Genomic DNA, 56,403 nt, shown 5'->3' with positions numbered 1-56,403 from the left:
CGGGGGATTCGCGGGCATTGCTCGTTGGGGTGAATGCGTGAGCCCGGGGACCCCTACGACGATCATGCGCTGTGTGAGGGCAAGAGCGGGGGGCTTGGTGGTGGCTCTTCAGTCCAGGAAGTCTTGGAGCATGTGGCGGGCTCGGCCTCGTGGGTCGGGGTTGACCTCGATGAGGGCGTTGACCACCGCGCCGTCCACCAGGGCGATGAGTTGCTCCAGGCGGGCGGGGGTGATGGGGGTTCGGCAGCGGGTGAAGGCCTCGGCCAGGAGGCCTCGGAGTTCTTGGCCCAGGCCCAGGGTCAGCTCGCGCAGGTAGGGGCGGCGGCCGGTGGCTATGAGGCGTTCGTAGCGGAGCAGGACCATCTCGGCGTCGTCGTCGTTGTTCCTCGGGCCCAGGAGCAGGTCGATGACCAGGTCCAGGAGTTGTCCGGTGCCGGTGTCCGGGGCGGCCAGCTCGTCCAGGGCGGCGCGGCCCCTGGTCAGTTCGGCGCGGCCGTGGAACTCCAGGGCGGAGGTGATCAGCTCGTCGAGGGAGTCGAAGTAGTACGTCGTCGAGGCCAGGGGCAGGCCTGCGCGTTCGGCCACGGCTCGGTGGCGGACGGCGTCGAAGCCGCCCTCGACCATCAGGGCGACGGCGGCTTCGATCAGCGCGTGTCTGCGGCGCTCCCCCTTGGGGGTGCTCGCGGTGGTCATCTGGCCGTGGTGGGTGGTGGGTGCATGGTGGGGGCGATGCTGCCAGACCGGGTCAGAGACCCGCCGCCAGCTTCTGGGCGAGTTCGCGCAGCGCGGTGTCGTCCAGTGGGGGGCCCGCCGAGCCGTCCATGCCCTCCTCGGCCAGGACCAGGCTGGCCCCGGAGGCGGTCTTGAGCACGATGCCGGTGGTGCCGTCCGGGCGGCTGTCCCACGGGGGCTGCTGGACCTGGGCGGCGCCCGCCGGGACCAGCATGATCGACAGCAGGCCCCGGCTGGGGCCGTTCTGCGCGACCACGGCGGCCGAGCGGGCGCCGCTCGGGCAGGTCAGCGGGGAGCGCACCGCCGAGCCCGCGGCGGAAGTGGCGGCCGGGAGCCCGCCCGCGAGGGCGTTGGCGAGCTCCCGGTCCGCCGTTCCGCACCCACCAGGGGTGCCGCCGGCATCAGCGCCGGCGTCCCCCGACGGTTCGCCCCCCTGCAAAGGCGTGCCCGTCGGGGAGTTCCGCGTGCCCTCGAGGATGCGCGGGCCGCTGTTGCCGCCCGGCTGCTCGGGGACCGGTCCGCTCCCGTTCTCCTGGTTCCCGTTGCCGGGCAGGGTGGCGACCGAGACCGTGTTGTCGTTCGACTGGGTCGTGCTCCACACGCTCACGCCGACGACCGAGGCGCCTGCGAGCAGCACGACGCCGAGGGCGGACCCGGCCAGCACGCGATTGCGCTTGCGGGTCAGCCGGTTCGACTCGGCCACCACGTCGTCCGCGCCGAACGACGCCGGGGGGGCCGCCGGGACCGCCGCGTCGAACATGTCGGAGAGCTCGCGCTCGTCCATCGCTAGCCCCACCTCCTCGTCGTGCCGGTCACGGCGCCGACCTCAGATCGTCGAGGGCGTCGCCCAGGACCTCGCGGAGCGCGGTCAGCCCGCGCGCCGTCTGACTCTTCACGGTCCCCTCGGAGCACTTCATCGCCGCCGCGGTGGCCGCGACGTCGAGCCCCTCCAGGAACCGCAGCACGAGCACCGCCCGTTGCCTGGGCGGCACCTGCGCCAGCGCCTCGAGCAACGTCGACCGCGTGGCGACCGCGTCGCCGACCTCCCGGTCGGCGGCGGGCACCTCCGGCACCTGGTCGACCCCGCGCTCCCGCCGCCAGGGGCGGCGGGTCTCGTCGATCATCGCGCGGACCACACTGCGCCGGACGTAGGCGTCCAGGGCCCCGCGGTCCCGGATCTTGCGCCAACGGCGGTGCAGCGCGACGAACGCGGTCTGCGCCAGGTCGTCCGCACGGTGCCAGTCACCGCAGAGCATGTAGGCGGTCCGCCGCACGGCTTCCCGCCTCGCGGCGAAGTACTCCGCGAAATCCTGCTCCTCGCGCTCTTCCACGCGGACGCTCTCCGCTCGTTCGTTCCGATGGGGGGACGGACGTGCCCCGCACAAAGGTTGCACGGACCCCCGATGAGACCTATGCCACCCCTACCGGAGCGCGCGCCGCGTGGGCGGGCCACCGGTGTGGTGTCATCAGATCGTGACCACCGTGCGCGCGATCGACCTCCGATCGGACACCGTGACCCAGCCCGACGAGATGATGCGGGTGGCGATGTCGGCCGCCGAGGTCGGTGACGACGTGCTCGACCACGACCCGACCATGCGCAGGCTCGAGGACGAGGTCGCGGCCCTGGTCGGCATGGAGGCGGCGCTGTGGGTGCCCAGCGGGACCATGGGCAACCTGATCGCGCTGATGCTGCACCTCAACCGGGGTGACCGGTTCCTCGCCGCCCGCGGCTCGCACGTCCTCGAGGCCGAGCTGGGCAGCGCCGCGTGGCTGGCGGGCGGGATGCCGCACCCGCTGGAGTGGACCGCGGGCCCCGGCCGGTTCGCCGCCGAGGACGTGCGCGCCATGGCCACCCCGAGCGCGCCCTATTACGCCCTGCGCACCCGGCTGCTCTGCCTGGAGAACACGCACAACTTCGCGGGCGGCGCGGTCACCCCGCCCGACGAGCACGCCCGCCTGGTCTCCGCCGCGAAGGAGGCGGGCCTGCGGGTGCACCTCGACGGCGCCCGGCTGTGGAACGCGGCGGTGGCGCTCGGCGTGCCGCCCGCGGCGCTGGCGGTGGGCGTCGACACCGTCCAGGTGTGCCTGAGCAAGGGCCTCGGCGCCCCGGTCGGCTCGGTGCTGGCCGGGCCGTCCGCCCTGGTCAGGGAGGGGCGGCGGGTGCGCAAGATGCTCGGCGGCGGGGTCCGGCAGGGCGGTGTCCTGGCCGCGGCGGGCATCCTCGCGCTGGAGCGGATGGCCGACCTGGAGGTCGACCACGCCAACGCGCGCTCGCTGGCCGACGGGCTCACCGAGCTGGGCTGGGCGGTGGTGCGGCCGGAGACCAACATCGTGCTCGCCGAGGTCCCGGACACCAGGGTGGCGCTGGCGATGCTCGACCAGGTCGGGGTGCTGGCCGCCGCCGTGCCCGGTGGTGTGCGATTTGTCACACACCGAGATGTCCCGACCTCGGACATCGGCGAGGCGCTGCGCCGGATCAGCGGTCAGGTGAGCGGTCGGTCGGCCGCGGAGCACCCGGTGCGGGCGTGACCGCAGGGCGGTCCTCGGGGGCGACGGACGCGCGCAGCTCCCGGATCTCGGCCCGCAGCGCCTCCATCTCGACGCGGGTCGCCTCCTCGACGTTCTGCTCGATCCCGGTCATCTTCTCCACGAACCAGGACGCGATCACCCCGGTGACCACGCCGAGCAGCGCGATCCCGCCGACCATCAGGCTCACCGCGACCAGCCTGCCCTCGGTGGTCACCGGGTAGCGGTCGCCGTAGCCGACGGTGGAGATCGTGGCCATGGTCCACCAGACGGCGTCGCCGAAGGTGGTGATGTTGGCGTCCGGGCTCGTCCGCTCCGCGTCCAGCACGGCCAGCGCCGAGCAGAACACCACCAGCACGGTCGTCCCGGCCACGTAGACGCCGACCTTGCCGCGCAAGTCCGCGCCGAGGCGGCGGTTGAGCACCTTGAACACGGTGATCAGCCGCAGTGCGCGCAACTGGCGCACCATCGGCAGCGCGACCGCGAGCAGGTCGAACAGGTGCCGCCAGACGAACCGGCCCTTGCGCTCGGCCATGGTCAGCCGCACCAGGTACTCCCCGGCGAAGACCGCCCAGATGATCCAGAGCACGACCTCCAGCAGGCTGCGCACCCACGGCGTGGCCCCGCCGTCCAGCACCTGCCAGGCGTAGGCGACCAGGAACAGCACGGCCAGGCCGGTGAGCGGCAGATCCGTGCGGGTTTCCCACGCGGTCAGCCTCGGCTCGTCTTCGTTCGTCTGCGTCGGCATGCGCGCCATCTTCACCCGGTGGGCGCCGGTTTGGCCACAGTGGAGTCAGCCGGTGACCAGGTCGGCACCCTTCTCCGCCAGCATGACCGTCGGCGCGTTGGTGTTGCCGCGCGGGATCACCGGGAACACCGAGGCGTCCACGACGCGCAGTCCCTGGACCCCGCGCACCCGCAGTTCGGGGTCGACGACGGCGGCCTCGCCGGAGCCCATCGCGCAGGTCCCGACCGGGTGGTAGAGCGTCTGGGTCCAGGTGCGCACGTGCTCGGCCAGGTCGTCGTCGGTCAGCCCGCGGCCGTCCACGGGGCGCTCGGGCAGGTACGGCGAGGCCAGGAAGCGGCGCAGCCCGGCGTGCTCGCCGATCTCGATGAGCGTCTTCGTCGCCGCGACCTGGGCCTCGAGGTCGGCGGGGTCGGCGTAGTAGGCGGGGTCGAGCAGCGGCCGCCAGCGCGGGTCGGCCGAGCGCAGCCGCAGCGTGCCCCGGCTGGCGGGGGCGACGAGCGTTGTGGCGGTGGTGAAGCCGCGGGCGGGGGCCTCGCGCAGACCGTTGTCGTAGAACATCGTCGGCGCGATGTGGAACTGCATGTCCGGGGCGGCGAGCCCGTCGCGGGTGTGGATGAACCCGCCCCCCTCGCCGATGTTGGACGACAGCGGGCCGCGGCCCAGCGCCTGCCACTGCGCCAGCCGGGCCGGGGTGAGGGCGTCGGTCAGGTCGCTGGTGCCCTTGGTCAGCCAGATCACCGGGGACGCCGGGTGGTCGTGCAGGTTCTCGCCGACGCCGGGCAGCGGCACCACCACGTCGATCCCCAGTTCGCGCAGGTGCTCGGCCGGGCCGATGCCCGAGAGCATGAGCAACTGCGGGGAGTTGATCGCACCACCGGACAGCAGCACCTCCCGCTCCGCGCGGACGGTGGTGGTCCGCCCGCCGCTCAGGTACTCCACGCCCACGGCCCGCGAGCCGTCGAGCACGACGCGGGAGCACAGCGCCCCGGTCCGCACGGTGAGGTTCGCGCGCGCCAGCGCCGGGCGCAGGTAGGCGTCGGCGGTCGACCAGCGGCGGCCCCCGCGGCAGGTCACCTGGTACAGGCCGACCCCATCCTGCTCGGCGCCGTTGAAGTCGTCGTTGCGCTTGAGCCCGGAGTCGACCGCGGCGTCGAGCCAGGCCGTGGTCAGCTCGTGGGTGAAGCGGCGGTCTTCGACGCGCAGCGGCCCGTCGGAGCCGTGCAGCGGGCCGCCCAGGCGGGTGTTGCCCTCGGCCTTGACGAAGTAGGGCAGCACGTCGTCGTGGCCCCAGCCGGTGGCGCCGAAGTCGTCGCGCCAGGCGTCGTAGTCGGCCCGGTTGCCCCGGATGTAGATCATCGCGTTCATCGACGACGAGCCGCCGAGCATCCGCCCGCGCGGCCAGTACGCCGAGCGCCCGCCCATGTGCTTCTGCTCGGTGGTCGCGTAGTTCCAGTCCCACCGGGTCTTGAACAGCGAGGCGAACGCCGCCGGAATGTGGATCTCGTCCGCGTCGTCGGGCTCCCCGGCCTCCAGCAGCAGCACCGAGACGTCCCGGTCCTCGCTCAGCCGGGCGGCGAGCACGCAGCCCGCGCTGCCCGCCCCGACGACGATGTAGTCGAACCACTCCTGCGGCTGCGCTGCCAAGCTGGCCTCCAAGGCCGGTGGGGCCGGCCAGGTCAGGCCGGCCGGTCGATAGTGCCCCCTCTGGCCCGGTGGCGCAGCCACCTGGCGACTACGAGTCGAGCGCGGCCAGCACCTCGCGCTCCTGGTCCGGGGTCAGCCCGGCCTTGCGCTCCCGGTCGAGGCCCAGGGCGCGCTCGTGGTCCAGCGCGCCCGCCACCACCTCGGCCAGCGGCCGGGAGACCAGGCCCGCCGCCGCGGCGGGCGCGGGGTCGCGGTTGGTCATGTTCCGGTGGGAGTCGGGCAGCCACAGCGGCAGCGACCGGGGCCCCGACCAGGCGGCCACCCCCAGTTCGGTCAGCCGCCGCGGCGCGACCGGCACCAGGTCAACGTCCGCGCTGACAGCCTCGGAGATGGCGGCGAGCAGGTCCCGCAGCGGCGTCGCGGGCCCGATGCCGTCGTGGGTGCCGGTCAGCCCGCGCTCGCCCGCGTCGACGATCCAGCGGGCCAGGTCGCGCACGTCGACGAACTGGCTGGGCTGGTCGGAGTCAGGGACCACGACCCGCCCGCCCCGGCTCATCCGCGCGGGCCAGTAGCCGAACCGGTCGTGCTCGTCGCCGGGCCCGGTGATCAGCCCGGCGCGGACGACCAGCGACCGGTCCTCGCCCGCGGCCCGGCGCACGGCGTTCTCGCTGGCGACCTTGATCGACCCGTAGCGGTCGGGGTCGGTGGCGAGCAGGTCGCGGGAGCCGTGCTCGGCCCGGGGCGGCAGCAGCGGGTCGGCCACCCCCGCCGGGGTCGCCGCCGGGTCGGCGTAGACGCTGATCGAGGAGACGAACGTCCAGTGCGCGGTCCGGTCGGCCAGCGCGGCCAGCGCCCGGCTCACCCAGTCGTAGGAGATCGGCGCGAGGTCGACCACGGCGTCGAAGCGGCCCAGACCGGCCAGCGGGGCCAGGCCGTCGACGGCGTCCCGGTCGACCACCACCAGCCGCGCGCCGTCCGGGACCGGCCCGGCCAGGCCGCGCGCCGCGCAGAGCACCTCGTGCCCGCGCGCCACCGCCTCCGCCGCGACCGCCCGGCCGACGAACCGCGTGCCACCCAGAACCAGAACTCGCATGTCCCCCACCCTGTCCCCGCGGGCGCCCCCGGTCCAGCTATCTCGCGGCAGGCGAACGCCCGGTCTCGCGGCCGCGCCGCTGGTGGGCGGCGGTGCGGAGGTGAACGCCCAGGTCAGGTACTCTTCGCCAGTACCGGCCGAACGCAAATCAGGAGCAGCCGACCGTGGCCCGAGTCGTCGTCGACGTCATGCCCAAGCCGGAGATCCTCGACCCCCAGGGGCAAGCCGTCGCGCGCGCGCTGCCCAGGCTGGGGTTCACCGGGGTGTCCGACGTCCGCCAGGGGAAGCACTTCGAGCTGGAGGTCGACGACTCGGTCGACGACGCCACGCTCGACAAGATCGCCGAGGGCTTCCTCTCCAACCCCGTTGTCGAGGACTTCGTCGTCCGGCGGGTGCAGTCGTGAGGGTCGGGGCGGTCACCTTCCCCGGCACCCTCGACGACTCCGACACGCTGCGCGCGATCGCCGCGTCCGGCGCCGAGGCCGTGCCGCTGTGGCACGGTGACGCCGACCTCAAGCAGGTCGACGCCGTGGTGCTGCCCGGCGGGTTCTCCTACGGCGACTACCTGCGCGCGGGCGCGATCGCCCGCTTCGCCCCCGTCATGGGCGAGGTCGTCGACGCCGCCCGCAAGGGCCTGCCGGTGCTCGGGATCTGCAACGGGTTCCAGGTGCTGTGCGAGGCCGGGCTGCTGCCGGGCGCGCTGCTGCGCAACTCGGAGCTGCACTTCGTCTGCCGCGACCAGTGGCTCAAGGTGGAGAACAACACCACCCCGTGGACCTCGCGCTACGACGCGGGCGCGGAGATCATCATTCCGCTGAAGAACCAGGACGGCCGCTTCACCGCCTCCCAGTCCACTGTGGATGAGCTGGAGGGCGAGGGCCGGGTGGTGTTCCGCTACGTCGGCGGCAACCCCAACGGGTCCGTCAACCACATCGCGGGCATCTCCGACGCGACCGGCCGGATCGTCGGCCTCATGCCGCACCCCGAGCACGCCATCGACGCGCTCACCGGCCCGTCCGACGACGGCCTGGGCATGTTCCTGTCTCTCCTCGACCAGGTGGTGAGCGCGTGACCGACACGGTCGACAACGCCAAGAACACTCCCGACCAGGAGCAGCCCTACCGCGAGCTGGGCCTCAAGGACGACGAGTACGCCCGCGTCCGCGAGATCCTCGGCCGCCGCCCCACCGACGCCGAGCTGGCGATGTACTCGGTGATGTGGAGCGAGCACTGCTCGTACAAGTCGTCCAAGGTGCACTGGCGGCACTGGTCGGCCAACACCACGCCGGAGATGAAGGCCAAGATGCTCGCGGGCATCGGCGAGAACGCGGGTGTGGTCGACATCGGCGACGGCTGGGCGGTCACCTTCAAGCTCGAGTCGCACAACCACCCGTCCTACGTCGAGCCCTACCAGGGCGCGGCGACCGGGGTCGGCGGCATCGTCCGCGACATCATGGCCATGGGCGCCCGCCCGCTCGCGGTGATGGACCCGCTGCGCTTCGGCGCGCCGGACCACCCCGACACCAAGCGCGTGCTGCCCGGCATCGTCGCGGGCGTCGGCGGCTACGGCAACAGCCTCGGCCTGCCCAACATCGGCGGCGAGGTCGTCTTCGACGCCTCCTACCAGGGCAACCCGCTGGTCAACGCGCTGTGCGTGGGCGCGATGCGCGCCGAGGACCTGCACCTGGCGCACGCCTCGGGCACCGGCAACAAGGTCATCCTCTTCGGCGCGCGCACCGGTCTCGACGGCATCGGCGGCGTGTCCGTGCTGGCCAGCGCTACTTTCTCCGGCGACGAGGGCGGCACTGAATCGACGCTCGACCCCGCAAGCGGATCTTCGGCGCGCAAGAAGCTGCCCGCCGTCCAGGTCGGCGACCCGTTCACCGAGAAGGTGCTCATCGAGTGCTGCCTCGAGCTGTTCCGCGAGGGCATCGTGGTCGGCATCCAGGACCTCGGCGGCGCCGGCCTGTCGTGCGCGACGTCCGAGCTGGCCTCGGCCGGTGACGGCGGCATGCGCGTCGAGCTGGACAAGGTCCCGCTGCGCGCCACCGGGATGACCCCGGCGGAGGTCCTCTCCAGCGAGTCGCAGGAGCGGATGTGCGCGGTGGTGAAGCCGTCCGACGTGGACGCCTTCATGCGCGTGTGCGCCAAGTGGGACGTCATCGCCACCGAGATCGGCGAGGTCACCGACGGCGACCACCTGGTGATCACCTGGCACGGCGAGACCGTGGTCGACGTGCCGCCGCGCACCGTCGCGCACGAGGGCCCGATGTACGAGCGGCCGATCGCCCGGCCCGACTACCAGGACGCGCTGGTCGCCAACGGCCCGGAGGCGCTGCCCCGCCCGTCCACCCCGGACGAGCTGCGCGCGCTCGTGCTCCGGATGGCCGCGTCGCCGAACCTGGCCTCGCGCAAGTGGGTCACCGAGCAGTACGACCGGTACGTCCGGGGCGGCACCGTCCTGGCCCAGCCCTCGGACTCCGGCATGATCCGGGTGGACGAGCAGACCGGCCGCGGCGTCGCCCTGGCGACCGACTGCAACGCCCGGTTCGTGAAGCTGGACCCCTACACCGGCACCCAGTTGGCGCTGGCCGAGGCGTACCGCAACGTCGCCGTCTCGGGTGCTGAGCCGCTGGCGGTCACCAACTGCCTGAACTTCGGCTCCCCCGAGGACCCGGGCGTCATGTGGCAGTTCGAGCAGGCCGTGCGCGGCCTGGCCGAGGGCTGCAAGGAGCTGGGCATCCCGGTCACCGGCGGCAACGTCAGCTTCTACAACCAGACCGGCACCACGGCCATCCACCCGACCCCGGTCGTCGGCGTCCTCGGCGTCATCGACGACGTCCGCCGCCGGATCCCGACCGGCATCGGCGCCGAGGCGGGCGAGACCCTGCTCCTGCTCGGCGACACGCACGACGAGTTCGGCGGTTCGGAGTGGGCGCACGAGGTCCACGGCCACCTCGGCGGCACCCCGCCGCGGGTCGACCTGGCCCGGGAGAAGCTGCTGGGCCAGGTGCTGGTCGCGGGCTCCCGCGACGGCATGGTCACCGCCGCCCACGACCTGTCCGACGGCGGCCTGGCCCAGACGCTGGTCGAGACGGTCCTGATCGGCCAGACCGGCGCCCGGGTCTTCCTCGACCCCGACCAGGACGCGTTCGTCCAGCTCTTCAGCGAGTCGGCCGGGCGCGTGCTGGTGGCCGTCCCCCGGTCGGAGGAGCTGCGCTTCACCGAGATGTGCAAGGTCCGCGGGCTGCCGGTCCGGCGGACCGGCGTGGTGGACCCGGAGTCGAACGCCCTGGAGATCCAGGACATCGGGGTCATCCCGCTGACCGAGCTGCGCGAGGCCTGGGAAGGCACCCTGCCGAAGCTCTTCGGCTGACCGACGACGGAGAAGGGCCCGGCGAGCACTTCGCCGGGCCCTTCTCCGCGCTCAGCGCCGCTTGCCGTGCAGCAGGGTGATCAGCTTGGCGACCTGCGCGTCCACCTTGGCCGTCCTGGCGAAGGTGGTCAGCGTCAGCGGTGCGGCGAAGCGCTGCCTGGTGATGGCCTTGGGGCGCCCGAACTCGCGGAGGCCCTCGGGGCCGTGGATGCGGCCGAAGCCGGAGTCGCCCACGCCGCCGAAGGGCAGCGACGGGACGCCCGCGAAGGAGATGACCGAGTTGATCGAGGTCATGCCGCCGCGCAGCTTGCGGGCCAGTTCCATGCCCTTGGCCTTGGCGAAGACCGAGCCGCCCAGGGCGTACTTGGAGGCGTTGGCCTTGTCCAGGGCCTCGTCCATGTCCTTGACCTTGGTGATGGTCAGGGTGGGGCCGAAGGTCTCCTCCTGGACCGCCTCCGAGGACTCGGGGACGTCCACCAGGATGGTGGGCTCGGCGTAGCGGTCGCCGACAGTGCCGCCCAGCAGGACCCGGCCGCCGGAGCGGATGGCGTCGGCGATGTGCCCGCGGATGATCTCGAGCTGGGCGGGCATGGTGATCGGGCCGATCTTGGCCCCGCTGTCGCTGCCCGCGCGGACGTCCTTGGCCTTCTCGGTCAGGGTGGTGACGAAGCTGTCGTAGACCTGCTCGTGGACGTAGACCCGCTCGATGCCGACGCAGGTCTGGCCCGCGTTGGACATGCCGCCCCACAGCGCGCCGTCGGCGGCTGCGTCGACGTCGGCGTCCGCGTCGACCAGCATGGCGTCCTTGCCGCCCGCCTCGATGAGCACCGGGGTCAGGGTCTCGGCGCAGGCGGCCATGATCTTGCGGCCGGTGGCCGCGGAGCCGGTGAACGCCAGCTTGCCGACGCCCGCGCGGCACAGCGCCGCGCCGGTCTCGCCGAAGCCGGTGACGAGCTGGAAGACCGGGTGCTCGGGCACCGCGTCGGCGAAGGTGTCGACGAGCCACTGGCCGACGCCGGGGGTGTGCTCGCTGGGCTTGAAGACCACGGCGTTGCCCGCGGCCAGCGCGTAGGCGATCGAGCCCATCGGGGTGAAGACCGGGTAGTTCCACGGGCCGATCACGCCGACGACGCCGAGCGGCTGGTACTCCACCCACGCGGCCTGGTTCGACATGAGCAGGCCGGGCGAGCGGCGCTTGGCGCCCAGGACCTTGCGCGCGTTCTTCGCCGCCCACGCGGTGTGGTCGATGGCCAAGATGATCTCGATCATCGCGTCCGCGTGCGGCTTGCCCGTCTCGGCGTGCACCACGTCGGCGAGCTGGGCGGCGCGGCGGGTGATGATTCCCTTCCAGCGCTGCAGCCGCTCCGCGCGGCCGTCGAAGCCCAGCGACGCCCACCACGCGGCCGCGGCCTCGGCTCGGCGGACCGCCGCCCCGACCTGCTCGGCGGTGTGCACCGGGTGGGTGCCCACCACCTCGTCGGTGGCCGGGTTGAGCGAATCGAAAGTGGTGGTCGTCGACTGCACGCTCGTCATGGACCCCAAGCTACGCCGTACCCTGGGCGGCGTGAAGGTCACGCACTTCGGGCACTCCTGCGTCCTGCTGGAAACCGGCGCCGCGCGGATCCTGGTCGACCCCGGCTCGTTCTCCAGCGGGTTCGAGGACCTGCGCGACCTCGACGGCGTCCTGGTCACCCACATGCACGCCGACCACCTCGACGGCGGCAGGCTGGCCGAGCTGGTGCGGGCCAACCCGCACGCCCGGGTGGTGTTCGACGCGGCGAGCGCGGCCGAGGCGGCCAAGTCCGGGGTCACCGGCACGGTCGTGGGGGTCGGCGAGCGGCTCGAGGTGGGCGGGGCGGTGGTCGAGACCGTCGGCGGCGAGCACGCGCAGATCCACCCGGAGATCGAGGTGCCGCCCAACCTGGGGTTCCTCGTCGACGGCGGCGCGTTCTACCACCCGGGCGACTCGTTCCACGTGCCCGGCGCCGCCGTGGACGTGCTCGGCCTGCCGACCGGCGCGCCCTGGCTCAAGCTCGGCGACGCGGTCGAGTTCCTGCGGGCCGTCGCGCCCAGGGTGGCGGTGCCGATCCACGAGCAGACCCTCAGCCGCGCGGGCATCGACATGTCGCACAACCGGTTCGGGGCGATGGCGCCCGCCGGGTCGACCGTGTCGGTGCTGACGCTGCGCGACACGACCGAGGTCTGATCCGCCGTCCGGTTACATCATCGGCGCGCCGATGTCCCGAACCGGCCGCGGTGGGGTCTGATGGACGACGGTGCCCACCCTGCCCGGGCGCCGTTGACCCACTCGGAGGACACCCGTGTTCCTGCGCCGACCCGCCAGGCTCCGCCGCGCGGCCACCGCCACCGCGTTCGGCGTCTGCCTGCTCACCGCCACGGCCGTCCCGGCGCCCGCGTCCGTCGAGCAAGAGCCACCCAGCACCGCCGCGCCAGTCGCCGCGCCTGTTGGCGGGCTGCGGTCGTACCTGGTCATCACCTCGCCGCACGCCACGGCGCGGGCGAAGAAGGCGGTCGTGGCGAACAGGGGCGAAGTGTTCGCCTCCTACGACAAGATCGGTGTCGTCGTCGCGCACTCCACGGCCACCGACTTCGCCGAGCGGCTGCGCGCCGCCAAGGGGGTCCAGCAGGTCGGCGCGACCAGGACGAGCGACGTCCCGGCCGCCGCCGCCGACCCGGCGATCCCGCCCGCGCCCGCCCAGACCACCCCGAGCGAGGCCGAGACCACGCGCGCCGACATGACCCAGATCGGCGCGGACAAGGCCTGGGCGGTCGACACCGGCTCCCGCTCGGTCACCGTCGGCGTGCTCGACACCGGCGTCGACGACCAGCACCACGACCTCGAGCCGAACTTCGACGCCACCCAGTCGGCCTCCTGCGCCTACGGCAGGCTCGACACCCGGCCCGGCTCCTGGCGCGAGGTCGGCACGCACGGCACGCACGTCGCTGGCACCATCGCCGCGGCCAAGAACGGCGTGGGCGCCATCGGCGTCGCGCCCACGGTGAAGATCGCGTCGGTGCGCGTCGCCGAGCCGGGCACGCAGTTGTTCTTCGCGGAGAACACCATCTGCGCCTTCGTCTTCGCGGGCGACCAGCGCTTCGAGGTGACCAACAACAGCTACTTCACCGACCCGTGGCAGTTCCACTGCCCGAGCGACCCCGACCAGGCCGCCATCCTGGAGGGCATCGAGCGGGCCACCGCCTACGCCGAGGGCAGGGGCGTGCTGCACGTGGTCGCCGCGGGCAACGCGAACTACGACCTGGCGGCCAAGACCACCGACGGCTCCAGCCCCAACGACTCGACCCCGACGACCAGGCCGATCACCAACGACTGCCGGACCGCGCCCGCCGAGATGCCCGGCATCGTCGCGGTCTCCTCGATCGGCGCGGAGAACACCAAGTCCGGGTTCTCCAACTTCGGCACCGACAAGATCACCGTCGCCGCCCCCGGCGAGGCCGTCTACTCCACCGTCCCCGGCGGCGGCTACGGCGTGAAGTCCGGCACCTCCATGGCCTCCCCGCACGTCGCGGGCACCGCCGCCCTCCTGGCCAGCGCCATCCCCGGCGCCACCCCGGCCCAACTCCGCGCCCGCCTCGCCGCCGACGCCGACGACCTCCCCTGCGCCGACGCCCGCTGCGCGGGCACCACCGCCAAGAACAACTTCTACGGCGAGGGCCGGGTGGACGCGGCGGAAGCCGTCCGCGGGCTGTGGGGAATCCGCTAGCCGCGGATCCGGTCCGGGAGGGTCAGCGGGGTCCGCTGCTCCGGCACCAGGATCGTGCCCAGCAGGCCCAGGTAGGTGCTGGGCACAGCGTCGTGGTCCAACGCCGTGTCCACCGCGTCCAGGACCGCCTGGCGGTGGCCGGGGCGCTGGAGGTCGGCCACGTCGACCGCCAGGCGCAGCAGGCCGCCTCGGCGGGCCGTCCGGGCGGCGGCCAGGACCAGGGCGAAGCAGCGCACCATCTCGGCCCGCTCTCCCCCGCGCAGGCTCTGCACCCGGCCCCGGTGCCGGATGCCCGTCACCAGGTCGTGCACGTCCACCTGGTCGGCGCACAGGCGCAGACCCCGGGCCCGCACCGCGCTGCGCGCGCCCTCGGACACCTGCCAGCGCGGCCCGGTGAAGCCGTCGACCGCCAGGCCGGCCCGTTCGACAGCGGCCATCGCGGCGGTCAGGCGGAGGGCGGACTCGTGGGCGGGGAGGGCGGCGAACTCCGCCCGTCTGCGGCGGACCGCCGGGTTGGCCGCGTGGTTCCAGCCGTGGACCAGGACGCTGCCCGCGGTGCGGACCCAGGCGTTGGTCTCCGGGCCGGTGAGGCCGGGGGCGACCAGGACGGTCAGGGGCACCCCGCGGGCGCCGAGCTCGTCGGCGAACTCGGCGCTGGCGGTCAGGGTGCGGTCGGAGGTTCCGGACAGTGAGACGATCAGTCGTGCTGTCACGGTCCCCAGGACACCGGACGCGGGTGTACCCGAGGTGTCGCTGACGTGTTCTAGGCGATCCAGTCTGCGAAACTCCGGCCGGTGACCAGTTCGTACGCCTGGACGTAGCGGTCACGGGTGGCGGCGACCACCTCGTCGGGGAGGGCGGGGGGCGCGGTGTCGGAGGCGCGGTCCCAGCCCGACTCCGGCGAGGTGAGCCAGTCGCGGACGAACTGCTTGTCGAAGGCGGGCTGCGCCGCGCCGGGGGCGTAGCCCTCGAGCGGCCAGTAGCGGGAGGAGTCCGGGGTCAGCACCTCGTCGCCCAGGACGACCTGGCCGTCGAGGACGCCGAACTCGAACTTGGTGTCGGCCAGGATGATCCCGCGCGTCTCGGCGTGCTCGGCGGCCCGCCGGTAGAGCGCCAGGGTCAGCTCGCGGACCTCGGCGGCGCGCTCGGGGCCGATCTCGGCCACCACGGCCTCGTAGCTGACGTTCTCGTCGTGCTCGCCGATGGCGGCCTTGGTGGCCGGGGTGAAGATCGGCTCCGGCAGCCGCGACGCCTCGACCAGGCCGGGGGGCAGCTCGATCCCGCAGACCGACCCGGTGGCGGTGTAGTCCCGCGTCCCCGACCCGGCGAGGAACCCGCGCGCGACGGCCTCGACCTGCAACATCTCCAGCCTGCGCACGACCAGCGCCCGGCCGCGCACCTCGGCGGGGATGCGCTCGTCGTCCCAGGCCACCAGGTGGTTGGGGACGAGGTCGGCGAGCAGGTCGAACCAGAACACGCTCATCGCCGTCAGCACCCGGCCCTTGTCCGGGATCGGCGAGTCGAGGACGAAGTCGTAGGCGGAGATCCGGTCGGAGGCGACGAGCAGCAGGTGCTCGTCGTCGATCGCGTGCAGCTCCCGCACCTTGCCAGCGGCGATCTTGGGGTAGTCCTCGAGCGTGGCCACGGCGGGGCAGCTTACTGACCTGCTGGGACACTCCGGTGCCATGGGGTACGACCGGATCACCTTCACCACCGACTACGGCCTCGCCGACGGCTTCCCCGGCGTCTGCGAGGGCGTGATCGCCCGCATCGCGCCCGCCGTCCGCGTGCTGCACCTGAGCCACGGCGTGCCGCCGCAGGCCGTCCGCCAGGGCGCGGCGCTGCTGGCCCAGGCCGTCGCGCACCTGCCGGACGCGGTGCACCTGGCCGTCGTCGACCCGGGCGTGGGCACCACCCGCCGCGCGGTCGCGATCCGGGCGGGCGCCAGCGTCCTCGTCGGTCCGGACAACGGCCTGCTCGTCCCGGCCGCCGAGGCCCTGGGCGGGATGACCACCGCGCACGAGATCGTCGTCGACGAACCCGAGCACGCCACCTTCCACGGCCGCGACGTCTTCGCCCCCGCCGCCGCCCACCTCGCCCTCGGCGTGGACCCGGCCGATTTCGGCGACCCCGTCCCTGACCTGGTCCGCCTGCCCGAGATCACCTCGACGGCCGCGCCGGGCAGCCTGACGTCGGAGGTCCTCGCGGTCGACGGCTTCGGCAACCTCCAACTCGCCGCCACCGCCGCCGACCTGGCCACCGCCTTCCCGCGCGGCGCCGAGGTCGAGGTGGCCACCGGCCCGGCCCGGCTGCCCGCGGTCGTCGGCCGCACCTTCGCCGACGCCGACGTGGTCGTCCTGGCCGATTCCGCTGGCCACGCGGCGGTGGCGGTCAACCGCGGCTCAGCCGCGGCCCGCACCGGCGCCCGCCCGGGCGACGCCGTCGTGATCAGCTAGGCCGTGTTCTCGTCCCGGGCATCCGGTCCCCGTCAACCGGACGAGTCCGCACCGGGGTCGGTGACGCCGGGGAACTGGCTGCCGTCGAACTTGGTCGGCCCGAGGTAGCGCACCCTGGCCATCCGCACGCGTCCGGTCGCGGTGAACCCGCTGAACCAGGCCTTGCGCTCGAAGACCACGTCGTCGGCGTGCAGGATGCCGAGGCTCTTCGCGGCGGTGAACCAGGCGTCGCCGTGGACGTGGCAGCCCCACAGCGAGTTGGAGTCGTGCAGCAGGCAGTAGCGCATGGTCAGCTCGCCGACAACGCGCTCGGAGATGTCGAAGTACTCCAGGTCGGCGCCGGTGAGGTTGAGGTCGTAGCGCGGGGTCTGCGGCGTCTCGTCCGCCGTCCTGGGCAGCAGGTCGGCGATGAGGCGCTGCGCGGTCAGCCGGACCTGCTGCTCGCCGCGGTCCAGCTCGGCCGGGTCCGCCGGCCGCTCGAACGGCCAGCGCAGGTAGGCGCAGAACAGGTCGAGCACGGTCTGGGTGTACTCGGGCCTGCTGCGCGCGACCCCGGCGAGCACGTGCAGCGCCCCGACCCGCACCTGCCCGGCCTCGCTGCCCAGCAGGTCCACCGCGCGGGCGAAGCGCTCGTCGGCCACCCGTTCGCGGTCGTGCTCGGCGCGCTCGGAGTCCAGCCGCTGGCGCTGCTCGTCGGTGCGCCGCTTCCGGTCGTTGATCCACAGCGCGTAGAGGGCGACGACCGCGCCCGCCGCCAGGCCGCCGGTCTTGAGCGCCTCGCCCTTGCTCGCCCCCGGCTCGCCCAGCAGCCACCCGGTGACCAGCGCCAGCAGCCCGGTCGCCACCAGGAACGTCGCACCCAGCCACAGCCGCGACCCCCGGTCCGACCGGCGCAGCCCGACCAGCGCGAGCACCCCCGCCGCGAGGAGCAGGACGCCGCCGCCGATCACCAGTGCCAGCCACACGCGGCGGGAAGCTACCGGACCCGGGACCGCCGTGGGGCGGTCCCGGGTCCGGTGGGGCTGGGATCATGTTGCTAGCCGGTGGCCAGCACCCGCAGGCGATCGATCGCGCCGTTGAAGTAGTTCTGGTCGAGCGGGGTGGAGGTGTGCTGCCAGAAGGTCCACACGCCCCAGTTGTAGGGCAGCGCGCCGACGCTGGAGCTGTACCTGGCCACCCACAGCGGGTTCGTGTTCGCGAACTGCTGGGCGGTGCCGACGCACTGCGACCACCAGCTCGTGGAGGTGTAGAAGATCGGGTCGCGGCCGGTGCGGGACCGGTAGGTGTTGGAGAAGTCCCTGATCCACGCGGCCATCGATGCCTGGGACAGGCCGTAGCAGGTCGCGCCGTACGGGTTGTACTCCAGGTCGGCCACGCCCGGGAGGGTCTTGCCGTCGCCGGACCAGCCGCCGCCGTTGTTGACGAAGTAGTTGGCCTGCGTCGCGCCGGAGGAGCGGTCCGGCAGCGCGAAGTGGTAGGTGCCGCGGATCATGCCGACGCCGTAGGAGCCGTTGTACTGCTGGGTGAAGTACGGGTTCTTGTACCCGGTGCCCTCGGTCGCCTTGACGAAGGCGAACCGCTTGCCCGCGGCCCAGTGCCCGGCCCAGTCCACGTTGCCCTGGTAGCTGGCGACGTCGATGCCCGCGACCGTGGCGGCGACGCCGATCTGCTCGGCGCTGCGCGAGGTGGCCCCGGCGGGGTCGACGTCCTCGTGCTCGCGGATCTGCGAGCCCATGGTGTGGTTCATCGTGGCGTCGGCCTCGTCCTGGCCCGCCACCGCCGCGGGGACGAAAGCGGTGAGGCCGATGGCCGCGGCGGTGGCGGCGACGGCCGCGCCGATGGTGCGTCTGGTGCGTCTGGTTCCTGGGGTGGTGACGTTCGTTGACATTGACGCCCTCTTTCCAAGTGCCCTCGAGACGGGCTGCCGAGACAGGGAGCAGCCCAGGCCTCGATTGTTATGGCTTTACCATCCATTTGTCACGCTTCTGTGTGAATGACTCACGAAAGATGGTGGGAGCTGGGTATATGTCACTCGAAGGGGTGGTGAACTCTTCGCGAGATCACTGACGGTCGACTGCTTTGCGTAGTTGTGGGTAAGCGCTGAGTGAGCATGTGCAAAACGACCCGCGATGTCCGCACCTGGGCTGGCTACCTGCCGCTGAAGAGGCGAAACTGTCCGTCGAAACCGCGGGGAGGGTTGTGGTGGTGGACAGCACGGCACAGCGAGCCGGGGTTGACGCGTTCGCCCGCGTCTGGGCTGCGGCCCTGGCCGAGACCGGGTACGCGGGCATGGACCGCGACGCGCTGGTCGACCGGGTGCGCGAGCACACGGGGGTGCTGGTCGCGGCGCTGCGCGCCGAGCGCTTCGACCCGGAGCCGGTCGAGCGCGTGGGCGTGGCCCTGGTCGAGCTGCGGCTCACCGCGGCCCGCACGTTGGCCGCCTCGGTGCAGCTCATCGGCGAGGACCTGCTGCGCGTCATCGGCGCGGAGGGCGACCGGGCCGCCGCCAGCCGGGTGACCGCCGTGCAGGGGGCCTTCGCCGCGGGCTTCGCGAACGCCCTGCGCGACAAGATCTTCCGCGACCAGGAGGTCATCCGCCGGGCCGCCCTCGACGCCCGCCGGGGCGCGGAGTCCGCCCTGCTGGCCAGCGAGGCGCGCTTCCGCGCCATGTTCAGCCAGACCGCCGTCGGCATCTGCATCAGCGACGCCGCGGGCATGGTCATCGACGTCAACGCCGCCCTCGCGGGCATGCTCGGCTACCGGCTCTCGCAGTTGCGCGGGGTCCCCGTACTCAAGCTGCGCCACCCCGACGAGCCCACCGCGCTGACCGGTCCGCTCGACGACATGCGCGCGGGCCTGCGCGACCACTACCGCGCCGAGCGCCTGCTGCGCCGCGCCGACGGCTCCGCGCTGCGCACCGACCTGTCGGTGTCGCTGGTGCGCGACGAGGTCGGCGCGCCGCAGTTCCTCGTCGCGATGGCCGAGGACATCACCGAGCGCCACCGGCTGCAAGAGCGGCTGCGCCACCAGGCCAACCACGACCCGCTCACCGGCCTGGCCAACCGCTCGCTGTTCACCGAGCGCCTCGCCGAGGTTTTCGGCCGCGGCGGCGACCACCGCGTCGGCCTGTGCTACCTCGACATCGACGGGTTCAAGGTCATCAACGACAGCCTGGGCCACCACATCGGCGACCAGCTCCTGGTGGCCATCGCCGAGCGGCTCGACCGGCTGGTCAGCACCCCGGACCGGCTGGTGGCCAGGATGGGCGGCGACGAGTTCGTGGTCCTGTGCTCGGGCACCACCCGCCGGGCCATGGAGGAGCTCTCGGACAAGATCTTGCGCGCGCTGGCCGAGCCGGTCCCCATCGGCGGGCACCGGCTGGGCGTCTCGGCCTCGATCGGCCTGGTCGAGCGCTCCGTCGGCGACGCCACCCCGACCGAGACCATGCGCGACGCGGACGTGACCCTCTACTGGGCCAAGGCCGACGGCAAGAACCGCTGGATCGCCTACGACCCCGACCGCAACGCCCGCGAGGTCGCCCGCTTCACCCTCTCGGCGCGCATGCCCGCCGCGGTGGAGAGCGAGGAGTTCTACGTCGACTACCAGCCCATCGTCCGGCTCAGCGACGGCAAGCTCACCGGCGTCGAGGCGCTGGTCCGCTGGGCGCACCCGGAGCTGGGCAGGCTCGGCCCGGACCGGTTCATCGGCCTGGCCGAGGAGACCGGCCTGATCGTCAACCTCGGCCGCTGGGTGCTGCGCGAGGCCGCGGGCCAGGCCCGCCGCTGGCGCGACCGCTACGGCGACGGCGCGCCCATGGTCAGCGTCAACCTCGCCGCCCGCCAGACCCAGGAGCCCGACCTCGTCTCCGACGTGGAGACGATCATCGGGGCGGCGGGCCTGCCGCCGTCGAGCATCCAGCTCGAGCTCACCGAGTCGGCGATCATGGGCACCACCGGCGGCCCGCTGCGCACCCTGCGCCAGATCGCCGACCTGGGCATCCGCATCGCCATCGACGACTTCGGCACCGGCTACTCCAACCTGGCCTACCTGCGGCACCTGCCCGTGCACGCGATCAAGCTCGCGGGCTCGTTCATGGAGGGCCTCAGCGCCACCCACCCGTCCGACCCCGCGGACGAGACGATCGTCACCACGCTGGTGTCGCTCTCGCACGCGCTGGGCCACGAGGTCATCGCCGAGGGGGTCGAGGACTCCACCCAGGCCGAGCGGCTGCGCGCCATCGGCTGCGACAGCGCCCAGGGCTGGCTGTTCGCCAAGGCGGGGCCGCCGGAGGAGATCGAGCGGATGCTCGACGCGCAGTTGCTCACCGCGCCCGCACCGCGCCGGGGCTGAGCGCCCGACCGCCGGGGAGGGCGTCCGCGCGGGGTGTCACCGACTGGCGACGAGGCCGCGCAGGTCCTTCGCCGGGAACACCGCGGTGAGCGGTCCGAGCGGGTTCACCACGAGCGGCAGCCCGCCGAGCCCGGCGGCCAGTTCGGCCCCCGCGACCTCCCGCACCCCGGGCCACTCGGCGGGGACGTGCGCCGCCGACGTGCACGCCGGGACCACCAGCCTGCCGCCCCGGTCCGGGAACGCCGTCACCCGCTGGTCGTCGCGGCCGCAGGCGTAGACCAGCAGCGGCGTCCCGAGCACGGCGGGCACCAGTTCGCGCTGGTCGCGGTGGCGGGTGTGGACGAGCTGGATCAGCCGTTCCAGCGGGTTCGACGTCATCGGCAGCCGCAGCGCGACCGGCGAGGGCCGGTATTCGGCGTTCGCGCGGAAGCGCTCGACGATCTCGCCGTCGGCGTCGACCGGGTAGGCGCCGACGACACCCCAGGGCGGGACCTCGACGCCGGGCGCGAAGCCGGGGTCGATGACGTAGAGCCAGCTGTTGGGGTTCGACCGGGCGCTGGCGCGCATGTCCAGTGTGATCTCCGGGTGGTCCACTCCCCGAGTTTCGGCCACCGGAGATCGTTTCCGAACCGACGCCACCGGAACGAGTGACAGGCGACTGGTCCGGGTACTTGCGTCGCACAGCAGGTGACGGGCCGAAACGGCTGTGGCCGGGTTCACCGGAACCCGCGGGAATCCGGGAACCGCTCCACAACGTCGGTCGTCAGAGATACAGTCGTCGCGGTAGCACACACGTAGGGGGTCTGAGGTGTACATGGCCGATGGTGGTGGGGGGTCTGTCCCCGTCGCGCCCGATTTCGCGGGCACGCGGACGCTGAGCGTCGAGCCTGCCGCGATCCCGGCGGCGCTCGCGGCGTTCCGCGAGGCGTACGACCGGGTGGAGGCCAAGGTCAACCAGCTCAGCGGGCTCGAGGTGCCGGACTGGGCGCGCGACCCGATCAGCGGTGAGGCCGCGACCGAGTTCATCGATCGAACCAACGGCGGCGGCGCGGACTCGGCGATCACCTGCCTGCGCGGCTACCAGGAGCAGTTGCGCGCCGCGGTCGAGGCGCTCGAGGGCGCGCACGCGGCCTACGAGCAGACCGAGGGCACGAACAGTGCCATGTGGGGCAAGCGGGACCAGGGGTGAGCTGACAGATGACCATGCACCGGTGGGAAGGCTACGACCACCCAACCCTGTTCAAGATGATCAACTCGGGCCCCGGTCCCGGCGCGTCGACCGCGCAGACCGAGTACTGGGAGAGCCTCGCGGGCGAGCTCGAGCAGATCGATGGCGACCTCAACTCCAAGCTGAGCACCCTCTCGGTCACCTGGGAGGGTGGCGCGGCCGACGGCGCGCAGGCCGGGCTGACCCCGCTGCAGGCGTGGGCGGCCGACGCCAAGGGCGGCGCCTCGGTGATGGGGGCGTCGACCGAGTACCAGGCGGACGCGGTGGCCAAGGCCCGCGCCGAGATGCCGGAGCCGGTCGCGGTGACCACCCCCGCGCCCTCGGGCTGGCAGACGGTCGGCGCGGGAGCCGCGGCGGTCTTCGGGTTCACCGGCCCCGCCGAGGCGGTCATCCAGCAGGCCCAGGACCACGAGATCCAGGAGGCGAGGCAGAGCGCCGCCTCCCAGCAGGCCGTGGACACCATGGAGAAGTACCAGTCCAAGACCAACTTCAACACCGCGACGCTGGGCAAGTTCGTCCCGCCCCCCACCGTCGTGGTGTCCACCCCCGCTCCTGACGGCGGCGTCGGCTACCAGGCCGGCTACGCGTTCTCCGGCGGGTCGGCCTTCCCGTCCGGTGGCGGCGGCACCTCGGCCGCGTTCTACTCCGGCGCCCCGGCCAACGGTGGCGGCGGTGGCGGGTTCGTCCCGCCCGCGGGCGGCGGTGGCGGTTCCTCGCTGCCCGCTCCCCAGTTCACCGGCGGCCAGATCACCCCGACCCCGGTCAACGTCGGCGGCGGCACCACCCCGGCGGGCTACGTCCCGCCGACGGGCGGCGGCGCGCCGACCACGACCGGCATGCCCGGCCTCACCGGCGGTGGCCCCGGCGGTCCCGGCGACGCCCGGTTCGGTCCCGGCGGCGCCCGGTTCAGCGGCACGCTCAACCTCCCGGCCGACGGCGCGGTCCGCCCCAACGGCGGTCTGGCTCCCGGCGCGAGCGCCATGGGCGCCGAGGAGTCGGCGCGGCGCGCAGGCGGTCTCGGCGGCTCCCCCGGCTCCAGCCTCGCGGGCGACGCGGCCAGGCAGAACAGCGCCATGGGCCGCGGCGGTGTCGCGGGTGCGGGCGGCTCGGTCGGCGGCGGCGACTCCGTCCTCGGCAGCCGCGGCGGGGCCGCGGGCGGCGCGGCGGGCAAGGGCGGTGTCGGCGGCGGCATGGGCACCGGTGGCCGCGGCGGCGCCTCCACCGAGGAGGAAGAGGACTTCGAGCACGCCAGCTACCTGGTCGAGGCCGACGACATCTTCGGCGACGAGCGCACCGTCGCGCCGGGTGTCCTCGGCACCGACCAGTGACCTCGTTCGGCGTCGTGGACCTCGACGACCGCCCGCCGGTCACGCTGTCGGCCCTGGAGTTCGACGTGCTCTGGGGCCACCTGAAGCCGGGCACGATGCCGCTCGTGGTGAAGGTGCCCTCCCCGGGGCGCACGCACGAGGAGCGGTCGGCCATCGAGGAGCGGGTCTGGGCCGGGCTCGACCAGCGCGGCCTGGGCCGCCGGGTCGACGTGCACCCCGAGGTGGAGCACCTGTTCGGGGTCATCGCCCGCCCGGACCGCGAGATCGACGGCCGCACCTGGGTCGGTCGCCCGCTGCGCTTCCTGGTCTGCGCCACCGGCAGCGACGCCGCGGTGGTGACGCTCAGCGGTGACCAGATCACCCTGGGCCGCACCTCGGCGGCCAACCTCCCGTTCGCCGCGGTCGGCCTGCTCCCGGCCCACCCGGCAGGCCCCGGCCAGTCGGTGACCCTGCGCACCGAGGACTTCGAGGCCGCCGCCCGCGAGGGCGACGGCACCCAGAAGGGCTTCGAGTTGGCCCTGTCCAGCCGGGGCGTGCGCAAGGACGACGTCGACGCCCTGGTGGCCATGCTCGACGACGTGCGCGGCACCGGGAACCTCGGCGCCGCCTCCCGTGACCGCCTCGGCCGCCGCCACCGCGCCGACCGGGTGGTCTCGTTCTTCGACACGGACGCGGGCCGCTACGTGCAGGTCCGCCGCCCCGGCCCCGACGGCACCGCGTGGACCACCATCTCCCCCGCCGACAACCGCCGCATGGCGCACAACGTCGAGGAGATGCTCGCCGAGGTCCGACGCACCGCAGAGGACTGACCGCGACCCCCGTGCCCACCCGCAAACCCCCCACCCCGGCCGAGCTCCGCACCGCCGTGGCCGCCACCCTCCCCTGGCTCCACGGCGAGGCGGACCAGCCGCCACGCCCCACCCTCGCCACGGCCGTCCGCCTCAGCCTCCGCACCCTCGAATCCGACGCCCCCGGCCACACGGTCGAGGTCCGCGTCCCCCCGTTCGCGGCCGTCCAGTGCATCGAGGGCCCCCGCCACACCCGGGGCACCCCACCCAACATCGTCGAAACAGACCCGCGCACCTGGCTGGAACTGGCCACCGGCCTGCTCGACTGGCCCACCGCCCTAGCCGAATCCAGGGTCTCCGCCTCCGGCGCCCGCGCCGACCTGGCGCCTCACCTGCCCCTGCTGAGGTACTGAGCCCGCGGATCTCCCGTTCTCAAACCCTCACCACAGCCTCCGGCCGGGCCCGCTTCAACGCCACGTACATCAACACCCCGCCCACGACCGCCAACACCCCGTACACGGCCAACAGCGCGGGCGGCGTGGTCCCGGTCAACGCGTCCCCCAACAACACCGCCGCCACGGTCCCCGGCAGGCTCCCCACCACCGTCCCCACGATGTAGGGCCGGAACCGCACCACCGACAGCCCCGAGCAGTAGTTCGTCAGGAAGAACGGCACCATCGGGATCAGCCGCAGCGACAGCATCCCCGCCAGCCCGCCAGCCTCGATCCGCTGGTCCACCACCCGCACAGCGGCGTGGTCCAGGTGCTGCTCCAGCCACCGCCGTCCGATCCCGCGGGCGAGGTAGAAGGCGATCGTCGCGGCCAGCCCGGTCGCGAGCATCGCGAGCAGGATCCCCCAGCCCTCGCCCAGGACCAGGCCGATCGACAGGTTGAACACCGTGCGCGGCACCGGGGCCACGGTCAGCAGCGAGTACGCGGCCAGGAACAGGACCGGGGTCGCCCAGCCCAGGCCCCTGGCCCAGTCGCGGACCTCCAAGGGGGTGGGCAGCGGGACCAGCGCCCCCACCACGACGAGGGCGGCGAGGGCGAGGACCAGCACGATCAGCACGCGGCGTCCGGACACCCGGTCAACGGTAGCGCCGTGACGTGACCCACCTCGGCTCGGTCGGAAGCCCGGCGTGCAGGACCTACACTGTGGTGCAGCCCCGACCCGTCCAGAGGGAGAGCTTCGGTGGTCTTCGACCAGTCTGAGCCCGCATCCGCGCAGTCCGAACCCGCGAAGCCAGAACCCCCGAAGCAGGCGACCACCGACCAACTCGAGCCAGAGCCCCGCGAGGAGTGCGGCGTCTTCGGCGTCTGGGCGCCGGGCGAGGACGTCGCGAAGCTGAGCTACTACGGCCTCTACGCGTTGCAGCACCGCGGCCAGGAGGCGGCGGGCATCTCGGTCTCCGACGGGCGCCAGATCGTGGTGTTCAAGGACCTCGGCCTGGTCAGCCAGGTGTTCGACGAGCAGGTGCTCTCCAGCCTGCACGGGCACGTCGCCGTCGGCCACTGCCGCTACTCCACCACCGGGTCCACGACCTGGGAGAACGCGCAGCCGACGTTCCGCACCACCGCGACCGGCAGCGGCCTGTCCCTCGGGCACAACGGCAACCTGGTCAACACCGCCGAGCTGCGCGACCGGGCCGCCGAGCAGGGCATCACGTCCATGCGCGGGGTGACCACCGACTCCGACCTGCTGACCGGGCTGCTGGCCGCGGGCGCGGCGGACAAGGGCATCGAGCAGGCGGCGATGGAGCTGCTGCCGACGGTGCGCGGCGCCTACTGCCTGGTCTTCGCCGACGAGTCGACCCTCTACGCCGCCCGCGACCCGCACGGCGTGCGACCGCTGGTGCTCGGCCGCCTCGAGCGCGGCTGGGTGGTGGCCAGTGAGACGGCCGCGCTGGACATCGTGGGCGCGTCGTTCGTGCGCGAGGTCGAGCCGGGCGAGCTGATCGCCATTGACGCCGAGGGGCTGCGGTCCTCGCGGTTCGCCACCCCGGAGCCCAAGGGCTGCCTGTTCGAGTACGTCTACCTGGCCCGGCCGGACACCACGATCTCCGGCCGCTCGGTGCACTCCACCCGGGTGGAGATCGGTCGCAAGCTCGCCGTCGAGCACCCGGTGGAGGCCGACCTGGTCGTGCCGGTGCCCGAGTCGGGCACCCCGGCCGCCATCGGCTACGCCCAGGGCAGCGGCATCCCCTACGGCACCGCGCTGGTCAAGAACGCCTACGTCGGCCGGACCTTCATCCAGCCGTCGCAGACCATCCGCCAGCTCGGCATCCGGCTCAAGCTCAACCCGCTGCGCGAGGTCATCCGCGGCAAGCGCCTGGTCGTCGTCGACGACACGATCGTGCGCGGCAACACCCAGCGCGCCCTGGTCCGGATGCTGCGCGAGGCGGGGGCGCTGGAGGTGCACGTGCGCATCGCCGCGCCGCCGGTGAGCTGGCCGTGCTTCTACGGCATCGACTTCGCCTCCCGCGCGGAGCTGATCGCCAACGGCCTGGACACCGAGGGCATCCGCCGCTCCATCGGCGCGGACTCGCTGGGCTACGTGTCGCTGGAGGCCCTGGTCGCGGCCAGCGAGCAGCCCAAGACGCGGCTGTGCGCGGCCTGCTTCGACGGCAAGTACCCGATCCCGCTGCCCGACGACGCCCTGATCGGCAAGCACCTGCTGGAGGGCATCGGCCCAGGGCTGGAGAAGGGCGTCACCGGCTCGGCGACGCCCGTGCCGGTGGCCGGGTACGGTGCCGAGGACGCGCTGCGGCGCCCCTGACCGCCCAGCCACACCGCCCCCTCTCCTGCGAACGCGATTGAGCCATGACTGAGAACCCGACCGACCCCGTCCTGTCCGCCACCTACGCCGGCGCGGGGGTGAGCATCGAGGCCGGGGACGAGGCCGTGGAGAAGCTCAAGCCGTGGGCGGCCAATGCCACCCGACCGGAGGTCCTGGGCGGCATCGGCGGATTCGCTGGTCTGTTCCGGCTCAAGCTGGACCGCTGGCGCGAGCCGGTGCTGGCCTCCTCCACCGACGGCGTCGGCACCAAGATCGCCGTCGCGCAGGCGATGGACGTGCACGACACCGTCGGGGTGGACCTCGTCGCCATGGTCGTCGACGACCTGGTGGTGTGCGGGGCGGAGCCGCTGTTCCTGCAGGACTACATCGCCGTGGGCAAGGTCGAGCCGGACAAGGTCGCGGCGCTGGTCAAGGGCATCTCCGAGGGCTGCGTGCAGGCGGGCTGCGCGCTGCTGGGCGGCGAGACCGCCGAGCACCCCGGCCTGATGGCCGACGGCGCCTACGACCTGTCGGCCACCGGCGTCGGCGTGGTCGAGGCCGACGCGGTGCTCAGCCCGGAGCGGGTGCGCCCCGGCGACGTGCTCATCGGCATGGGCTCGTCCGGCCTGCACTCCAACGGCTACTCGCTGGCCAGGCACGTGCTGCTGGAGATCGGCAGGCTGAACCTGGAGGGCCACGTCGAGGAGTTCGGCCGCACCCTGGGCGAGGAGATGCTGGAGCCGACCCGCATCTACGCCAAGGACTGCCTGGCGCTGGTCGCCGAGGCCGAGGTGCGCACGTTCGCGCACATCACCGGTGGTGGCCTGGCCGCCAACCTGGCCAGGGTCATCCCGCAGGGCCTGCACGCCACCATCGACCGGGGCACCTGGACCCCGCAGCCGGTGTTCTCCATGATCGCCCAGCGCGGCCGGGTCGAGCGCGAGGAGATGGAGCGCACCTTCAACCTGGGCGTCGGCATGGTCGCCGTCGTCGCGCCGGAGGAGGCCGACCGGGCCCTGGCGGTGCTCACCGCCCGGCACGTCCCGTGCTGGCACCTCGGCGAGGTCCGCCCCGCCGCCGACCCCGACGGCCCCCGCGCGACCCTGATCGGCGACCACCCGCGCTTCTAGCCGGAAAAGCGCTTCGCGGCGTTCGGGCGGGTCCGTCATGCTCTGCCTTTTTCTCCCACCACCCACCCCCTCGTCCCCGCCCGGCACCGTTCCCGACTTGGTCGGGCGGCCGCCGGAAAAGCGCTTCGCGGCGTTCGGGCGGGTCCGTCATACTGGAGGTATGGCCGAAGATCTCGTGGTGACGCGCGCGCTGGTGATCCCAGCGGGCGAGTTGCGCGAGCGCTTCTCCCGCTCGTCCGGCCCCGGCGGCCAGGGCGTCAACACCGCGGACAGCCGCGTCGAGCTGTCCTTCGACGTGGTCGGCTCGACGGCGGTGCCCGAGCACCTGCGGCCCCGGTTGCTGGACCGGTTGGGCACCCGCCTGGTCGACGGCGTGCTGACGATCGCGGCGAGTGAGTTCCGCGCCCAGTTGGCCAACCGCGCCGCTGCCCGCGACCGGCTGGCCGCGCTGCTGCGCGCAGCCGCCGCCCCGCCCCCGCCGCCGCGGCGGGCGACCAAGCCGAGCCGGGGCTCGCGGGAGCGCAGGCTCACCGCCAAGAAGCAGCGGTCGCAGACCAAGCAGGGCCGCCGCACCCGCTCCGACGACTGAGCAGGAACATCCCGGCGCACCCACCGGTTGGATTCGTAGTATTGCGAATCACCTGTGGAGGAGTGCTGTGAGCCAGTTGTTCAGCCCGTACACGCTGCGGTCGGTCACCCTGCCCAACCGGGTGGTCGTCAGCCCGATGTGCCAGTACTCGGCCACCGGCGGTCTCCCCGACCAGTGGCACCTGGTGCACCTGGGCTCCCGCGCGGTCGGCGGGGCGGGCATGGTGATGGCCGAGGCGTCCGCCGTGGAGCCGATCGGCCGCATCTCCCCGGAGGACACCGGCATCTGGTCGGCCGAGCACGCCCAGGCGTGGCGGCCGATCACGGCGTTCATCAAGGACAACGGCGCCGTGCCCGCCATCCAGCTCGCCCACGCCGGGCGCAAGGCCTCGACCTACAGCCCGTTCGCCCCGGGCAGGGGCGGGGTCGCCGACGCGGACGGCGGCTGGACCCCGGTCGGCCCGACCACCGAGCCGTTCAGCCCTACCTACCGCGTCCCGCGCGCGCTGACCGAGGACGAGATCGCCGGGGTCGTGGCGAAGTTCGCCGAGGGCGCCCGGCACGCGCTGGCCGCGGGCTTCGAGGTGGTCGAGGTGCACGCCGCGCACGGCTACCTGCTGCACGAGTTCCTGTCGCCGCTGTCCAACACCCGGACCGACGGCTACGGCGGCGACGCCGAGCGGCGGCTGCGCTTCCCGGTCGAGGTCGTCCAGGCGGTGCGCGCCGCGGTCGGCGAGGACGTGCCGGTGCTGGTGCGAATCTCCGCGTCCGACTGGACCGAGGGCGGCCTGACCGAGCAGGACTCGGTTGGGATCGCCCGGGCGCTGGTGGACGCGGGCGCGGACCTGGTGGACGTGTCGACCGGCGGCAACGTGCCGCACGCGCGGATCACGACCGGGCCCGGCTACCAGGTCCCGTTCGCCGCGGCGGTGCGCGCCGGGGCCGGGGTGCCCACCGGGGCGGTCGGCGAGATCACCGACGCGCACCAGGCCGAACGCGTCCTCGTGGAGGGTGCGGCCGACCTGGTGCTGCTGGCCCGCGAGCTGCTGCGCGACCCGTACTGGCCGGTGCGCGCGGCGAAGGAACTCGGGGACCTCGGTGACGCGGTGGCCCCGCCCGCGCAGTACGCGCGGGCATACTGACCGCTCACTGAAGGCCACCGCGACACGGGGTCGCGGTGGCCTTCAGCGGCGGTGCGAGAGGGAATATGGGCCCGGCACCGGTGGAGGTGACGGGCCCGGGGTCATCGCCGGTAGTCGTCGTAATCGTCGTCGGGCGAGTCGTCGTAAGAGTCACTCTCCTGGTGGCCCTCCTCCGAACTCGAGTTCGACAGCTCGCGCTGCAAAGCATCGAAGTCTGTGTGGTGTGAGCTGTACTTGAGCTCCCGGGCCACCTTCGTCTGCTTGGCCTTAGCTCGGCCGCGCCCCATGGCTCGACCCCCTCGCACAGAGACGGGGCGGCCGGGGGAACGGCGGCCCCGTAGATGTCGACAAATGATTCCTAGTAGCTACCGTACCGTGCCGAAGGGGTTCCATGCGACGCGGCAGGGGTGTGCAGATCCTGACATGTCGCCGAACTCCGTCCCCGGGGCCCGCGACGCCCGCCCGGCGTGGAACGATGGTCTGGTGCCCAGACCGTTCGTGGCCTACCTGCGGGTGTACGAACCGCTGTCCGCCTTCGACGAAGCGCTGGTCGCCAGGCTGCGGCCGGTGGTCGACGCGGGCGGTCTCGACCGCTCGGACGTGGGCAGGCGCGAACGTGAGGTATGGCTCAAGTCACAGCTCTACGCGCCGCCGTCAACCCTTCCGGGTGAGCTCCCGGACGGTCGCCAGTCCACCAGCGCCGTGCGCGACCTCCTGGTGCTCGACGTCGCCGACATCCCGGTCACCGACGGCGGCGCGGCGGTCGGCCCCGGTCCGCTGATCTGCCCGCTGGACCTGCGCGCCCGCTCGGCCGCGGCGATGGTCGGCTTCATCACCACCGCCACCCCGGTCCTGCGCGACTCCGCCCTGGCGGGCACCGCCGAGGCCGCCAGGGGCAAGGCCGCGACCGTGCTGGGCGAGCTGCCGCGCGGGGCCGTGCACGTGGTCTCCACGACCTGGACCGTGCCGCTGCCCTGGTTCTCCCTGGTCGACCCGGCCGCCAAGCAGGTCGTGGCCGCTCCGCCGACCGACCCGCGCAGGCAGGTCTTCTGGCGCGCCGCCATCGGCGACGCCCGCCGCCGCGCCGAGCGCGCCCGCGACCTGGCCGCCACCACCTTCGGCGAGTCCGGCCCGACCAGGGTCCTCGCCGACACCGTCCGCTGGCTCGAGAACTTCCACGACGCCTCCGCCGTCGAGCTCGACTACGGCGGCCTGGTCCAGCTCATCGACGACGACCAGCTCGCCGCCGACACCTCCGCCGAGGACGTGCACGCCATCCTCGAGGCCCTTGAGAGCTCCGACGCGGAGGCCGTCGGCGAGCGCTTCGACCGGCTGCGCGAGTTCTGGGGCGGCCTGGCCGCCCGCGAGCAGCAGAACTGACCGCAACGCGAACGCCGCCTCAGACGATCATCCCGGATGGGGGACGCTGACGCCCGCTCCCCCGTCACTGGGGAGGAAGACCTTGAACGAACCACGCGACCCCTGGGCCGCGGCGGTGGCGAACGCCTCGCTGCTCGGCCTCGGCTACGTCCTGCTGCGCCGGTGGCGCCTCGCGGCCGGGACCGGGCTGGCCACCGCCGCCCTGCTCACCGTGCTGATCGCCACCAGGTCGGTCTGGGCGCAGGTCGCCCTGGCCGCCTGGTGGGCGCTCATGATCGCCCACGGCTGGCGCCTGGCCGCCCGGGGGCCGGTCGCCGCCTCGCCCGGCCAGCGCGGCTTCGCGCTCGCCGTCGCGCTGCCGGTCGTCCTCGTCGTCGCCGCGGTCCGCACTGAGGCCGCGATCATCGACAACGCCGTGGACCAGGCCCGCGCCGACCGGGACTGCGCTGCGGCCGTCGCCGCGACCGACCGCGTGCACACCACCCACCGCGTCGGGGCCGCGCCGCTGGCCGCGGACCTCGACCGGGTCCGCGCCGCCTGCGCGGCGGTCGCCGACGCCCGCGCGCACATCGCCGCCCTGCGCGCGGGCCGGGCCGACGAGGTGAACGACGTGCTGCGGGCCCTGTCCAGGGCGCTGCCCGACGGCAAGCCCTTCGTCGACGCCGAGATGGAGCACCTGTTCGAGTCGATCGAGCGCGACACCGACTGCGCCGCGGGCGCCATCACCTCTGTCCTGCACGACGCCGCCCCCGGCGACGCCCTCGTCGAGCAGGCCCGCGCGGCCGCCGACCGCATCGCGCCCCCGGCCCTGCTCCGCTGCGCCGAGCGGTACGAGAGCTACGGCGACCTCGACGAGTCCCTGGACCTCGTCACGCGCTTGGCCACCGACCACCCCGACGCGCCGGAGGCCGGGAAGGCGAAGGACGCCGTGCACCGCCTGGGCAAGGCCATCGAGCGGCGCGACATCCGAGCCCTCATGCGCGACACGGCCACCGGCCCCCGGTACTGCGCGAACCCGAAGGGCTTCAGCGACGCCCCCGAGGTCGCGGCGGGCAGCGGCAACCGCGTGCTGGTGTTGGACTTCACCGAAACGGTCACCCTCCCCGGCTCCATGCGGACCACGGAGCTCGACGAGGCGGCGTTGGTGCTGTGCGTGCGGTCCTTGGATCTCGGCCCGCAGGTGGACTCCTGCGACTTCACGGCCGACGGCGTTCCGCTGCTGGTCCGCTACCACAAGGCCGTGGTGTCGTTCTCGCTCTTCGAGCTGCGCACGGGCAAGAGGCTCGCCAGCGACACCGTCACGGTCGATGGGGCGAGTTGCCCCTCCACGATCAAGGTCCCCGCCCACGCCCGCGGCCGGCACGACATGGTCGTGGTCCCCTCGGAGACCCAGGTCCGCGACGCCTTCGCACCCACCTTGACCCGTTAGACGTACTCGGACTCGTGCAGTGCCATCAGCTCGGCGTGCAGGTCGGGCTGGTGGGTCAGCTCGACCCCGTCCAGGACGCGCACCTGGGTGATCTTGCGGACCGAGGACGCCAGGAACACCGCGTCGGCGGTCCACAGGTCGGCGACCGGGATCGCCTCGACCCTGGTCGTCCACCCGGCGCGCTCGGCGGCGCGGAACAGCGCGCCCTGCGTCGTGCCCTCCAGCACGCCGCTGCTGGGCGGGGTCGTGCGCAGCACCCGGCCCTGGACCACGACCGCGGTCGACATGGGGCCCTCCAGCACCGTGCCGTCGGCGGCGGTGAAGATGACGTCGTCGGCGCCCAGCGCATTCGCGTGCCGGGAGGCGGCCATGTTCACCGCGTAGGACAGCGTTTTCGCGCCGAGCAGCAGCCACGGCGCCGCCGCGGCGATGGCCGGGTCGAACCCGCGCGCCAGGGTCACCGCGGACACCCCGCTGACCCTGGCCGCGAGCTGCGACTCGGTGATCGGCAGGCCGAGGACGTAGGCCGTGGTCGACCCGTCGCCGAACTCCGGGCCCCGGGTGTAGACCAGCTTGAGCGCCATCTCGCCCGCGGCGGGCCACTCGTCGACCACCAGCCCGCAGGTGCGCTCCCAGGCGGCCAGGTCGGGCGCGGGCAGGTCGAGCATCCGCGCCGACCGGGCCAGTCGCCGCAGGTGCGGGCCGAGTTCGCGGGGTCTGCCGTCGACGACCAGGACGGTCTCGAACACGCCATCGCCGCGCAGCAGCCCCAGGTCGTCCACGCGGATGTGGCAGCCGTCCGGGTCGAGCAGGGTTCCGTCCAGCAGTGCCAGCACGCGCATGGCGGAACCCTACTGGCATACCATCGGGGAGGTGGAAACCGCGCACCCGATCGCCCGACGACGTGCTGAACTGCGCGAGACCCTGCACGGCAGGGGCATGCGGATGACCCCGCAGCGCCAACTCGTGCTCGACGCGCTCCTCGAACTCGAGCACGCCACACCCGAGCAGGTCTGCCACCACGTGCAGCGCACCACGCCCACGGTCAACATCACCACCGTCTACCGCACGCTCGAACTGCTGGAGGAGCTGTCGGTCATCCGGCACACCCACCTCGGCCACGGGGCGCCCACCTACTCCGTCGACGGCCACGAGCACGTGCACCTGGTCTGCCACCGCTGCGGCCGGGTGGACGAGACCGACATCGAGGTCATGTCCGAGCTGTGCGGAACACTGCGGGCCGCCCACGGGTTCGCACTGGATGCGACCCACTTGGCGCTTTCGGGCACCTGCGAGCCCTGCACCCGCGCGAAGGCGGCCGAGAACACCCAGCGAGCCCAGGAGGGCCAGGCGTGAGCCGTTCCCCGATCCTCGACCTGCCCGGCGCGATCCCCGCCCCGGACGACTCGGTGGACGCCGCCGTCGCCTGGCACTACGGCGACCCGTTCGCCGAGCAGCGCGCCGCCGACCGGACCGTCGCCCTGGTCGACCGGTCGCACCGCCAGGTCATCGCCGTGCCCGGCGAGGAGCGGCTGAACTGGCTGCACCTGGTGATCTCCCAGCACGTCACCGGCCTGGCCGAGGGCGCGGGCACCGAGGCGCTGGTGCTCGACAGCCACGGCCGGGTGGACGCGCACATGCTCGTCGCCCACCTCGACGGCACGGTCTGGCTCGACACCGAGGCGGGCGCGGAGACCGCGGGCGCGCGCCCCGGCCGGGTCCCGCTGCTGGCCTACCTCGAGCAGATGGTCTTCTGGTCCAAGGTCGAGCCGCGCGACGCCACGTCCGAGATGGCCGTGCTGTCGCTGGTCGGCCCGCAGACCGAGGGCCTGCTGACCACCGCGGGCCTGCCCGTGCCCGACGGCGCCTACGCGGTGGCCGGGGCCGGGGGCGTGGTCGTGCGGCGGATGCCCTGGCCCGGTCCCGACGCCGCCGACCTGCTCGTCCCGCGCGGCGAGCTGGTGAGCTGGTGGCAGCGCCTCGTCGACGCCGGGGCCCGCCCGATGGGCTCGTTCGGCTTCGAGGCGCTGCGGGTGGCCGCGGCCAAGCCGCGGGCCGGGGTCGACACCGACGAGAAGTCCATCCCGCACGAGCTGGGCTGGGTGCACGTCGCCGCGCACGTGGCCAAGGGCTGCTACCGCGGCCAGGAGACGGTGTCGAAGGTGCACAACGTCGGCCGCCCCCCTCGGCACCTGCTGCTGCTGCACCTCGACGGCTCCGACGCGCTGCCCGAGCCCGGCGCCCAGGTCTTCGCCGGTGAGCGGGCGGTCGGCCTGGTCCGCTCGGTCGCCCAGCACCACGAGCTCGGCCCGATCGCGCTGGCGCTGGTCAAGCGGTCGGTCCCGGTCGAGACCGCGCTGGCCGTCGGCGAGGCGCGCACCGGCGCGGCCATCGACCCCGACTCGGTCCCCGAGGACACCCCCGGCCTCGGCCGGGCGGCCGCCAAGGGGCTGCGCGGCTGACACCCATCGGATGACGTGCGCGCGGCGGGGCGGCCAAGCGTGCCAGGATCTGCGGCATGTCCCCGTCCAGCGGCACGTTGATCACCGTCGCGCCCACCGGCGCCGAGCACAGCAAGGCCGACGTCCCCCAGCTCCCGGTCACCCTGGACGAGCTGGTCACCACCGCCCGCGACTGCGCGGCGGTGGGCGCGGCCATGATCCACATCCACGTCCGCGACGCCGAGGCCGAGCCGACCCTGGACCTGGGCCTGCTCACCGAGACCGTCGCCGCGGTCCGGGAGAGCACCCGGCTGGTGGTGCAGTTGTCCACCGGCGGCGCGGTGTCCGACCCGGAGGCCGACCGGCTGCGCGTGCTGGACGCCATGCCCGACTCCGCGTCCTGCACGATGGGCACGGTCAACTTCGGCGACGACGTCTTCGTCAACCGGTGGGGGTTCATCGTCGCCCTGCACGAGGGCATGCGCGAGCGCGGGATCGTCCCCGAGTACGAGATCTTCGACCTCGGCCAGCTAACCAGCCTGCGCCGCCTGCTCGACGAGCACGGCCTGCCCGCGGGCGGGCACGTGCACGTCGACCTGGTGATGGGCGTGCCCGGTGGTATGCCGGGCGACGTCGAGACGCTGGCCGCGGCGCTGCGGGCGCTCCCCGACGGCGCGACGTTCTCCGCCACCGGGGTGGGCCGGGCCTCGCTGCCGGTGCTGCTGGCCAGCCTGGCCGCGGGCGGGCACCTGCGGGTGGGCATGGAGGACACGGTGTCGTTCGCGCGCAGGCAGCGGGTCACCGACAACGCCCAGTTGGTGGCGCGCGCGGCGCAGGCGGCGGTGCTGGCCCAGCGCCCGCCGATTGACCCGGAAGCGGCTCGGGTACTTCTGGGGGTGGCGGGGTGACCGGGGCAGTGGCCAAGATGTTGAGGGTGACAGGGCTGTCGGGCAGGCAGGCGATCTGGCCTGCGAGCAGCGAATCGCGGAGGGTGTGCGGGTGATCGAGGTCCGTCCGGGTGGACGCAGGCGTATCGACAGGGTGCTGTCCCCCGATTACGTGCAAGGCCTGGGCAGCCTCGACCTCACCGAGGTCCGGGCCCGTCGCGACGACGCCGCCCAGGAGGAGACCGACCTGTCCTACCTGCGCAGGATCCTGCACGGGCGCATCGACATCGTCATCGCCGAGCAGCAGCGCCGGGTCGAGGGCGGCAGCCAGGCCGTCGTCGAGCGGCTCGCGGCGATCCTCGCCGACAAGGTCGTCGGCCCGGCCACCGGTTCGGGCCGCCACCAGGTCATGGAGCCCTCCCGGGCCGAGGCGCACCGCCGCCACGTCGAGGCCCTCGTCTCCGACGCCGACCTGTCGGACGTGGCCAACCTCCCCGACGACCGCCTGGACCTCGCCCTGCGCACGTACCAGGCGGAGGAGGAGTCGGTGTCCCAGCGCCGCCGCGAGGTCCAGCAGGTGATGGACCTGCTCAACGCCCAGATCGGCGACCGCTACCGGGCGGGCAGCGCCTCCGTCGACGACCTCCTCGCCGCCGAGCGCGGCAAGCGGGACCCGGCCTGACCGGCTCTAGGGCGCGCTGACCCGCAGCCGCACCCTCGTCCCCGGCCGGGCCTGCCCCAACTCCGCCAGCGCCCGTCCCACCACCACGCCGATCACCGGGTAACCACCTGTCGTCGGGTGATCGGCGAGGAACACCACCGGCCGCCCCCCAGCCGGGACCTGCACCGCCCCCGTCACCACCGGCTCGCTCGTCAACTCCTGGTCCGCAAACGCTTTCGCCCTGCTCAGGACGGTCCCCACCAACCTCAGCCCCACCCGGTTGCTCTCCGGCGACACGGTCCACGAACCCGCGCTCAACTGCCCCGCCGGGTCGTCGAACCAGTCCTCGCGCGGCCCGAGCAGCACCGGCGCCGTCAGGTGCTCCGATGGGCTCAACGGCGCGATCGTGTCCTCCCCCGACGGCGGCCGCACCGGCGTCCCGAGCGGCAGGACGTCGCCGGGGCGGAGGGGGGCCGGGCCGAGCCCGGAGAGGACGTCGGTGGAGCGGGAGCCCAGGTGCGGCGGGACGTCGACACCGCCGGAGACGCCGAGGTAGCAGCGCAGCCCCGCGCGCGGGGCGCCGAGTTCGACGACGGCGCCGGGACTCAGGTGGACGGGGGTGTGCGAACCCACGTCGCGGCCGTCGACGAGGACGGGGGTGCTGGGCCCGGTGACGACGACGGTGCACGAGCACTCGGCGCGGACCCGCAGCCCGCCGAACACCGACTCCACCGCCGCCGCGCCCTCGAGGTTGCCCGCGAGCCGGTTGGCCAGCAGCAGCGAGGGGACGTCCAGCGCGCCGGAGGGCGGCACCCCGAGGTGGGCGTGACCGGGCCTGCCCAGGTCCTGGACCAGGGCCAGCGGGCCGGTCGCCAGCACGGTCAGCGCGCGCGTCACCCGCTCACCTCGAACCGGACCGAGTCCCCGGGCGCCAGCAGCGCCGCGGGCTCGCGCCGGGGGTCGAACAACTCGTCAGCCCCGTCGGCCAACCGTCCCAACAGCCGCCACCCGCCCGGCGACGACTTGGGGTAGACGCCGCTGAACTCACCCGCGATCCCCACCGACCCCGCGGGCACCCGCGTGCGCGGCGAGTCCAGCCGGGGCTGCCGCAGCGGGTCGGGCAACCCGGTCAGGTAGCCGAAACCGGGGGCGAACCCGCTGAACGCCACCGTGTACGCACCACCGGAGTGCAGCCGGACGACCTCGTCCACCCCCACCCCCGCGGTCCGCGCCACCAGGTCGAGATCGGGACCGTCGTAGACGACCGGCAGCACGACCTCCCGACCCCCAGCGATGGACGCGCTCGCCGAGTCGGCCGCGGCCAGCGTCGTACGGATCGCCGAATGCGACAACGCGCCCGGCTCGAAGGCCACCAGCACGGTCCGCGCCGCGGGCACCACCTCGACCACCCCCGGCAGCCCACCCAGCACCGCCCGCGCGACGGCCACCTCGGTCAGCGACCCCAGCTCGACCAGCACCGCGTCCGCGCCGCAGCGCAGCAGCCGCACCCCTGCCTCAGCCGACGACCCGCCGCAGGTACGCGGACGTGTGCGGCTGCAGCTCCTGCCCCATCATCGCGCGCTCCTCCACGTAGGCCAGGTCCCCGCCGTTGACCAGCCCGTACAACCGCTTGGCCGCGCTGACGTCCTTGGCCGACGCGGTCCGCGTCACGATGTCGGTGTCCATCTCCCACGACGTGCTGTTGCGCGGCGCGCCGTAGAAGATCTCGGTGATCCCCGTCGCGTGCGCCAACAGCACCTCGAGCGTGTCATCGGGCCCCGGCCGCCACCACCCCACCTCACGGGCAGCGGGCCGGATCACCTCCCCCTCGTCGTCGAGCAGCCAAGCCCGCGACTCGTAGGACAGGAAAGGCCGCCCGTCGTGCGCGAAGGTGATCTGCTGCCCGAACTTGTAGGGCCCCTCGATCGTCGGGTAGACGACCTCGCCCTCCCCCCGCCACACCCCGACCAGGGGCAGCAGCGCGAGCAGGTCGTCGTGCAGGTTCGGCCCCTCGCGCAGATTGGCCGTGTCCCCGGGAACCGGCAGGTCGTCGAACTGCGGCACATTTCGGTGCCGAGTCTGCTCAGCCCGCTCCAACGCAGCCTGCACCGCCGCGTCCCCGCTCCCGCGCACCGGCCCGGAGTTCTCCGTCATCGCCGGTCAGCGCTGGTCGGAGTAAAGCCGGTACAGCACGTAGACCGAGAACCACGCGGTCAAGATCCCGGTGAAGGCCAACAGCCCAGTGAAGAAGATTTCCACGCCCCGCAGCTTAGCCGCTGCCCCCACCCCCGCCCGATGACAGTCCTCACCCCACCCGCCCCCACAACCAGCAGCGGGGCCCAGGACAAGCCCAGACCCCGCCACCAACAGAACCGACCTCAGCCCACGGCCACGGCCACCTCATGCAGCCCAGGCCCCTCAGCAGTCACCCGGGACTCCCCATTGCCAGTCCGGTGCAGAGCCCGAACGGTCCAGGAACCAGGCGCAGCGAAGAAGCGGAAGTCGCCTTCCGGTGAGGACACGACCTCGGCGGTGAACTCGCCAGTCCCGTCCAGCAACCGCACGAAGGCCCCCGCGACCGGGGAGCCCGAGTTGGTCACCTTGCCGTTGAGGACGACCTCCTTGCCGGGGTCGATGCCTGCGGGGAGGGCGTTGCCCTGCTCGGGCGCGCCGCAGCTACTCATGTCGGAGTCTCCTTCGAGGGGGGTTTCAGGCGCCGGTCTCGACCGGGACGCCGACCAGGGAGCCGTACTCGGTCCAGGAGCCGTCGTAGTTCTTCACGTCCGACAGGCCCAGCAGCTCGTGCAGGGCGAACCAGGTGTGCGAGGAGCGCTCGCCGATGCGGCAGTAGGCGATGGTGGACTTGGACTCGTCCAGGCCCGCCTCCTTGTACAGCGCCAGCAGCTCGTCGTTGGACTTGAAGGTGCCGTCCTCGTTCGCGGCCTTGGACCACGGGACGTTCAGCGCGCCGGGGATGTGGCCCTTGACCTGGGCCTGCTCCTGCGGCAGGTGCGCGGGGGCGGCGAGCTTGCCGGAGAACTCGTCGGGGGAGCGCACGTCGACGAGGTTCTTGTTGCCGATCGCGTCGATGGCCTCCTGGCGGAAGGCGCGCAGCGAGGTGTCCTGCTCCTTGGCGGAGTAGGTGGTCTCCGGGCGGGAGACGGCCTCGGTGTCGAGGGGGCGCCCGTCGAGCTCCCACTTCTTGCGGCCGCCGTCGAGCAGCTTCACGGCCTGGTGGCCGTAGAGCTTGAAGTACCAGTAGGCGTAGGCGGCGAACCAGTTGTTGTTGCCGCCGTAGAGGACCACGGTGTCGTCGTTGCCGATGCCGCGGGCGGACAGCAGCTTCTCGAAGCCCGCGCGGTCGACGAAGTCGCGGCGCACGGGGTCCTGCAGGTCCTGCCTCCAGTCCACCTTCACCGCACCGGGGATGTGCCCGGTGTCGTAAGCGCTGGCGTCCTCGTCGACCTCGACGAAGACCACCCCGGAGGTCTGGAGGTTCTCTTCGGCCCAGGCGGCCGTGACCAGCACGTCTTCGCGGCTCATCGAGCGGTTCCCACTTCCTTGTTGGTGTTGGACAGGCGGTTGACCAGCAGGTAGCTCTCGCAGCCGAGGCAGAAGCCGAACGCGGCGTTGAGGAAGGCCGCGGCGAGCGCGATGGCGGTCGCCACGATGCCGAGGGCGGGCACGCCGAGCACGTACCCGGTGGTGCCGAGCAGGGTGAACACGAAGCCGACGCCCTGGGCGAAGCGCAGCGGGGCGACGTCCTTGCGCTCGTCGGTGGGGGCCAGTCGCGGCGCGACCAGCACCCGGTAGAGCGCCGAGTACGGAGACCAGCGCAGCCCGGCGAACGCGCCGATGGCGAACACCACGGCCTGGGCGGCCAGCAGCGGCCACCAGCCGGTGAGCAGGACGGCGATCAGCACGGCCGAGGTGACCCAGGCGGCGAACCGGGGACCCCGGGGGTCGACCTGGGGCGGGGAGGGCATGGAGAGCGGCTCCTGACCTGGGCGCGGGCGGTTTCCGGCGGTCAGGCGGGGCGGGTGCGGACACCCTGCGGCAGGCGCTGGGCGCGCTGCTGTCCCACCTGTCAGGTCACCGACACAGGCTGCTCCGCACGCGGCAGAAGTCCACCGCGCGGCGCCTGGTCAGGTTGCTGGACACGGCCGCGAGCTTACGCGCCGGGTGCGGTTGTCGAGAGTGCCCGTCCACAGGATGGGACAGGTCGAAAGGCCATTGCGGTTCGGGAATCCGCTGGTGGCGGGGGTGGGCCTGGCTCAAGCGGGCAGGTGGTCGCGCAGCGCGTCGAGCAACTCCGCCTGCTTCGGGACGCCGCCGATCCGCAGCAGCTCCACCCCCCGGGCGTCGACGGCAAGCGTGGTGGGTGTGCGCAGCACCGCCAGCCGGGCCGCCAGCTCCGGCCGGTCGGTGAGGTCGACGGTGGTGTGCGCGAGTCCGCCGGTGGCCGCGGCCGCCCCCGCCAGCACCTTCTCCGCCTGCCCGCACTGGGCGCAGTACGCGCTGGTCAGTTGCACCAGCGTCACCGCGGCGGCGGGGTCGAGCACGGCGCGGACCTCGTCGGGCACCGAGCCGCCCGCGTCCGGCCCCGCGGTGCGCACCCGGCCGTTCGCGGCCCTGAGCGCGAACCCGATCGCCGTCGCGACCAGCAGCGTCGCGACGACGACCAGCGCGCCCGTCATGCTCAGCTCCCGCCCAGGAGCACGTCCTGGGCCTTGCCCTTCACCGTGAGCACGCCGGACTGCACGGTCACGGCCGTCGGCGTGACGTTGAACGGGAGCTGGCCGGTGGGGAGGTCCTGCGAGAACAGGTCGAGGACGGTGCCCTCGATCGCCGGGGGCAGGCGCGTGGTGCCCGCGGTGTTGCGCAGCTCCAGGCGCTGGCCGTCGATGGAGATCAAGCCTGCTTCCAGGGAGATGATGGAGAAGACGCACAGCTCCGTGCTCAGGCCCGCGATCTCGACGGTGCCGCACAGCCGCACGCCCGCGGTGCTGCCCTCGTCGTCGGCTGTCTCGGCGCTGTCCAGGTCGGTCTCGCCGCCGTCGGCAGGCGCCGTGTTCACCAGTTCCTTGGCCACCGGGTCGATGGTCAGGTTGGTGATGGAGGCCAGCGCGCCACCGGACTGCTCGTTCTGCAGCGCCCGGTTGACGTCGGCGGCCTTGATCCGCACCTGGCCCTCGACCTCGCGCACCGGCACCTGCTTGAGCGTGCCGGACACCAGGTCCGACAGCGGCGCCTCGATGCCGCGCAGGTCGGCGTGCACCTCGACGTCGCGCAGCTTGTCCTGCACCGGGACGCCCCTGGCGTCGACGGTCACCGAGTCGTACTCGCCGGAGACCATCTGGGCCAGGAAGGAGAAGCCGCCGACCTTGACCGACGGGTTCTCGGCGAGCTCGAACTGGGCCTTGGCCCGCTTCGACACCTCGTGCTCGAACACCGCCGCCGCGCCGAAGTCCGCGGCGACGAGCAGGGCCAACAGCACCACCAGGGTGATGACGAGCCGCCGCACCGCCTTGGACCGGCCCCGCCTGGGGGCAGACCTCGGACCGTCGGTGTTCGCCATAGTCGTCATCCCGCCACCTCGTCAGCGTGCCCGTCATCGTCCTCGGCCAATGATCCCGGTCCCCTCCCCGTGACAAGAGGCGGGTCGGGGAAGGGCGTGCGCCCGTGCGCGCCACCCCGGTGGCCGACGCCCACCGTACTGACCGTCACCCGCTAGTGGCTGGTCACGGTGGGTGAGAGAGATGTGGCCCGTGGCTGAACGGAGGTCGTTACAGGACGATCTCCCGCGCGCGCCGTACCGCATTCTGGGAGTCGAACATCGTGTTACACATGATTCACAAAGCCGCTCTCCGGGCCCGCGGGAATGTGTTCACAACGCGATAACGCCAGGTCGCCCATGGAATTAACGGCGCTGTAACACGACCCCGGCGGAGGCTGGCCACCAGCGCAAACGGTGGTCGGACCGTGTGACCCGGACGTCACGGCGGCGACATTCGCCCTGTTCGGCGGCTATTCTCCTCCCAGCCCGAACAGACCTCCCGCTGCTCGACGCCGACGGCGCGGACCCACGCGAGAGAGAGGCGACTCCGATGAGCCTCGACCTGTTGCTCCTGACCGCTGACCCGGAACCCGGCTCGGTGCTCCCGTCGCTGATGCTGCTGCCGCACACCGTCCGCACCCAGGCCCCCGAGGTCACCGCGCTGCTCGAGGCGGGCTCGCGCGACGCCGTCGTGGTCGACGCCCGCACCGACCTGGCCGCGGCCAAGAGCCTGTGCCGCCTGCTCACCAGCGGTGGCGACAGCTGCCCGGTGCTCGCGGTGGTGAACGAGGGCGGTCTGATCGCGATCAACAGCGACTGGCGCATCGACGAGATCCTGCTGCCGACCGCCGGTCCGGCCGAGGTCGACGCCCGGCTGCGGCTGCTGACCTCGCGCGGCCCGGCGGGCGGCACCGTCGACGGCGCGCTGCGCCGCGGCGAGCTCGTCATCGACGAGGCCACCTACATGGCCCGGCTGCGCGGCCGCCCGCTCGACCTCACCTACAAGGAGTTCGAGCTGCTCAAGTACCTCGCGCAGCACGCGGGCCGGGTGTTCACCCGCGCGCAGCTGCTGCAGGAGGTCTGGGGCTACGACTTCTTCGGCGGCACCCGCACCGTCGACGTGCACGTCCGGCGCCTGCGGGCCAAGCTCGGCCCCGAGCACGAGCAGATGATCGGCACCGTGCGCAACGTCGGCTACAAGTTCGTCCAGCCGCCCAAGTCCGGTGGCCGCCGCGAGGTCGAGACCATCGAGACCGAGCTGGGCTCCTTCTCCATCGACGCCCACTAGCTCGAGCCCCGGCCCTCCGCACAGGTCCCGGACACCGCCTCTCGGTGACCGGGACCTGCTGCGTCGCCCTGGGTAGGGTCGGACGGGTGACCGAGCAGAACTGGGCGGCCGCCGCCCCAGCCGGAACCCTCGACCTGCTGCGCGCCGCCGCCGAGGTCGACGGCCGCGCGGAGGTCGTCGACCTGCCCAAGGAGTTCCGCCGGGGCGAGCACACCGGGGTCGTCCGGCCCGACGGGCTGCTGGTGGGCCACGCCCACCTCAACACCGACGGCGACTCCTTCGGCCGCCAGGTCGCCGAGGTGACCGTGCACCCCGCCCACCGCCGCCAGGGCCTGGGCACCGAGCTGGTCGAGCGCGTCCTCGCGCACGCGGCGCAGGGCGTGCGGTTCTGGTCGCACGGCGACCACCCCGCCGCTGCCGCGATCGGCGCCAAGCTGGGCCTGCGGCGCGTCCGCGAGCTGCTGGTCATGGCCCGCGACCTGGACGAGGAGCTGCCCGAGCCGGTCTGGCCCGAGGGGGTGCGCGTGCGGACCTTCGTCCCCGGGCAGGACGAGGCCGCGGTCGTCGCCGTCAACAAGCGCGCCTTCGACTGGCACCCGGAGCAGGGCGCGCTGACCGTCGCCGACCTCGAGGAGACCGAGCGCGCGGGCTGGTTCGACCCCGGGGGCTTCTTCCTCGCCGTGGACCCCGACGACGAGCTGCTCGGATTCCACTGGACCAAGGTGCACCCCGACGGCACCGGGGAGGTCTACGTCGTCGGCGTCGACCCGAGCGCCCAGGGCGGCGGCCTCGGCAAGGCGCTGACCCTCGTCGGCATCCGCCACCTGCGGGCGGTCGGGCGGCCCAGGGTGATCCTCTACGTCGAGTCGGACAACCACCCCGCCGTCGCCGTGTACCGCCGTCTCGGCTTCACCCGTTCAGCCGCCGACGTCCAGTGGGGCGCCGCGCCTACTTCAAGCTCATAGCTGGTTACTTCATGCGCATAACGTGGTCACGGGAAGGCCACAATCTTGTTGGCCCGCCCACGTTCTTGGCCTTGTTCACCTCTCGTTCACTTCCTTTCGGCGGCCCGTCCACCCCCACTGCTTAGCGTCGCCGCGACGGCTGACGGAGAGTCACGCCGAACATCGTGGACACTCCTGCGGAGGAAATGTGAAGACCAAGCGGACCGCGTCGTTGCTCGGCATGGTGGCCGCCGGTGCTCTCGTGCTCAGCGCGTGTGGCAGCGACAACAACACCCCGACCGACACGGGCAGCTCCGGTGGTGCCGCTGCGCCGACCAACACGGCGAACGTCGAGTGTGGTGGCAAGACCGCCCTGACCGCAGAGGGCTCCAGCGCGCAGAAGGGTGCCATGGAGGCCTTCGTGGCCGCCTACCGCCAGAAGTGCAACGATCAGCAGCTTTCCTACACCCCCTCCGGCTCCGGCGCGGGCGTCAAGCAGTTCACCGGCGGCATCGTCGACATCGGCGGTTCGGACTCGGCGCTGAGCGCCAGCAAGGGCGAGGTCGAGGCGGCCGCGCAGCGCTGCCAGAGCAACCCGGCCTGGAACCTGCCCCTGGTCTTCGGCCCGATCGCCATTGCCTACAAGATCGACGGCGTCACCGACCTGACCCTGACCCCCGAGGTCACCGCCAAGATCTTCAGCGGCGCGGTCACCAAGTGGAACGACCCGGCCATCGCGGGCATCAACTCCGGCGCCACGCTGCCGGACAAGGCCATCACCGTCATCTACCGCGGTGACGAGTCGGGCACCACCGACAACTTCCAGAAGTACCTCAAGGCGGCCGCCAAGGACGCGTGGACCAAGGACGCGGGCAAGGTCTTCAACGGCGGCGTCGGCCAGGGCGCGAACGGCTCCGCGGGTGTCGCCGACGCCCTCTCCGCGGGTGACGGCACCATCGGCTACGTCGAGTGGTCCTACGCCCAGGACGCGAACCTGTCCACCGCGAAGATCGACTCGGGCTCCGGCGCCGTCGAGCTCAACGCCGAGTCCGCGGGCAAGGCCATCGACGCGGCTGAGGTCAAGGGTGAGGGCAACGACCTGGCCCTCGACCTCGACGCGCTCTACGCCTCCAACACCCCGGGCGCCTACCCGCTGGTGCTGGCGACCTACGAGATCGTCTGCTCCAAGGGCTACGACGCCGACACCGCCAAGGCGGTCAAGGCGTTCCTGACGGTGGCGGCCACCGACGGCCAGGCCTCGCTGGTGGACGCGGGCTACGTCCCGCTGCCCAACGAGTTCCAGTCCAAGCTGCTGACCGCCATCGGCGCCATCTCCTAACACGGCGACACGGCAGACTGCGAGTCCACGAGCGATGAGCGACTTCGCCAAGGTCGAGCGCCCCGCGGCCCGGGAAACCGGGTCGCGGGGCGCGCCGCCGAACACAGCACCGGAGGGCACGATCACCACCCCACCGCAGAAACCGGGCGGCGCCCCCGGACCCGCGAAGGTGCCCACCCGACCGGGTGACCGCATCTTCAAGGCGATGACCGTCGGGTCCGGCGTCACGATCGTCGTCATGATCGTCTTGATCGGCGTCTTCCTGCTGATCCAGGCCATCCCGTCGCTGGCGGACAACGAATCCAACTTCCTGTTCAGCCGGGACTGGAACGCCGACCCGGCCGCCCTGGCCTTCGGCGTGCTCGACCTGCTGCTGGTCACGGTGTTCAGCTCGATCTTCGCGCTGCTCATCGCCATGCCGGTCTCGTTGGGCATCGCCCTGTTCCTCACCCAGTACGCCCCCAAGCGGCTGGCCAAGCCGTTCGGGTACCTGGTCGACCTGCTGGCCGCGGTGCCGTCGATCATCTACGGCCTCTGGGGCCTCTACGAGCTGGCTCCGGCCCTGCGGCCGATCAGCACGTGGCTCAACGACACGCTGGGCTTCATCCCGATCTTCGCCACCGGCTCGTCGAACCTGGCGATCGGCCAGACCATCTTCACCGCGGGCATCGTGCTCGCCGTGATGCTGCTGCCGATCATCACCGCGATCAGCCGCGAGGTCTTCGACCGCACGCCGTCGATGCACATCGAGGGCGCGCTGGCCCTGGGCGCGACCAAGTGGGAGGTCGTGAAGACCACCGTGCTGCCCTTCGGCCGCGCGGGCTACATGAGCGCCTCGATGCTGGGCCTGGGCCGCGCGCTGGGCGAGACCATCGCCCTGCTGATCATCTTGGCCTCGACCACCCAGACCTTCAGCTTCAGCCTGTTCGACGGCGGCGACACGATCGCCTCCAAGATCGCCCGCGCGGCGTCGGAGTTCAACGACCCCAAGGGCGCGGGCGCCTACATCGCCGCCGGTCTGGTGCTGTTCGTGCTGACCTTCGTCGTCAACGCCTTCGCGCGCTGGATCATCGCCGGGCACAAGGAGTACGAGTGAGCACCGCCACCGACCTCGACCGCCCCGCGGCCGCGCCGGCCTTCCAGCAGGTCTCCACCAACCGCAAGACGCGCAACCGCATCGCCACCGGCCTGGTCTGGACCGCCTTCACCGCGGCCCTGCTCCCGCTGGTCTGGCTGCTGATCACCGTCCTGGCCCGCGGCTTCGAGTACGTGCTCACGGCCGACTGGTGGCAGAAGTCGTTCGCGGGCCTGACCTCGCGCCAGTTCGGCGGCGGCGTCTACCACGCGATCGTCGGCACGCTGCTGCAAGGTCTGATCTGCGCGATCATCGCCGTGCCCATCGCGATCCTGGTCGCGATCTACCTCGTCGAGTACGGCAAGAACTCCCGGCTGGCCAGCGCGGTGACCTTCACCGTCGACATCCTCTCCGGTGTCCCGTCGATCGTCGCCGCGCTGTTCATCTACGCCCTGTGGGTGACCACCCTGGGCATGCCGCGCAGCGCGTTCGCGGTGTCGCTGGCGCTGGTGCTGCTGATGATCCCGGTCGTGGTCCGCACCACCGAGGAACTGCTCAAGATCGTCCCCGACGAGCTGCGCGAGGCCGCCTACGCGCTGGGCATCCCCAAGTGGAAGACCATCGTCAAGATCGTCATCCCGACCGCGCTGTCGGGCATCATCACCGGAATCTCGCTGGCCATCGCCCGCGTCATGGGCGAGACCGCCCCGGTGCTGATCCTGGTCGGCTACAACAGCTTCATCAACTACGACCCGTTCGCGGGCAGCATGGCCTCGCTGCCGCTGCTGATGAACTCGGAGCGGCTGACCACCAACGACGTCGGCGAGGCCCGGGTCTGGGGCGCGGCGGTCACGCTGATCCTGATCATCACCTTGTTCAACCTGCTGGGATCGCTGATCTCGCGGGCGACCTCACTGAAGACGAAGTAGGCGAGACATGGCCAAGCGCATCGACGTCAAAGACCTCAACCTCTACTACGGCAAGTTCCACGCCGTCGACCAGGTCTCCCTCGCCGTCCCCCCGCACAGCGTCACCGCCTTCATCGGCCCCTCCGGCTGCGGCAAGTCGACCGTCCTGCGGTCCCTGAACCGCATGCACGAGGTCATCCCCGGCGCCCGCGCCGAGGGCAAGGTCCTCCTCGACGGCGAGGACATCTACGCGAGCACCGTCGACCCGGTGTCGGTCCGCCGCACCATCGGCATGGTCTTCCAGCGCCCCAACCCCTTCCCCACCATGTCGATCCGCGACAACGTGGTGGCGGGCCTGCGCCTGGCTGGCGAGAAGAACAAGGGCAAGCTCGACGAGGTCGCCGAGCAGGCCCTGCGCGGCGCCAACCTCTGGGCCGAGGTCAAGGACCGCCTCGCCAAGCCCGGCGGCGGCCTCTCCGGCGGCCAGCAGCAGCGCCTCTGCATCGCCCGCGCCATCGCCGTGCGCCCCGACGTCCTGCTGATGGACGAGCCCTGCTCCGCCCTGGACCCGATCTCCACCCTGGCGATCGAGGACCTCATCGGCGAGCTCAAGAAGGACTACACGATCGTCATCGTCACCCACAACATGCAGCAGGCCGCCCGGGTCAGCGACCAGTGCGCCTTCTTCAACCTCGCAGGCGTCGGCCAACCCGGCCGCCTCATCGAGCTCGATGACACGGAGAAGATCTTCTCCAACCCCGGCCAGAAGGCCACCGAGGACTACATCTCGGGCCGCTTCGGCTGATCGACCTCGCTGGCGGACGGGCCCCTCGACCTCGCGGTCGGGGGGCCCGTCCGCTTGGGTGAGCCCTCATGGGCGGAACCCGATCGGATCGCGGCCCGCCACGCTCAAGGCACCCAGCGATCGGGAGCCGTCCCAGACCCCCGAAGGCGCCCCGCCGTCCACCAGCGGGGACAGTCCCCTGGCGTCGGTCAACCCGTGTGACCTGATGGCTGACGTGCCCGGCGGTTGTCCATCAATCACTCTCAGTTACCGTTCTGATGCGCGCCTGGCGGGAACCCGGCGGTGGCCGGTGCCGTCATACACGAGACGCCGACCCGCGTCGATTGGTACCGTCACACTGAGTCCGCCGAGCCGCTGAGAGGGGCCCGATGTACATCGACGAAGGCCTTGGTGCTCCCCTTGGCAAGATCGGCAAGGCCATGGACGACTTCGCGGGCTCCGCCGCCGCGGGGCAGTTCGCGGTCAACCAGTCAGGTGGGGACGCGCTGCTGGCGGCGATCGCCGAGCTGGTCGAGTGGATCGACAGCAACGTCACGGCCCTCGGTGTCATCGAGCAGCGGCCCCGGTTGGGCAGCTCCAACGCCGCCCTCGTCATGGCGCCCTACGACCAGGCCGTCGCGACCGATCACCAAGGCTTCCTGACCCAGTTGCAGGCCCTGCGCCAGTCGCTGGCCAAGGCCGAGGAGGGCATCCGCACGGCCATGGCGAACTACCGGGACGTCGACCAGTCAAACGCGAGCACCCTCGCCTGATGAAAGCCTGAGCACCTTGAAGCGCGCGGTTCTGCTCTCCTCGATCGTCGGCAGTCTCCTGCTGGGCGCAGGCGCCTGCTCGAACGACACCGACGGCAGCCCGGTGCCCAGCCCCGGCGGCGCCACGAGCACGTCGGTCGACGAGCCGGACAGCTCGAGCGAGCCGTCCACCGGCCAGACCTCGTCGGGTTCCGGGGATGGCTCACTCGCGTCCTTGCAGCCGTGTGACCTGCTCACCGATGCCGACCAGGCGGAGGTGGGCGTCTCCGGTTCGGGCACGGAGAAGGAGCTGGCGGGCAGCCGGTACTGCGACTGGCGCGTTCGCGAGGAGACCGCGTCCGCCAGCTACACGCTCTCGGTGCAGATCTGGGAAGACCTCGGGCTCGCTGATGTCCAGGGCACGGGGAAGCAGACGACGAAGGTCGGCTCGCACGAAGCCGTGCAGGCGCTGCGAACCGGTGGGAGCGCCTGCTCGATCTCGCTGGGTGTGGGTGCGAAGTCCCGGGTCGATGTCGTTCTGACCGGTGCGGATGGCGCTGCCCTGTGCGCGCCGGCGGCGACCGCCGCCGCGCTGGTCGAGCCGAAACTCCCCTGATGAGGAGGCTGTCATGACTGGCAACGGTCGAGTGCCCACCGCCTACCACCCACCGGCGCCTCCAGAGGGCGATCCGGACGACCAGACCGCCACGCCCGATGATCCCTACTACATCGAGCGAGCGGGCACCTCGGACACCTCCGCCGAGGTGCAGGAGCAGGCTGAACAGCAGGTCGATGAGCGCCGCGAGGACGCCGACTTCATCGATTGGCTGGTCAGGACGTTCAACCGCAACAGCGACATCCGCGAGCAGTACAACCAGGACATGTCCACCCAAGCCCAGCAGTTGGCGGCGGGGGTGGAAACGCGTTCGGCCCCGGTGTTGGCCTCTTCGAACTACGAGCACTTCCACCACGACAACTTGCAGTCGATGGTCACCCAGGACGTGGACCCGGCCCAGGTCGACCAGATCGGGCAGGCGTACACGGTCGCGGGCAACGAGCTCGTCGGGTTCCAGGACTCGGTCGCCTCGGCGATCAACAACAGCCAGGCGGACTGGCAGGGGCAGGCCGGGGACTCCGCGCGGCGGTTCATGGCCGATGTGGGGACCTGGGTCGGCAAGGCCGGGGTGAGTGCTCAGTTGGCGGGGACGCAGACGAGCAACCAGTCCATCGCCTTGGCGACGGCGAAGCACTCGATGCCGGAACCGGTGCCCTTCGACATGAACGCGGCCAACCGGGACCTGCAGACGACCACCGATCCGTTCGAGTACGTCAACAAGGCGACGCAGTACATGGCCGACTACCACCGGAGCCAGGCCGCCCACCAGGAGGCGGCTCGGGTCGTGGGGTCCTACGACGGGGCGCTCAGCAGTTCCGCGACCATGCCCGCGTTCGCGCAGCCGCCGCAGATGTCGGGTGACGGTGGTGAGGTGAAGCCGCCCGGTGGTGATGAGAAGGGCATCAAGCAGCCCGGTGGTGGGCCGGTCGACGTCAACGGCCCCGGTGGGGGTCGTAACGGCGGTGGGTACACCGGTGGTGGGGGCGGCGGGGGCACCCAGTACGGCGGCGTCACGCCTCCCGGCGGCGGTGGCGGTGGCGACATCGGCAGCGGCGGGAACAACGGCGGTGGGGGCAACGGCGGCGGCAAGCCGAACATCCCGGACATCGGCGGTGGCGGGAACAACGGCGGTGGCACCACCACCCCCGGGAACTACAACCCCACCTACCCGTCCGGGCCGGGGCAGGGCCAGTTCCCCGGTTACGGCCCCAACAACCCCAACAACCCCGGCCAGCACAACGGCTTCGGCGGCATGACCCCCTTCGCGGGCGGCCCCATGGGCGGTCTCGGCGACGACGCGCTGCGCGGCGGTCGCGGTGGTGGGGCCGGTGGCTCCTTCGGCGGCGGTGGCGGCGCGGGTGGCGTCGGTGGTGGCGCGGGCGGTGCGGGCGGTCCTGGAGCGGGCGCTGGGGCAGGCGGGTTCGGGGCCAAGGGCGGCGCCGGGGTCGGCGCGGGTGCGCTGGCTGCCGAGCAGGCTTTGGCGGGCAACCGCGGTGGTGCTGGTGCGGCCGGGGCTGGGGCCGGGCGCGGTGGCATGGGGGGGATGGGCGGCATGGGTGGCGCCCGCGGTCAGGGCGGCGGGGACGAGGAGCACGACCGTCCGTCGTACCTGGTCGAGGCAGACCCGGACCAGGTCTTCGGCACCGACGAGATCACGGCGCCGCCGGTCATCGGCGGCTGACCCCGGCTTTCGGACCGGCTGCGACGCCCGCCCCGCGCACACCGGGGCGGGCGTCGCGCTGCCGGGGGTGGAGATGCGCGCGGTTGGCCATCACCGGGGGCCGCGGCGGGCTAGATTGTCCGCATGCCGCCTCGTTCGTTCTCGTTGTCGCTTGCCGCGGTGGACGTGCTGTCGCAGTTGTTGGGCGTCAACTGCAGGCAGTACCCCCTGGAGGTCCCCAGTTTCGGGGAGTTCGAGGAGGACCGGATCCGGCTCGCCCGGCTGGTGTTCACCGACCTGGCGAACCGGGGCCTGATCCACGGCACGAGCCTCGACGCCGACCTGGAGATGGCGCTGCGGGTCACCAGTGACAACGACGTCGCGGTGGCGATGACCGGCACGATGGACTCGAAGACGCTGCGGGTGCGGGCAGCGGCCGCGGGGTCGTCGGCGGTGCTGGCGGTGCAGGAGGGGCAGAGCGTCCGGTTCGAGGTGATCAGCCCGGCCTCGCTGGCGCGGTCGCTGGTGGCGATGCTGCCCCCGCTCAAGGCGGGCCCCGGGCAGTCGGTGCAGGTGGTCCAGGCCGCCCCGGTGCCTGCGCGGGGGCAGGCCGAGGGGTTCACCCAGCCCGTGCGGGCGCCCCGGTCCAGCTCGGCCGCGCAGAACCGGATGGCGATGGCGATGCTCGAGCGGCCGCGCACCGGGTTCGGCTTCTTCATGGTCACCGCGCGGGGCAGGCACGGCCGCGAACTCGACAGCGGCACGGTGGGCTGGATCGACACCACCGCGGGCCGGTACCTGGTGGTGTCGCGGCCCGGTGGCGAGGGCGAGCAGAGCGTGACCTACTCCCCCGCCGACAGCAACCGGCTCATCCAGCAGTTGGACTCGGTGCTGGGCGGGGGCTGAGACGACAAGCGGCGCCGGGCCTGGGCCCGACGCCGCTGAAGTCCTAGTAGGACTGTCCTCAGAGGTCTTCCTCGCCCATGCCCGGCATCCGGCCGGTCACCACGAACACGACCCGCTTGGCCACCGACACCGCGTGGTCGGCGTAGCGCTCGTAGAAGCGGCCGAGCAGCGTGACGTCCACAGCGGACGCGACGCCGTGCGGCCAGTCCTTGTCCATGATCACCGAGAACAGGTGGCGGTGCAGGTCGTCCATCTCGTCGTCGGCGTCCTCCAGCGCGCGCGCCGCGGCGACGTCCTGGCTGCGGATGACCGCCTCGGCCTTGCCCGCCAGGGTGACCGCGATCCGGCCCATCTCGGAGAAGTAGCCGCGCACCGGCTCCGGCAGCACCGCGGACGGGTGCCTGCGGCGGGCGGCCTTGGCCACGTGCAGCGCCAGGTCCCCCATCCGCTCGAGGCTCTCGGCCGCGTGGATGGCGGCGAGCACCGTGCGCAGATCGGTCGCGACCGGGGCCTGCAGCGCCAGCAGCGCGTAGGCGTGCTCCTCGCAGGCCGAGCGCGCGTCGTCGATCCGCTCGTCGCCGCTGATGACCTGTTCGGCCAGCGCCAGGTCGGCCTCGAGCAGGGACTTGGTCGCCAGTTCCATCGCGCCTGCGACCATCGCGCACATTTCAGCAAGGTCGTCGGCCAGTTTGCCGAGTTCGAGCTGGTAAGCCTCACGCATGCGGGTCAGCCTAGTTCCCCGCCCGCCCGCGCACCCCAGCGCCGGATGAACCGAAGATGAACCCGACGCGACACGGGCGCTTACGCGCAGGTCACGTCCCCTGCGTTGACCGTCGACAGGTCCGCGGGCAGCTCCGCCTCGCCGCCGGATTCGCCCGGCGCGCCGACCTTGCCGTCGAACTCCGGTCCGAGCACGAGCACGAGCGCCGAACCCGCGCCCGGGTCGAGTTCCAGGGTGGCCGAGGGCACCGATGACGCCAGCGTCTGGGCCTGGGCCTCGTAGCCCTTGCCGTAGCGGATGGTGGTCTTGTCGACCGCGGGGCCCGAGTTGACCTGCATGATCGAGAAGCCGTGACCGCTGAGCTTGTCCGCGGTCTTGCGGGCGATACGGTCGGTGGTGTTGCCGCCGTTGAGGACCTGGATCTTCAACGTCGTCGGGTCGACCGGCTGCAACTGGTGGGCCTGCACCGGGGCCTGCTGCGGGTTCGCCTCGGTGGCGGCCCGCTCGCCGGGCAGCGGCGCGTCGTCGATGATCGCCCGGAACAGCGCCCGGTTGTCGTCGGGGCGCAGTTCCTCGTTGTTCCGGTCGTTGGACTCGCCCACCGTCGGCACGGTGATGAAGGTGACCCGGCCCGCCTCGATGCCCTGCATGGACTGGCCCAGCGACAGCAGCGACTCCAGGCCGATGTTGTCGCCGAAGGTGGCGCCCGCGAACGCGCTGGTGAAGTCGGTCAGCTTGCCCGCGTCGAGCAGCACCTGGCTGGACATGGCCTTGCGCAGCAACGACGACAGGAACCGCTGCTGGCGCTTGATGCGGCCGTAGTCCGAGGTCGGGTCGCCCCTGACGTGCCGGGCGCGCACGAAGTTGAGCGCCTGGTCGCCGCGCAGCAGCACCTCCGCGCCCGCCTCGCGGACGATCCAGGTGTTGAGGGTGGTGTCGAACATCGGCTTCTCGACGCAGACGTTGACCCCGTCGACGGCGTCGACCATCTCCTTGAAGCCGTCGAAGTTGATCCCGATGAACCGGGTGATGTTCAGCCCGGACAGCTCCTGCACGACCTTGGTCATGCACAGCGGCCCACCGACCTGGTAAGCGGTGTTGATCTTCACCATGCGCTCGGCCGGGACCTGCTCGCCGGTGTAGGAGTTGCCCACCGGGTCGAACCGCTCGCACTGCGGCCGGTTGATCTCCAGGTCGCGCGGGAAGGACACGACCACGACCCGGCTGCGGTCGGCGGGCACGTGCGCGATCATCAGCGTGTCCGAGCGGGCCCCCGGCACCTCGCTGCTGTCGCCGACCCCGTCCTCGGCCCCCGCGCCCTCGCGGCTGTCCGACCCGACGAGCAGGAAGTTCTCGTCACCGCGCTGGCCCTCGGCGTTGGTGATCGACTTCGAGTTCGGGTCGAGCGCGCGCACGTCGCCGATCTGGTTCTCGAGCTGCTCCTTGAAACCCCACGCGAACGCGGTGGTGAGGAACACCAGGCCCGCCACCGACGCGGCGGTGACCTTGCCGATCAGTCGTCGTCGGTCTCGTGGTCCCGGCTCGTCGGGTCGCTCCTCTTGCGCCCGAACAGGTTCCGCTTCCTCGACGACTGGTGCTTGCGCTTCCTCGTCACTTTTGGAGTCGACCTCAAAGTCAACCACCTCCGTAGGTTCGGCTCCGGGCGTCTGCCCGAGCCCCGACAGGTGGTCGTCCATCTCGTCTTCGGTGGCGAAGGGGTTGAGCTTGAGCTTCTTCGCCTTGCGCGCGCGCTCCTCGGCGGCCATCGCGTCGTGCACCGCGGAGAACCGGGCGAGGGTCTGGTCGACCCGCCGCCGCTTCTGCACGGCCTCGCCGATCGGCTCCATCTCGGTGGTGAGGCCCATGATCTCGTCATCGGGCACACCCGGGGGCGGCGTCAGCGTGAACGGGCCCTCCGGCGGCATCGACGACTCCGCCGACGGCTGCTGCCGGGGTATGCGCGGCTGCTGCTCGCCGTTGGGGCCGCGGTGCGGCCGGGGGTGGTTGCCGGTGGGCATGCCGGGTTCGCCGGGCCGGGGGTGGGAGTCCGGGTTGGGGCGCGGGTGGCTGCCCGTGGGCATGCCGGGTTCGCCGGGCCGGGGGTAGGAGTCCGGGTTGGGGCGCGGGTGGCCGCCAGTCGGCATGCCGGGCTCGCCGGGGCGCGGGTAGGAGTCCGGCCGCGGGGGCGGGGTCCGCATTCCGGGCTCGGGGCGCGGGTGGTTGCCCGTGGGCATCCCCGGCTGGCCCTGGCGGGGGTAGGAGTCGGGGGGCGCGCCGTTGGGCCGGGGGCGCGTGGGCATGCCGGACGCGCCCGGGCGCGGGTAGGACTCCGGGTTGCGGGGGTGTGCGCCGCTGGGCGGCAGGTCGCCGGTGGGCATCGCGGGTTCGCCCTGCCGCGGGTACGAGTCCGGGTTGGGCCGCGGGTGCGCGCCGGTCGCGTTCGGCGGCATGTCGCCGGGGTCGCCCTGGCGCGGGTGGGGGCGCTGGTGGCTGCCGGTGGCGTTCGGCGGCAGATCGCCGGTCGGCATCGCGGGGTTGCCGGGCCGCGGGTAGGAGTCCGGGTTGGGCCGGGGGTGGTTGCCCGTGGGCATCCCCGGCTGGCCCGGGCGGGGGTAGGAGTCGGCCGGGGCGCCGTTGGGGCGCGGGATCGGCGGCCGGGGGTGTGCGCCGGTGCCCTGCGGGGGGCGCTGGTGGGCGCCGGTGCGCATGCCCGGGTCGCCGCCCGGCTGCTGGCGGCGCGGGGCCAGGGGCCTGCGGGTGGGCTGTGCGGGGTCCTGGGCGCGCTTGGCCGGGCGATCGATCGGGAACGGCTTGGCGGCCCGGCCTGCCAGGGTGGTCTCGACCAGGCCGGGGTCGGTCGGGAAGGCGTCCGGGTCGGGCGCGGACTGGCCACCGGGGTCGGCGGGGAAGTTCCCGCTCTGCTCGCTGTGGCTGATCGGGAAGGACCCGGTGATCTCCTGGCGGGCCCGTCGCCCACCCGCCATCGCGTCGCCGATGGCCCGACCCGCGCGCCGCGGGTCGCCGGAGAACTCCTCCGGCAGCGCCCGGCGGTCGCCCTGGTCCTCCACCTCGGGGGCCGCGTGCGCCGCCTCCGGCATGGCGTGCCCGTGCGGGTGGCCGCGATCGGGCAGGGCGTGCCCGCCCGGGTGCCCGTGGTCGGGCAGGGCGTGCGCGTGGCCGTTCGCCGCGCCGTTGGCGGGCGGGGTGTCGGTGTCCGGCAGCGCGCGGCGGCCGGTGGGGGCCTGCTCGGCGGCGTGGCGGCGGCCGGTGGGCTCCTCGAACTCGTCCGGCTCGGGCGCGCGGCGGCGGCCGCCCTCGGCGGGGAAGCGCGCGGCGCGGCGGCCGACGGGGGTGTCGGCGAACTCGTCGACCCTGGCGCGGCGGCCGGTGGGGCCGGGCTCGGGGTCGG

General features: G+C 72.8%; 57 protein-coding genes. 32 read left to right on the top strand and 25 right to left on the bottom strand.

Translation table 11 applies throughout. The features are described from left to right. Window positions 1-108: 108 nt before the first annotated feature. Genes GCL84_RS06990 through GCL84_RS06980 form a run of 3 tightly spaced genes read right to left on the bottom strand, consistent with a single transcriptional unit; the run spans window position 109 to window position 2,063 of the window. Window positions 109-693 carry a TetR/AcrR family transcriptional regulator gene (locus GCL84_RS06990; protein WP_156754542.1) on the bottom strand — a complete coding sequence of 195 codons (585 nt, stop codon included), beginning with the start codon at window positions 691-693 and terminating at the stop codon, window positions 109-111. A 52-nt stretch (window positions 694-745) separates the two neighbouring features. Then, a complete protein-coding gene (locus tag GCL84_RS06985; RefSeq protein WP_156754541.1) occupies window positions 746-1,516 on the bottom strand; it encodes a hypothetical protein in 771 nt (256 codons plus the stop codon). A 28-nt stretch (window positions 1,517-1,544) separates the two neighbouring features. After that, window positions 1,545-2,063, bottom strand: a complete 519-nt coding sequence (locus GCL84_RS06980; protein WP_156754540.1) for a SigE family RNA polymerase sigma factor — start codon at window positions 2,061-2,063, stop codon at window positions 1,545-1,547. A gap of 142 nt (window positions 2,064-2,205) precedes the next feature. On the opposite strand from GCL84_RS06980, the gene GCL84_RS06975 reads away from it, so the two are divergent. Next, the gene (locus GCL84_RS06975) at window positions 2,206-3,261 is read left to right on the top strand and encodes a threonine aldolase family protein (RefSeq protein ID WP_156754539.1); all 1,056 of its coding nucleotides are present in this window, start codon (window positions 2,206-2,208) and stop codon (window positions 3,259-3,261) included. Here GCL84_RS06975 and GCL84_RS06970 read toward each other — a convergent pair. The 3 genes from GCL84_RS06970 to GCL84_RS06960 all read right to left on the bottom strand — a co-directional run bounded on the left by GCL84_RS06970 (window position 3,209) and on the right by GCL84_RS06960 (window position 6,743). Then, window positions 3,209-4,006, bottom strand: coding sequence for a potassium channel family protein (locus GCL84_RS06970; protein WP_156754538.1), 798 nt, complete (start codon window positions 4,004-4,006; stop codon window positions 3,209-3,211). The two genes, GCL84_RS06975 and GCL84_RS06970, sit on opposite strands and share 53 nt — an antisense overlap. Window positions 4,007-4,051: 45 nt before the next feature. After that, the gene (locus GCL84_RS06965) at window positions 4,052-5,650 is read right to left on the bottom strand and encodes a GMC family oxidoreductase (protein WP_156754537.1); all 1,599 of its coding nucleotides are present in this window, start codon (window positions 5,648-5,650) and stop codon (window positions 4,052-4,054) included. An 88-nt stretch (window positions 5,651-5,738) separates the two neighbouring features. Then, on the bottom strand, window positions 5,739-6,743 hold the full coding sequence (locus GCL84_RS06960; RefSeq protein ID WP_156754536.1) for an NAD-dependent epimerase/dehydratase family protein: 1,005 nt from the start codon (window positions 6,741-6,743) through the stop codon (window positions 5,739-5,741). Between the two features lie 164 nt (window positions 6,744-6,907). On the opposite strand from GCL84_RS06960, the gene purS reads away from it, so the two are divergent. From purS to purL, 3 genes are read left to right on the top strand one after another with little or no spacing between them, the layout of a single operon-like run. Continuing rightward, window positions 6,908-7,147: a phosphoribosylformylglycinamidine synthase subunit PurS gene (gene purS, locus GCL84_RS06955; RefSeq protein ID WP_156754535.1), complete on the top strand. Its 240-nt coding sequence runs from the start codon at window positions 6,908-6,910 to the stop codon at window positions 7,145-7,147. After that, complete coding sequence (purQ, locus tag GCL84_RS06950) at window positions 7,144-7,815, top strand: phosphoribosylformylglycinamidine synthase subunit PurQ (protein WP_156754534.1); 672 nt, start codon at window positions 7,144-7,146, stop codon at window positions 7,813-7,815. Before purS ends, purQ begins: the two co-directional genes overlap by 4 nt. Continuing rightward, complete coding sequence (gene purL / locus GCL84_RS06945; protein WP_156754533.1) at window positions 7,812-10,118, top strand: phosphoribosylformylglycinamidine synthase subunit PurL; 2,307 nt, start codon at window positions 7,812-7,814, stop codon at window positions 10,116-10,118. Before purQ ends, purL begins: the two co-directional genes overlap by 4 nt. 51 nt (window positions 10,119-10,169) lie before the next feature. On the opposite strand, the gene GCL84_RS06940 is transcribed toward purL, so the two are convergent. After that, the gene (locus GCL84_RS06940; protein WP_156754532.1) at window positions 10,170-11,651 is read right to left on the bottom strand and encodes an aldehyde dehydrogenase family protein; all 1,482 of its coding nucleotides are present in this window, start codon (window positions 11,649-11,651) and stop codon (window positions 10,170-10,172) included. 31 nt (window positions 11,652-11,682) lie between these two features. On the opposite strand from GCL84_RS06940, the gene GCL84_RS06935 reads away from it, so the two are divergent. Next, on the top strand, window positions 11,683-12,324 hold the full coding sequence (locus tag GCL84_RS06935; RefSeq protein ID WP_156754531.1) for an MBL fold metallo-hydrolase: 642 nt from the start codon (window positions 11,683-11,685) through the stop codon (window positions 12,322-12,324). Between the two features lie 115 nt (window positions 12,325-12,439). Beyond that, a complete protein-coding gene (locus tag GCL84_RS06930; RefSeq protein WP_156754530.1) occupies window positions 12,440-13,861 on the top strand; it encodes a S8 family serine peptidase in 1,422 nt (473 codons plus the stop codon). Here the strand turns inward: GCL84_RS06930 and GCL84_RS06925 are convergent. Both GCL84_RS06925 and GCL84_RS06920 read right to left on the bottom strand, forming a co-directional pair. Next, a complete protein-coding gene (locus GCL84_RS06925; protein WP_197523069.1) occupies window positions 13,858-14,574 on the bottom strand; it encodes a DUF2334 domain-containing protein in 717 nt (238 codons plus the stop codon). The two genes, GCL84_RS06930 and GCL84_RS06925, sit on opposite strands and share 4 nt — an antisense overlap. A 50-nt stretch (window positions 14,575-14,624) precedes the next feature. Continuing rightward, window positions 14,625-15,506, bottom strand: coding sequence for a phosphoribosylaminoimidazolesuccinocarboxamide synthase (locus GCL84_RS06920; RefSeq protein ID WP_156754529.1), 882 nt, complete (start codon window positions 15,504-15,506; stop codon window positions 14,625-14,627). A gap of 40 nt (window positions 15,507-15,546) precedes the next feature. Here GCL84_RS06920 and GCL84_RS06915 point away from each other — a divergent pair, with 40 nt between their 5' ends. After that, window positions 15,547-16,317, top strand: a complete 771-nt coding sequence (locus GCL84_RS06915; protein ID WP_156754528.1) for an SAM hydrolase/SAM-dependent halogenase family protein — start codon at window positions 15,547-15,549, stop codon at window positions 16,315-16,317. Between the two features lie 32 nt (window positions 16,318-16,349). On the opposite strand, the gene GCL84_RS06910 is transcribed toward GCL84_RS06915, so the two are convergent. Together GCL84_RS06910 and GCL84_RS06905 are read right to left on the bottom strand one after the other, a co-directional pair. Further along, entirely contained in the window at window positions 16,350-17,282 is a 933-nt protein-coding gene (locus GCL84_RS06910) for a hypothetical protein (RefSeq protein ID WP_156754527.1), read from the bottom strand. Between the two features lie 71 nt (window positions 17,283-17,353). Beyond that, entirely contained in the window at window positions 17,354-18,205 is an 852-nt protein-coding gene (locus tag GCL84_RS06905; RefSeq protein ID WP_156754526.1) for a lysozyme, read from the bottom strand. Window positions 18,206-18,522: 317 nt separating this feature from the next. On the opposite strand from GCL84_RS06905, the gene GCL84_RS06900 reads away from it, so the two are divergent. Then, the gene (locus GCL84_RS06900; protein ID WP_235926042.1) at window positions 18,523-20,667 is read left to right on the top strand and encodes a putative bifunctional diguanylate cyclase/phosphodiesterase; all 2,145 of its coding nucleotides are present in this window, start codon (window positions 18,523-18,525) and stop codon (window positions 20,665-20,667) included. A gap of 36 nt (window positions 20,668-20,703) precedes the next feature. Here the strand turns inward: GCL84_RS06900 and GCL84_RS06895 are convergent, their stop codons facing one another. Beyond that, entirely contained in the window at window positions 20,704-21,279 is a 576-nt protein-coding gene (locus GCL84_RS06895; protein ID WP_235926041.1) for a type VII secretion system-associated protein, read from the bottom strand. A 202-nt stretch (window positions 21,280-21,481) separates the two neighbouring features. Between GCL84_RS06895 and GCL84_RS06890 the strand changes: the two genes are divergently transcribed. From GCL84_RS06890 to GCL84_RS06875, 4 genes are read left to right on the top strand one after another with little or no spacing between them, the layout of a single operon-like run. Then, window positions 21,482-21,856 (top strand): hypothetical protein, encoded by a 375-nt coding sequence (locus tag GCL84_RS06890; protein ID WP_156754525.1) that lies wholly within the window; start codon window positions 21,482-21,484, stop codon window positions 21,854-21,856. A gap of 8 nt (window positions 21,857-21,864) precedes the next feature. Further along, window positions 21,865-23,223 carry a PPE domain-containing protein gene (locus GCL84_RS30575; protein ID WP_156754524.1) on the top strand — a complete coding sequence of 453 codons (1,359 nt, stop codon included), beginning with the start codon at window positions 21,865-21,867 and terminating at the stop codon, window positions 23,221-23,223. Continuing rightward, window positions 23,220-24,032, top strand: a complete 813-nt coding sequence (locus GCL84_RS06880) for an ESX secretion-associated protein EspG (RefSeq protein WP_156754523.1) — start codon at window positions 23,220-23,222, stop codon at window positions 24,030-24,032. The genes GCL84_RS30575 and GCL84_RS06880 overlap by 4 nt, the downstream gene beginning before the upstream one ends. Window positions 24,033-24,043: 11 nt before the next feature. Further along, window positions 24,044-24,424 (top strand): sterol carrier family protein, encoded by a 381-nt coding sequence (locus tag GCL84_RS06875; RefSeq protein WP_235926040.1) that lies wholly within the window; start codon window positions 24,044-24,046, stop codon window positions 24,422-24,424. A gap of 19 nt (window positions 24,425-24,443) precedes the next feature. Here GCL84_RS06875 and GCL84_RS06870 read toward each other — a convergent pair whose 3' ends face one another. After that, window positions 24,444-25,094 (bottom strand): TVP38/TMEM64 family protein, encoded by a 651-nt coding sequence (locus tag GCL84_RS06870; protein WP_197523068.1) that lies wholly within the window; start codon window positions 25,092-25,094, stop codon window positions 24,444-24,446. A 108-nt stretch (window positions 25,095-25,202) separates the two neighbouring features. On the opposite strand from GCL84_RS06870, the gene purF reads away from it, so the two are divergent. From purF to GCL84_RS06850, 4 genes are all read left to right on the top strand, one after another. Next, window positions 25,203-26,786 (top strand): amidophosphoribosyltransferase, encoded by a 1,584-nt coding sequence (purF, locus tag GCL84_RS06865; RefSeq protein ID WP_235926039.1) that lies wholly within the window; start codon window positions 25,203-25,205, stop codon window positions 26,784-26,786. A 44-nt stretch (window positions 26,787-26,830) separates the two neighbouring features. Beyond that, window positions 26,831-27,916, top strand: a complete 1,086-nt coding sequence (gene purM, locus GCL84_RS06860) for a phosphoribosylformylglycinamidine cyclo-ligase (protein ID WP_156754521.1) — start codon at window positions 26,831-26,833, stop codon at window positions 27,914-27,916. A gap of 160 nt (window positions 27,917-28,076) precedes the next feature. Then, complete coding sequence (gene arfB / locus GCL84_RS06855) at window positions 28,077-28,505, top strand: alternative ribosome rescue aminoacyl-tRNA hydrolase ArfB (RefSeq protein ID WP_156754520.1); 429 nt, start codon at window positions 28,077-28,079, stop codon at window positions 28,503-28,505. Between the two features lie 67 nt (window positions 28,506-28,572). After that, window positions 28,573-29,646, top strand: a complete 1,074-nt coding sequence (locus GCL84_RS06850) for an NADH:flavin oxidoreductase/NADH oxidase (RefSeq protein ID WP_156754519.1) — start codon at window positions 28,573-28,575, stop codon at window positions 29,644-29,646. 101 nt (window positions 29,647-29,747) lie between these two features. Here the strand turns inward: GCL84_RS06850 and GCL84_RS06845 are convergent, their stop codons facing one another. Beyond that, window positions 29,748-29,933: a DUF3073 domain-containing protein gene (locus GCL84_RS06845; RefSeq protein ID WP_156754518.1), complete on the bottom strand. Its 186-nt coding sequence runs from the start codon at window positions 29,931-29,933 to the stop codon at window positions 29,748-29,750. Window positions 29,934-30,129: 196 nt separating this feature from the next. Between GCL84_RS06845 and GCL84_RS06840 the strand changes: the two genes are divergently transcribed. Both GCL84_RS06840 and GCL84_RS06835 read left to right on the top strand, forming a co-directional pair. Beyond that, complete coding sequence (locus GCL84_RS06840) at window positions 30,130-31,026, top strand: hypothetical protein (protein WP_156754517.1); 897 nt, start codon at window positions 30,130-30,132, stop codon at window positions 31,024-31,026. 82 nt (window positions 31,027-31,108) lie between these two features. Then, a complete protein-coding gene (locus GCL84_RS06835; RefSeq protein WP_156754516.1) occupies window positions 31,109-32,455 on the top strand; it encodes a tetratricopeptide repeat protein in 1,347 nt (448 codons plus the stop codon). On the opposite strand, the gene GCL84_RS06830 is transcribed toward GCL84_RS06835, so the two are convergent. After that, window positions 32,452-33,297, bottom strand: a complete 846-nt coding sequence (locus tag GCL84_RS06830; protein WP_156754515.1) for an aminodeoxychorismate lyase — start codon at window positions 33,295-33,297, stop codon at window positions 32,452-32,454. The genes GCL84_RS06835 and GCL84_RS06830 overlap by 4 nt on opposite strands. A gap of 31 nt (window positions 33,298-33,328) precedes the next feature. On the opposite strand from GCL84_RS06830, the gene GCL84_RS06825 reads away from it, so the two are divergent. The 4 genes from GCL84_RS06825 to GCL84_RS06810 all read left to right on the top strand — a co-directional run bounded on the left by GCL84_RS06825 (window position 33,329) and on the right by GCL84_RS06810 (window position 36,465). Next, a complete protein-coding gene (locus tag GCL84_RS06825) occupies window positions 33,329-33,811 on the top strand; it encodes a Fur family transcriptional regulator (RefSeq protein WP_268891332.1) in 483 nt (160 codons plus the stop codon). Then, window positions 33,808-34,917: a CAF17-like 4Fe-4S cluster assembly/insertion protein YgfZ gene (gene ygfZ / locus GCL84_RS06820; RefSeq protein WP_235926038.1), complete on the top strand. Its 1,110-nt coding sequence runs from the start codon at window positions 33,808-33,810 to the stop codon at window positions 34,915-34,917. Before GCL84_RS06825 ends, ygfZ begins: the two co-directional genes overlap by 4 nt. A 56-nt stretch (window positions 34,918-34,973) precedes the next feature. Further along, entirely contained in the window at window positions 34,974-35,804 is an 831-nt protein-coding gene (locus tag GCL84_RS06815) for a BKACE family enzyme (protein ID WP_156754513.1), read from the top strand. A gap of 91 nt (window positions 35,805-35,895) precedes the next feature. After that, window positions 35,896-36,465 carry an RsiG family protein gene (locus tag GCL84_RS06810; RefSeq protein ID WP_156754512.1) on the top strand — a complete coding sequence of 190 codons (570 nt, stop codon included), beginning with the start codon at window positions 35,896-35,898 and terminating at the stop codon, window positions 36,463-36,465. A 6-nt stretch (window positions 36,466-36,471) separates the two neighbouring features. Here GCL84_RS06810 and GCL84_RS06805 read toward each other — a convergent pair whose 3' ends face one another. The 8 genes from GCL84_RS06805 to GCL84_RS06770 form a co-directional block, all read right to left on the bottom strand. Continuing rightward, window positions 36,472-37,341, bottom strand: a complete 870-nt coding sequence (locus GCL84_RS06805; RefSeq protein WP_156754511.1) for a 5-oxoprolinase subunit C family protein — start codon at window positions 37,339-37,341, stop codon at window positions 36,472-36,474. Beyond that, window positions 37,338-37,952, bottom strand: a complete 615-nt coding sequence (gene pxpB / locus GCL84_RS06800; protein ID WP_156754510.1) for a 5-oxoprolinase subunit PxpB — start codon at window positions 37,950-37,952, stop codon at window positions 37,338-37,340. The genes GCL84_RS06805 and pxpB overlap by 4 nt, the downstream gene beginning before the upstream one ends. 7 nt (window positions 37,953-37,959) lie before the next feature. Next, the gene (locus GCL84_RS06795; RefSeq protein WP_156754509.1) at window positions 37,960-38,598 is read right to left on the bottom strand and encodes an FABP family protein; all 639 of its coding nucleotides are present in this window, start codon (window positions 38,596-38,598) and stop codon (window positions 37,960-37,962) included. Between the two features lie 224 nt (window positions 38,599-38,822). Next, complete coding sequence (locus GCL84_RS06790) at window positions 38,823-39,128, bottom strand: DUF1416 domain-containing protein (protein WP_156754508.1); 306 nt, start codon at window positions 39,126-39,128, stop codon at window positions 38,823-38,825. Between the two features lie 25 nt (window positions 39,129-39,153). Next, window positions 39,154-39,987, bottom strand: coding sequence for a sulfurtransferase (locus tag GCL84_RS06785; RefSeq protein ID WP_156754507.1), 834 nt, complete (start codon window positions 39,985-39,987; stop codon window positions 39,154-39,156). Continuing rightward, the gene (locus GCL84_RS06780; protein ID WP_156754506.1) at window positions 39,984-40,430 is read right to left on the bottom strand and encodes a DUF4395 domain-containing protein; all 447 of its coding nucleotides are present in this window, start codon (window positions 40,428-40,430) and stop codon (window positions 39,984-39,986) included. The genes GCL84_RS06785 and GCL84_RS06780 overlap by 4 nt, the downstream gene beginning before the upstream one ends. Before the next feature lie 288 nt (window positions 40,431-40,718). Continuing rightward, window positions 40,719-41,141 carry a thioredoxin family protein gene (locus GCL84_RS06775; RefSeq protein ID WP_156754505.1) on the bottom strand — a complete coding sequence of 141 codons (423 nt, stop codon included), beginning with the start codon at window positions 41,139-41,141 and terminating at the stop codon, window positions 40,719-40,721. A 2-nt stretch (window positions 41,142-41,143) separates the two neighbouring features. After that, complete coding sequence (locus GCL84_RS06770) at window positions 41,144-42,031, bottom strand: LmeA family phospholipid-binding protein (protein ID WP_156754504.1); 888 nt, start codon at window positions 42,029-42,031, stop codon at window positions 41,144-41,146. Window positions 42,032-42,551: 520 nt separating this feature from the next. On the opposite strand from GCL84_RS06770, the gene GCL84_RS06765 reads away from it, so the two are divergent. The 10 genes from GCL84_RS06765 to GCL84_RS06720 all read left to right on the top strand — a co-directional run bounded on the left by GCL84_RS06765 (window position 42,552) and on the right by GCL84_RS06720 (window position 52,273). Next, complete coding sequence (locus tag GCL84_RS06765) at window positions 42,552-43,289, top strand: winged helix-turn-helix transcriptional regulator (RefSeq protein WP_156754503.1); 738 nt, start codon at window positions 42,552-42,554, stop codon at window positions 43,287-43,289. An 86-nt stretch (window positions 43,290-43,375) separates the two neighbouring features. Beyond that, window positions 43,376-44,254, top strand: a complete 879-nt coding sequence (gene mshD / locus GCL84_RS06760) for a mycothiol synthase (protein ID WP_156754502.1) — start codon at window positions 43,376-43,378, stop codon at window positions 44,252-44,254. 187 nt (window positions 44,255-44,441) lie between these two features. Continuing rightward, window positions 44,442-45,572: a phosphate ABC transporter substrate-binding protein PstS gene (gene pstS / locus GCL84_RS06755; RefSeq protein WP_235926037.1), complete on the top strand. Its 1,131-nt coding sequence runs from the start codon at window positions 44,442-44,444 to the stop codon at window positions 45,570-45,572. Between the two features lie 34 nt (window positions 45,573-45,606). Further along, entirely contained in the window at window positions 45,607-46,668 is a 1,062-nt protein-coding gene (gene pstC / locus GCL84_RS06750) for a phosphate ABC transporter permease subunit PstC (RefSeq protein WP_156754501.1), read from the top strand. Further along, on the top strand, window positions 46,665-47,576 hold the full coding sequence (gene pstA, locus GCL84_RS06745; RefSeq protein ID WP_156754500.1) for a phosphate ABC transporter permease PstA: 912 nt from the start codon (window positions 46,665-46,667) through the stop codon (window positions 47,574-47,576). Before pstC ends, pstA begins: the two co-directional genes overlap by 4 nt. Window positions 47,577-47,583: 7 nt before the next feature. Continuing rightward, complete coding sequence (gene pstB, locus GCL84_RS06740) at window positions 47,584-48,360, top strand: phosphate ABC transporter ATP-binding protein PstB (RefSeq protein WP_156754499.1); 777 nt, start codon at window positions 47,584-47,586, stop codon at window positions 48,358-48,360. A gap of 368 nt (window positions 48,361-48,728) precedes the next feature. After that, on the top strand, window positions 48,729-49,112 hold the full coding sequence (locus tag GCL84_RS06735) for a hypothetical protein (protein WP_156754498.1): 384 nt from the start codon (window positions 48,729-48,731) through the stop codon (window positions 49,110-49,112). 16 nt (window positions 49,113-49,128) lie between these two features. Beyond that, entirely contained in the window at window positions 49,129-49,707 is a 579-nt protein-coding gene (locus GCL84_RS06730) for a DUF3558 family protein (RefSeq protein WP_197523067.1), read from the top strand. A gap of 13 nt (window positions 49,708-49,720) precedes the next feature. After that, on the top strand, window positions 49,721-51,388 hold the full coding sequence (locus GCL84_RS06725; protein ID WP_156754496.1) for a WXG100 family type VII secretion target: 1,668 nt from the start codon (window positions 49,721-49,723) through the stop codon (window positions 51,386-51,388). A 123-nt stretch (window positions 51,389-51,511) separates the two neighbouring features. Next, window positions 51,512-52,273, top strand: coding sequence for an ESX secretion-associated protein EspG (locus tag GCL84_RS06720; RefSeq protein ID WP_156754495.1), 762 nt, complete (start codon window positions 51,512-51,514; stop codon window positions 52,271-52,273). Between the two features lie 58 nt (window positions 52,274-52,331). Here GCL84_RS06720 and phoU read toward each other — a convergent pair whose 3' ends face one another. Together phoU and GCL84_RS30570 are read right to left on the bottom strand one after the other, a co-directional pair. Further along, window positions 52,332-52,994 carry a phosphate signaling complex protein PhoU gene (gene phoU, locus GCL84_RS06715; protein WP_156754494.1) on the bottom strand — a complete coding sequence of 221 codons (663 nt, stop codon included), beginning with the start codon at window positions 52,992-52,994 and terminating at the stop codon, window positions 52,332-52,334. Window positions 52,995-53,074: 80 nt separating this feature from the next. Further along, window positions 53,075-56,403, bottom strand: a 3,329-nt coding sequence (locus GCL84_RS30570) for an LCP family protein (protein WP_156754493.1), incomplete at its 5' end; no start/stop codon positions are given.

This window comes from Actinokineospora pegani (assembly GCF_009745975.1).
GTDB lineage: Bacteria > Actinomycetota > Actinomycetes > Mycobacteriales > Pseudonocardiaceae > Actinokineospora > Actinokineospora pegani.
The sequence above is the reverse complement of the archived record's forward strand: the minus strand, read 5'-3'. Positions and strand labels throughout refer to the sequence as shown.

Bases quoted from the DNA above. Each gene is read 5' to 3' on its own strand.
- GCL84_RS06990 (WP_156754542.1), bottom strand. From the start codon at position 693: ATGACCACCGCGAGCACCCCCAAGGGGGAGCGCCGCAGACACGCGCTG.
- GCL84_RS06985 (WP_156754541.1), bottom strand. From the start codon at position 1,516: ATGGACGAGCGCGAGCTCTCCGACATGTTCGACGCGGCGGTCCCGGCG.
- GCL84_RS06970 (WP_156754538.1), bottom strand. From the start codon at position 4,006: ATGCCGACGCAGACGAACGAAGACGAGCCGAGGCTGACCGCGTGGGAA.
- GCL84_RS06960 (WP_156754536.1), bottom strand. From the start codon at position 6,743: ATGCGAGTTCTGGTTCTGGGTGGCACGCGGTTCGTCGGCCGGGCGGTC.
- GCL84_RS06940 (WP_156754532.1), bottom strand. From the start codon at position 11,651: ATGACGAGCGTGCAGTCGACGACCACCACTTTCGATTCGCTCAACCCG.
- GCL84_RS06915 (WP_156754528.1), top strand. From the start codon at position 15,547: ATGGGGTACGACCGGATCACCTTCACCACCGACTACGGCCTCGCCGAC.
- GCL84_RS06905 (WP_156754526.1), bottom strand. From the start codon at position 18,205: ATGTCAACGAACGTCACCACCCCAGGAACCAGACGCACCAGACGCACC.
- GCL84_RS06890 (WP_156754525.1), top strand. From the start codon at position 21,482: ATGGCCGATGGTGGTGGGGGGTCTGTCCCCGTCGCGCCCGATTTCGCG.
- GCL84_RS30575 (WP_156754524.1), top strand. From the start codon at position 21,865: ATGACCATGCACCGGTGGGAAGGCTACGACCACCCAACCCTGTTCAAG.
- purM (WP_156754521.1), top strand. From the start codon at position 26,831: ATGACTGAGAACCCGACCGACCCCGTCCTGTCCGCCACCTACGCCGGC.
- arfB (WP_156754520.1), top strand. From the start codon at position 28,077: ATGGCCGAAGATCTCGTGGTGACGCGCGCGCTGGTGATCCCAGCGGGC.
- GCL84_RS06845 (WP_156754518.1), bottom strand. From the start codon at position 29,933: ATGGGGCGCGGCCGAGCTAAGGCCAAGCAGACGAAGGTGGCCCGGGAG.
- GCL84_RS06830 (WP_156754515.1), bottom strand. From the start codon at position 33,297: ATGCGCGTGCTGGCACTGCTGGACGGAACCCTGCTCGACCCGGACGGC.
- GCL84_RS06815 (WP_156754513.1), top strand. From the start codon at position 34,974: ATGTCCCCGTCCAGCGGCACGTTGATCACCGTCGCGCCCACCGGCGCC.
- GCL84_RS06795 (WP_156754509.1), bottom strand. From the start codon at position 38,598: ATGACGGAGAACTCCGGGCCGGTGCGCGGGAGCGGGGACGCGGCGGTG.
- GCL84_RS06790 (WP_156754508.1), bottom strand. From the start codon at position 39,128: ATGAGTAGCTGCGGCGCGCCCGAGCAGGGCAACGCCCTCCCCGCAGGC.
- GCL84_RS06785 (WP_156754507.1), bottom strand. From the start codon at position 39,987: ATGAGCCGCGAAGACGTGCTGGTCACGGCCGCCTGGGCCGAAGAGAAC.
- GCL84_RS06780 (WP_156754506.1), bottom strand. From the start codon at position 40,430: ATGCCCTCCCCGCCCCAGGTCGACCCCCGGGGTCCCCGGTTCGCCGCC.
- GCL84_RS06775 (WP_156754505.1), bottom strand. From the start codon at position 41,141: ATGACGGGCGCGCTGGTCGTCGTCGCGACGCTGCTGGTCGCGACGGCG.
- GCL84_RS06770 (WP_156754504.1), bottom strand. From the start codon at position 42,031: ATGACGACTATGGCGAACACCGACGGTCCGAGGTCTGCCCCCAGGCGG.
- GCL84_RS06765 (WP_156754503.1), top strand. From the start codon at position 42,552: ATGAGCCTCGACCTGTTGCTCCTGACCGCTGACCCGGAACCCGGCTCG.
- pstC (WP_156754501.1), top strand. From the start codon at position 45,607: ATGAGCGACTTCGCCAAGGTCGAGCGCCCCGCGGCCCGGGAAACCGGG.
- pstB (WP_156754499.1), top strand. From the start codon at position 47,584: ATGGCCAAGCGCATCGACGTCAAAGACCTCAACCTCTACTACGGCAAG.
- GCL84_RS06735 (WP_156754498.1), top strand. From the start codon at position 48,729: ATGTACATCGACGAAGGCCTTGGTGCTCCCCTTGGCAAGATCGGCAAG.
- GCL84_RS06725 (WP_156754496.1), top strand. From the start codon at position 49,721: ATGACTGGCAACGGTCGAGTGCCCACCGCCTACCACCCACCGGCGCCT.
- GCL84_RS06720 (WP_156754495.1), top strand. From the start codon at position 51,512: ATGCCGCCTCGTTCGTTCTCGTTGTCGCTTGCCGCGGTGGACGTGCTG.
- phoU (WP_156754494.1), bottom strand. From the start codon at position 52,994: ATGCGTGAGGCTTACCAGCTCGAACTCGGCAAACTGGCCGACGACCTT.